Genomic DNA, 56,538 nt, shown 5'->3' on the forward strand with positions numbered 1-56,538 from the left:
GTCGCGACCAAACACGCCCGACGACAGACCATAGGCGCTGTCGTTGGCCACGTCTATGGCCTCTTGCGGCCCCTTGACGCGCACGACCACGGTGATCGGGCCGAAGGTTTCCTCGTCGTAGATCTTCATGTTCGGCTTGACGTGGTCCAAGATGGTGGCGGGCATCACTGCACCCGAGGCCACCCCGCCGCAAACCAGCTTTGCGCCCTTGTCCAGTGCGTCCTGCAGCAAGTCGTTGATCCGCGTGCCCGAGTGGGGGCTGATCATCGGTCCAATGATGCACTGCGGGTTTGCCGCAGGGTCACCACTGCTCAGCTCGTTGGCGCGTGCGGCGAACCTGGCCACGAACTCGTCGGCCACCTTCTCGTCGACCACCAGTCGCTCGGTCGACATGCAGATCTGCCCTTGGTACAGGAAGGAGCCGAATACGGCTGCCTTGACGGCCTCGTCCAGGTCTGCGTCGTCGAGCACCACCAGAGGTGACTTGCCGCCCAGCTCCAGCAGGCAGCGCTTCAGGTGCGTGGCGGCCTTCTGGGCGATGATGCGGCCCACCCGGGTCGAGCCCGTGAAGTTGATACGGCGCACAGCCTTGTGCGCGATCATGGCGTCCACCACATCGCCGGCGGCCTGGGGAGCGTTGCTGAGGTAGTTGAGCACGCCGGCCGGGAAGCCCGCCTCGACCAGGGCTTCCGCCACCAGAGCGTGGGTGCGCGGGCTGGATTCGGATCCACGGAAGACCACGGTGTTGCCGCACACGATGGGGTAGGCGATCGCGCGTGCCGCCAGTACCACGGTACCGTTCCAGGGCACGATGCTCAGGATCACGCCTACAGGCTGACGCAGCGTCATCGACAATGCGCCCGGCTTGTCGGTGGGAATCGTCTCACCTTGAATCTGCGTGGCCAGGGACGCCGCTTCGCGGAACACATTGGCTGCGAGGTGGACGTTGAAACCCGCCCACAGCGCCGACGCACCCACCTCGCGAGCCATTGCCTCGATGAACTGAGGTGTCTTGGCCTCGAGAATATCCGCGGCCTTCAGCAGCAGGCGGCGTCGTTCGCTGTGTGGTGAGCGGCGCCAGGCCTTGAAAGCTGCGCTCGCCGACTCGACGGCGCGCACGGCGTCGGCGACCCCTGCGGCTGCCGAGCGCGTCACGACTTCGTCGGATACCGGGTGCCGACGCTCGAACATGGCACCGTCTTGGGCATGAGCCCATTGGTTGTCAATGAGAAGTTGGGATTCCATGGTCTTTAAATGTTTTCAAGGAAGTGGTTGGAAAAAAGGGCCGTGGTCGGGGTCTCATGCTCACGTGGGCGGCAGCAGGATGTCCGCCATCCGTTCACCGATCAGGACGCAGGTGGCCATCGTCGCCACGCTGGCGATTCGGGGCATGATGGAACTGTCGGCGATGCGCAGGCCTTGCACGCCGTTGACGCGCAGCTTGGCGTCGACGACAGCCTGCGAGTCCTTGCCCATGCGGCAGGTGCCGCTGGCATGGAAGTAGGTGGTCGCGCCATTGCGAATGAAGGCTTCCATTTCCTTGCCCTTGAGCGACTTTGCCGGCACCACTTCTCTCTTGACGAAGTCGCGCATGGGGCCGGAGTTGCCGATTTCCCGGGCCAGTTCGATGCCAGCCGCAAGCGCCTTCACGTCATCGGGATGGCTCAGGAACTGGGCGTCGACGACCGGGCGATCATCTGGCTTGGCAGAGCGAAGCGACACCGTTCCTCGGCTCTTGGGGGCCACCAGGCCTGCGCACAGCGCCCAGCTGGTGGGCGGCGGCGCATAGTCCTTGGCAACCACCTCGCTTGCATAGGGAAGTTCGATCTGGACCAGGTTCACGTCCGGCGACGTTGCCGCGCTGTTGCTGGTCCAGAAACCGGATGCTTCCGCTGCGCTGTTGCGGTGGGGCATGGCCTCCTTGGGTTCCCATAGACATCCGCCGTGCAGGAGGTGGTCCTGGAAATTGCGGCCGACCTCGGGCGCATGCATGACCGCCTTGATGCCGTGCGCGCGCAGCTGCTTTTCATCGCCAATGCCGCTGAGCATCAGCAACTTGGGCGTGTTGACCCCACCGGCAGACAGTACGACCTCGGTCCTGGCCTCGACCTGGGCCACCGTGCCGCCACGATTGAGCTGCACGCCAGTCACCCGTTGGCCAGAGAACGTGAGGCGGTCGACATGGGCATTGACCAGCAGAGTGACGTTCTCGCGGGCGAGAACCGGATAAAGGTAGGCCCGCGCCATGCTGTTGCGTTGCCCGTTCTTGATGATCTGGTTCATCAGCGCAAAGCCGTTGCCACGTTCTTCACGTGCGCCGTTGAGATCGTCAAGCACTGGCAGACCCAGGCTCCTGCAACCGGCCAACATGGCCGGCGCCAGCGGGTGCGGGTCATGCGCAGGCTGGCACCAGACGGGGCCGCCCTTGCCACGATAGCGTGCGCTGGGCGTGCCCTGCCAGTCTTCCAGGCGCCGGTAGATGGCGAGCCCGGATTCATAACCCCAGGCACTGTCGCCGCTGACCTCGGCCCAATGGTCCAGATCGCTCTTGAAGGGCCGTGCCCAGATCGTGGCGTTGATGCTGCTGCCTCCGCCGACCACCTTGCCCATGTGTTCGGGAATGGGCCGGTTGTTCGTGAACGGCGTGGCAATGGCCACGTCTTTCCAATCCCGCTCGGTTCCCAGGTTGGTGAACCATACGCCCGGGTTCATCACCGATGGCGCCACATCCCAATCGCCGGCTTCGATCAGCAGGATGCTGGCCTCGGTGCGCTGTGCCAGGCGGCCTGCCAGAGCGCACCCGGCGCTCCCGGTACCCACGACGATGTAGTCATAGCTGGACTGCAATTTTGCCGCCCGCTCCGTCTGATTGGCACGAATGGCCTCCAGCTCATCTGCCAGCACCTGAAGGCCGGTGGTCGATAAGCCTGCTGCCGTGACGGCCCGGATGAAGGCCCGGCGGGACAGCCGTCCCCTGATGAACGCGCGCTCCAGGCGCTCCTGAAGCGAGTCGTGGCGCCGTGCCTCGGCGAATTCGATGGTGTGATCTTGCATGCATGTCTCCGCGTGATGCAGACCCAGCCCACATGGCCACCACGACCACGGCTGGGCGCTCACAGGAGGCAAGCGTAGGGATCACGGCCTCCTCACGGCACATCGGGAAAACCCTTGCGCCGGATTGTTCCGTTATGAGACAAGCCAGGGCCTGTGCACTGGGCCTCCTCAGGGACAGTCGCCTTGGGCTTGCTTGAGGCGGCGATAGATCAGTCCGCGCGAGACGTGCAACTGCCTGGCCGCCTCCGATATGTTGCCGCCGAAGGCGCGCACCGTTCGCGCGATGAGCTCCTGGTCTGACGCTCGCAGCGAGGGTGGGGGGGCCGGCGGAGGATCAGCGGCAGTCGCCGCAGCATCGTGCAGACTCTCTTCGAAAGCTTGCGCCGATGATCCAGGCGCGACCGACGCCGGGAGGCAAAGTGCTGTGGGCGGTGCTTCGGTCGTTTCGCGGCGGATGTTCAATCCACGAAGACCATCCGGCGCCTGCATGAATGCGCGCATCCAGACAGACAGGCCATTGGCCAGCCTCATCGGCGTTGCTCCCGCCTGGGGCAGCGCCAGTAGACGATCCAGGCTCACCCCGAAGATGCCATCCACGCCGGGCAGAAGGTCTTGCCTTCCAGAGAGATCCATGCCCAGGAGACGGGAGGCCACGCCATTGGCCCAGGTCAGGCGCCCTTGTCCGTCGATCCCCGCGAGTCCCACCATCGGCGTATCGAGAAGTGATGGGCTGACCTGCAAACGAAGCAGCAGGTGCTCGTTCGCCTGGGCCGTCAACAGTCTGTTTTCGATGGACGTGGCGTACAGAGAGACGACCGCGGCTGCATCGAAGTCAAACGGCAAACCCTCGCTGGAGATGTTCAACACGCCCGCAAGCTGGCCCCGGGTGTTGTGTATGGGGGCGGCCGCGCAGTTCATGGGCTTGACGCTGTCGAAGTAGTGCTCGCCGCCAAGCACGGTGATGACCTTGCCGGTTTTTACGACCAGCGCCGGCGCGGTGGTGCCCGCGGCGTCCTCCGACAGGTTGACGCCGATGCGGTGTGCGACAGGGGTGATCACGTCCTGCGCCCGACCTCCACCGGTGGTGGCGACCAGCACGCCGGATGGATCCGTCAGGATGGCAGAACAGGAAGTGCCGGCGAGCGTTCGCTCGAGCTCTGGGAGCTCGCCGGTCCAGGCCTCCACCAGCTGGCGATTGCGTTGCAGCGCGAGCTGCACACGGCTGTTGGACACGAGGTTGAACTCGACCGACCGTTGCGGGTCGTACCCGAGTCGCTGACAGCGGAACCAGGAGTCCAGAACAGCGTTGCTGACGATGCCCGAAGGAAGCAGGCCTTCTTCGAAGTAGCGCTGACGCGCGAGTTCCACGCGCTGCGTTGCGGAGGTGAAAAAGAGGGCGCGAGGAGCGGAACTCACTGGGTCGTCCTTGGTCGTCGGCTATGTCTGGCGCCGGTGCGGCGCCGATCACTGCCCGGAAATATTGCAGCAAGAACGCCGCGCGCGCCATCACTGATATTGATACGGTGCATGCTGGCCGGTGATGGCAATCGCACGGGATGGCGCCTGTGGCCGTGCCGCTCAGTTGCTGCGGCGCGATTCCGTATCCGCGAAAAGTTCGACGAACAGTTGCCTCAGCCACAGGTTGGCAGGGTCCCTATTGAACTTGGCGTGCCAGAACAAATTGATGGCGATGTCAGGCAGCCGAGCGGGGTGCGGGGATGTGACCAGATTGAAGGCATCCTGGACGCGCTCGGCGAAGCGCTGCGGCACGGTTGCGATCAGGTCCGTGCTTTGCAGGATGGGGCCTACCGCGATGAAGTGCGGCACCAGCAACCTCATGTGCCGCTTGACGCCCGCGCGCTCCAGCAGCCCGTTGATGTCGCTGTGCCCGGTGTCTGCGGGAACGACGCCAACATGTTCCAGCTTGCAGAACTGCTCCAGGCTGACAGGCGTGTGCGCCTCGGGGTGGCCCTTGCGGAACATGCAGACATAGCGGTGGCGGAACAGGCGTCTCTGGAAGAAACCCGTCTGAAGGTCCGGCAGGAGACCCACCGCAAGGTCCACCGACCCGGATTCCATGTCTTCCTTGAGGTTGCTCGCGTGGGGCCTCAGGGTGCTAATCTGTATGTGCGGCGCCCGTTGCGCGAGGGCGTTCATGAGCGGCGGCATGAAGTAGATCTCGCCGATGTCAGTCATCGCCAGGTTGAATGTGCGCCTGCTCGTCATCGGGTCGAAGGAGTCCCGGTGAGTGAGGGCTGACTGCAGGGCGTTGAGCGCGTAAACGACCGGCTCCGCCAGATGGAGCGCATAGGGCGTTGGCTCCATGCCGCGCGAGGTGCGCAGGAACAACTCGTCCTTGAGCACCGCACGCAGACGTTTGAGCGAGTTGCTGACGGCCGGTTGCGTCAGGCCCAGCTTGTCGGCGGCGGTCGAAACGCTGCGGTCGATCAGCAGCTGATTGAAGACCACCAGCAGGTTGAGGTCAATGTCACGCAGGTTCATGGTTGACGAATGATATTCAAGTTGGTGATTCTTTCTATCAAACTCGCTGCATGGACTTATATCACTTCGCTCGCCAGAATTGCTGCATCAGGAGACAACACTCATACACAGAGAGCTGAACATGGAACTCGTCGTCGAACCCCTCAATCGGCAGCTGAATGTCGAAATCGGCAATAACCTGCTGGACGTGCTTCGTACGCACGATATTCCGATTTCCTACAGCTGCATGGCCGGCCGCTGCGGCACCTGCCGCTGCCGGGTGGTCAAGGGTCAGGTGCTGGACAGCGGACCGGAAGCAGGTCGCCCCCAGGCCGGCGCCGACACCTATGTGCTTGCCTGCCAGGCCGTGCTGACCGAGAACTGCACCATCGAAGTACCCGAAGTGGACGAGGTGGTGGTGCATCCCGCCCGCATTGTCAAGGGCACCGTCACCGCCATCGAGGAGGCGACGCACGACATCCGTCGCATCCGCGTCAAGCTCGCCAAGTCGCTCGAATTCAGCCCGGGCCAGTACGCCACGCTGCAGTTCACCCCCGATCACATCCGTCCCTACTCGATGGCTGGCCTGCCCGGCGACGATGAGATGGAGTTCCAGATCCGCCTGGTCCCGGACGGCCGCGTCACCGAATACGTGTTCGACCAGCTGGAAGTCGGGGCGTCCATCCGAATCAGCGGCCCGCTGGGTACGGCTTACCTGCGTCGCAAGCACACAGGCCCCATGCTGTGTGTCGGGGGCGGTACAGGGCTGGCCCCGGTGCTTTCAATTGTGCGCGGTGCGCTCGAGACCGGAATGGACAACCCCATCCACCTGTATTTCGGCGTGCGCAGCCAACAGGACCTCTACGACGCCGAGCGCCTGCAGGCGCTGGCGGCCAAGCACCCGAACCTGACCGTGCAGGTCGTGATCGCCACGGGCCCGGTCGCCGAAGGCCAGCGCTCCGGCCTCGTGACCGATGTGATCGAGCGCGACCTGCCTTCGCTGGCAGGGTGGCGCACCTACCTGTGCGGCGCTCCGGCCATGGTCGAGGCCTTGAGCCTTCTCGTCAAGCGGCTAGGTGTGGAGCCCGAGTACATCTACGCCGATGCCTTTTATCCCAGCGGCGTCTGACCCACGCCTTCCCCGGCATGCCCAGTACACACCCAAGGAGACCGAGAGATGAGTGAACCCAAGACAGTGTTTCCCCAGGACCCGAAGTGGCCTGACGACGGCAGCAGCCGAGTGCCCTTCTGGGCGTACACGCGCGAGGATCTGTACAAGCGCGAGCTGGATCGGCTGTTCTACTCTGGTCACTGGTGCTATGTCGGTCTGGAGGCCGAGATTCCCAACCCCGGAGACTTCAAGCGCACCGTGGTGGGCGAGCGCTCGGTCCTCATGGTGCGCGACGCCGACGGGAGCGTGAGCGTGGTCGAGAATGTCTGCGCCCATCGCGGCATGCAGTTTTGCCGCGAGCGACACGGCAACAGAAAGGAATTCGTCTGCCCCTACCACCAATGGAGCTACACCCTCAAAGGCGACCTGCAGGGCGTGCCGTTTCGGCGCGGTGTCAAGCAGGATGGCAAGGTCCATGGCGGCATGCCCGCGGACTTCAAGACTGCCGATCACGGACTGACCAAGCTCAAGGTGGCCACCCGCGGTGGCGTTGTCTTTGCGTCATTCGACCCGGACATCGAATCGCTCGAGGATTTCATGGGGCCCACGATCCTTGGCTATTTCGACCGCCTGTTCAACGGCCGCAAGCTCAAGATCCTCGGCTACAACCGGCAGCGCATTCCGGGCAACTGGAAGCTGATGCAGGAAAACATCAAGGATCCGTATCACCCGGGCCTGCTGCACACCTGGTTCGTCACGTTCGGCCTTTGGCGCGCCGACAACAAGTCCGAGCTCAAGATGGATGCGCGCCATCGTCATGCCGCGATGATCTCCACGCGCGGCCAGGGCGGCAAGTCCGAGCAGGTCACGCAGGTGTCGAGCTTCAAGGAGAGCATGCAGCTCAACGACCCGCGCTTTCTCGACATCGTGCCCGAGCCCTGGTGGGGCGGCCCGACGGCCGTCATGACGACCCTGTTTCCGAGCGTCATCCTGCAGCAGCAGGTCAACAGCGTGTCGACCCGCCATATCCAGCCCAACGGGCATGGCTCGTTCGACTTTGTCTGGACCCATTTCGGCTTCGAGGATGACAGCGAGGAGATGACGCAGCGCCGCCTGCGCCAGGCCAACCTGTTCGGGCCCGCGGGCTTCGTCTCGGCCGACGATGGCGAGGTGATCGAGCTTTCGCAGCAGGGATTCGAGCAGAAGCCGTTTCATCGCAGCTTGGTCGAACTCGGCGGCCGCGAGGTCGAGAACACCGACCACATGGTGACTGAAACCCTGATTCGCGGCATGTACCGCTACTGGCGCGAGGTGATGGAAAAGCCCCAGGCCGAGCCCGCGGCGGATTGTGCCCACGGCCGCGACTGAGAAAGGAAGCACGATGGACTTCGAGACCTACCACGCACTGACCCAGCTCTACGCCGACTACGCCAGTGCGGTCGATTCCGGCAACTGGGACCTGTGGCCCGAATTCTTCACGGAGGACTGCGTGTATCGCCTGCAGCCGCGCGAGAACCATGAGCGCGGCTTCCCGCTGGCTACGCTGTCGTTCGAAAGCAAGGGCATGCTGAAGGACCGCGTCTACGGCATCCGCGAAACGCTGTTTCACGACCCTTACTACCAGCGCCATGTGGTCGGCGCACCGGTCGTTCGCAAGATCGTCGACGGCCGGTTCGAATGCGAGGCCAATTACGCTGTTCTTCGCACCAAGCTGTCCCAGGTGTCGACCGTGTTCAACGTGGGGCGCTACATCGACACCGTGGTGCGCACAGCCGAAGGCTTGAAGTTCAAGTCGCGCCTGTGCATTTACGACAGCGAAATGATCCCCAACTCGATCATCTACCCCATTTGAGGCACCTATGAGCAACCCGGACTGGATTGATGCTGCCGCCCGCGACGACGTACCCGAGGGCGACGTGGTCGGTGTCAACGTGGCGGGCAAGGACATTGCTCTCTACGAGGTCGAGGGCGAGATCTTCGCCACCGACAACCTGTGCACGCACGGCGCGGCGCGCTTGAGCGACGGGTTCCTGGAGGGGCGCGAGATCGAGTGCCCCCTGCACCAGGGGCGCTTCGATGTCTGCAGCGGTAAGGCGATGTGTGCGCCGCTGACCGAGGACATCAGAACCTACCCGGTAAAGATCGAGAACATGCGCGTGATGCTCCGACTCGACTGATCGAAACGGTGCTGGCGCAAGCCGGCACACCCGCCTTCTGCCGTTGCGTCTTCGCCAACGGTGGACCTTCCTTACAGGAGACAACTGTGTATTCCAAATCCGTTATCAAAACGCTGGTGGCCGGCGCCTCCCTGCTGGCCCTGCAGGCTGTTCAGGCCGAAGTGAAGATCGGCTTCTCCGGTCCGCTGTCGGGCCCCGTCGCCGCGGTCGGCCAGGATCAGTACGATGGCTTCATGTTGGGCATCGAGTCGCTGGGCAAGAAGCTCGGCGGGCAGCCCGTGACCGTGCTGCGCGAGGACGATCAACTCAAGCCCGAGCTGGGCAACCAGATTGCGCGCAAGTTCATCGACCGCGACAAGGTGGACGCCATCGTCGGCCTGGGATTTTCCAATGTCCTGATGGCCAGTCTGCCTCGCATCGTCGAGTCGGGCACGGTGGTCATTGCCACCAACGCGGGTCCGTCGCCCATCGCCGGCAGTGGCTGTCTGCCCAATGTGTTCTCCGCAGCCTGGCAGAACGATGGCGCAGCCGAGGCCATGGGCAAGTTTGCACAGGACAGTGGCTACAAGCGCGTTTACCTGATGGCCCCCAACTACCAGGCCGGCAAGGACTACATCGCCGGGTTCAAGCGCTACTACAAGGGGCAGGTCCTCGACGAGGTGTACACCCAAGTCAACCAACCGGACTACTCTGCCGAAATCGCGCAACTCCAGGCGGCCGGCCCGGATGCTGTGTTCGTCTTCTATCCTGGAGGCATGGGCGTGAACTTCGTCAAGCAGTTCAGCCAGGCCGGCCTGAGCAAGCGCGTGCCCATGCTGTCGGCCTTCACGGTCGATGGAACGACCATGCCGTCCCTGCGCGATGCGGCCGTGGGCACCATCACGGGCGCCATGTGGGATGTCGCGCTCAAGACCCCGGGCAACGCCGAGTTCGTGGCCAACTTCAGCAAGAAGTACGGTCGCGTGCCGAGCCACTACGCCGCCGTAGGCTACGACACCGCGCGCCTGCTCGACCTGGCTGTGGGTAAGGTCAAGGGCAACACTTCCGACAAGGCGGCTTTCGCTGCGGCAGTCAAGGCCGCAGGCGCCGAGCTCAAGGCCGTGCGTGGGCCGTTCCGCTTCAACGCCAACAACATGCCGGTGCAGAATTACTACGCCTTCCAGGTGGCCAAGGAGGGCTCGCAGGTGGTGGTCAAGCAGATCGGCACGCCCTTGCAGGAACACCAGGACGCTTACGTCTCCCAGTGCAAGCCGAGGTAAGACATGACGGCTTCCCTGCTCATCGCGCAGCTGCTCAACGGCCTGCAGTACGGCGTCATGCTGTTCCTGCTGGCCGCCGGGCTCACGCTGGTGTTCGGCATCATGAGCTTCGTGAACCTGGCTCACGGCTCGCTGTACATGCTGGGTGCCTATGCGGCCGCCGTGGTCGGTGTGCACACCGAGTCTTTCGCGCTGGGGGTTCTGGCGGCGCTGGCCACCGGCGTGGTGGTCGGCTTGCTGCTGGAATGGGTGGCTGTTTCGCGCCTGTACCGGCGCGACCACCTGGACCATGTGCTGGCGACCTTCGGCCTGGTGCTGTTCTTCAACGAGGTGGTGCGAATGGTCTGGGGACCTCAGCCGGTCTTCGTCTCGCTGCCTGAGGCCCTGTCCGGCACGGTGGAGCTGCTCGGCTTCACCTACCCGACCTACCGTTTCCTGATCATCGTCGTCGGTCTGCTGGTGGCTGCCGGTAGCCAGTGGCTGATCCACAAGACGCGCGTGGGCATGCTCATCCGCGCCGGCTCGGTGAATCCGCAGATGGTGGGCGCCCTGGGCGTGAACATCCGCTTGCTCAATGCCATGCTGTTCGCGCTGGGTGCGGCGCTGGCGGCGCTCGCGGGGGCCATGGCAGGCCCCATTCTGTCGGTGCAAAGCGGCATGGGCGAGCCGGTGCTGATCACCACGCTGGTGGTCATCGTCATCGGCGGCATCGGCTCGGTGCACGGTGCGCTCTACGCCGGCATCATCGTCGGCCTGGTCGACACGCTGGGCCGCACCTTCCTGCCGATGCTGATCCGTGAGTTCGCCGACCGGGAAGTGGCCAACGCGGCAGGGCCGGCACTGGCCTCCATGCTGATCTACCTGCTCATGGCGGTGATCCTCGCTTGGCGACCACAGGGCCTGTTCCCGGCTCACAAGGGGAAATGATGAACAAGTTCCTGCGACCGGCGCAACTGCTGCCGGTGATCCTCATGCTCGTCCTGGCTGCGGTGCCCACGGTGGCTGCAGCCACGAACGACAACTTTCTCGTGGCCTTCGTGGCCCGGGTATTGATCTACGCGATCGCCGCCAGCGCGCTCAACATCGCGCTGGGTTTCGGTGGGCTCGTCAGCCTGGGTCATGCCCTGTTCATCGGCATCGGCATGTACAGTGTGTCCCTGCCTGCGTACTATGGCATCACCTCGGGCTGGGCTCAGTTGGGCATGTGCGTGGTCGCCTGCGTGCTCGTCGGCGGGCTCACCGGGCAGATCAGTCTGCGCACCTCGGGCATCGCCTTCATCATGATCACCCTGGCGTTCGCGCAGATGGGTTATTTCGTCATCGTCAGCCTCAAGCAGTACGGCGGCGACGACGGCATGAGCGTCCCCACGCCCAGCGAGTTCTTCGGATGGCAGCTGGCCACGCCCCAGGACGTGTTCTACGCGGCCTGGCTGTTGCTTGCCTTGTTGGTGTACTGGCTGACGCGGCTGCGCAACTCGCCCTTTGGCATGACCTTGCGTGGGGGGCGACAGAACGACCGCCGCGTGGCCTCTGTCGGGCTGCCGTTGCAGCGCTACCAGCTCACCGCCTATGTTCTCTCCGCGGTCTTCTGCGGCATCGCCGGCATGCTGCTGGCGAACCTCAACGCCTATGCGTCGCCGAGCAGCATGTCGTGGATGGTCTCGGGCGAGCTCATCGTGATGGTGGTGCTTGGCGGCATGGGCACCGTCTTCGGCCCCGTGCTGGGGACGCTGGCCTTTCTCGGCATCGAGGAGGTTCTCAAGGCCTACACCGAGCATTGGATGGCCGTATTTGGCCTGGTGATCCTCGCGGTTGCGATGCTGGGCAAGACCGGCATCATCGGCTGGTTCGAGAAGCTGGGGGCGAGCCTGGGCGGTGCCAAGGAGCGCTCTGCTCGTTCCGCGCTTGCGGCAAGGGGGAGCGCGCAATGAGCAGCTTGTTGCATACCCAGGCGATCACCAAGCGCTACGGCGCCTTGCTCGTCACCGATGAGGTTTCGCTGGACATCCGGCAAGGTGAGCTCCATGCCATCATCGGCCCCAACGGGGCAGGCAAGACGACGCTGATCAACCAGCTTTCGGGTGAGCTGCGCTCGGACAGCGGACAGATCCACTTCGCGGGCGAGGACGTCACGGCCCAGGGCATCTATGCCAGGGCGCGGCGGGGTCTGGTGCGCTCATACCAGATCACTTCGGTCTTCGACGAGTTCACGGTGCGCGAGAATGCTGCGCTGGCCGCCCGCGGGGCGCGCACGCACGCCTTCAGTTTCTGGAAGCCCCTGCTCGAGGACAAGGCTGCTTTGGCGGCGGCCGACGAAGGCATAGCGGCGGCGGGCCTGGCCTCGCGAGCCAACGTCCTGGCTTCCGAGCTGGGCTATGGCGAGCGCCGCCAGCTGGAGCTGGCCATGGCGCTGGCTTCGCGTCCCAAGTTCCTGCTGCTCGATGAGCCGATGGCCGGCATGAGCGTGCAGGAGTCGGCGGCGGTGGTCGAGCTTCTCAAGTCGCTCAAGCGACGCTACACCATCCTGCTGGTCGAGCACGACATGAATGCCGTCTTTGCCCTGGCCGACCGTATCAGCGTGCTCGTCTACGGGCGCATCCTCACCACCGGCACGCCCGAGGAGATCCGCGGCAACGAGGAAGTCCGCAGCATCTACCTGGGCGAAGAGGAGGTCGGCGAAGCATGAAGAACTTCCTGAACGTCAGCGGCCTGAAGGCCGGTTACGGTGCCGCCCAGGTCTTGTTCGGCGTCGATTTCTCGATGAAAGAGGGCGAGGTAATGACCCTGCTCGGGCGCAACGGCATGGGGCGATCGACCACCATCAAGTGCCTCTTCGGACTGCTCCCGCCCAAGGGCGGGCAGATCGAGTTCGATGGCAAGGCTGTGGAAGGCTTGGCCTCGTACCAGATTGCCAGGCTGGGTCTGGGCCTGGTGCCCGAGGGACGCCAAGTGTTTCCGAACCTGACGGTGGAGGAGAACCTGGTTGCCACCGCCAGGACCAATCCTGCCAGCAAGCTCAAGCCGTGGACGCTTGATCGTGTCTACGGCTTCTTCCCACGCCTGAAAGAGCGTCGCAGCAACCTGGGCTCCCAGCTGTCGGGGGGCGAGCAGCAGATGTTGGCCATCGGACGGGCGTTGTTGACCAATCCACGGCTGGTGGTCCTCGACGAGGCCACCGAAGGCCTTGCGCCGCTGATCCGTGCAGAGATCTGGCGCGCCCTGGGCGAGCTCAAGTCCGAAGGGCTGTCGATGATCGTGATCGACAAGAACCTCGGCCCCCTCATGGACTTGGCTGACCGTCACTTCGTGATGGAGAAGGGCAAGGTCGTTTGGTCCGGCGATTCGGCAGCCCTGCGCGCCGAGCCGCGCATCGTTCATGAATATCTGGGCGTCTGAGTCGCTGCCAACCGTGATCAACAACATGAAGCAGATGCTCGCGGAGGTGCGAGCAGGAAGAGCGAGGCTCTCAACGACCTGTTCCGCTCTATCGTTGCCCCCACGCCTGCGCCGTTCGGCCTGGGCGCAGCCTGAACGCACACCGTCACCACCGTTTTAAGGAACCGCCATGACCGACTCCGATCAACCGCTCGGCCGCCTGGAAGACCTGCCGCAGGACTACCGCGACGAGCTGACGAAACAGAACCTGGTGCCCCTGTGGCCCAGCCTGCGCGGGGTGCTTCCGCCCAAGGTGCCCACGCGCCAGACGAAGCCGACGTTCTGGTCCTACCAGTCGCTCAAGCCCTTGCTGCTGCAGGCCGGCGAGCTGACGCCGATCGAGAAGGCCGAGCGCCGCGTGCTGGTGCTGGCCAACCCGGGCCACGGCCTGGAGAAGATGCAGGCCAGCGCCGCGATCTACCTGGGCATGCAGCTGCTGCTGCCCGGCGAATGGGCGCCCTCGCACCGCCACACACCCAACGCGGTGCGCATGGTCGTCGAAGGCGAAGGCGCCTGGACCACGGTGGACGGCGAGAAATGCCCGATGAGCCGCGGCGACCTGATCCTCACGCCCACTGGCCTGTGGCACGAGCATGGTCACGACGGCGACCAGCCGGTGGTCTGGCTCGACGTGCTGGACCTGCCCCTGGTCTACTACATGGAGGCCAGCTATCACATCAACGGCGAGCGCCAGACCCAGGTGCCGGGCCGCGGCGACCGCGCCTACGCACGCGGCGGTGTGGTGCCCACGCCGGTGTTCGGTCGGTCCGGCAAGCGCTACCCGATGCTGCGCTACCCCTGGGTGGACGCGCGCGCCGCGCTCGAGGCGCTGGCCGAGGACCAGCCCGACCTGGATGCCGTACAGATCACCTACGTGAACCCCGAGACCGGCGATGACGCCGAGAACATCCTTGGCTTCTACGCGCTGATGCTTCGCCCCGGCCAGACGCTGCGCCTGCCCGCGCGCTCACCGGCCCAGGTGTTCCATCTGATCGAAGGCGGCGTCGAAGTGCAGGTCTTCGGCAGCTCCTTCACGCTGGCCGAGGCCGACACCTGCTGCGCGCCCGGCTACGAAGCCGTCACGCTGAGCAACCGCCTGCCTGACCGCCCCTCCTTCATCTTCATCGCCGACGAGTCGCCGTTGCACCGCAAGCTCGGCGTCTACGAGAACCGGGGCTGACGCTCCCGGACCCCGCCCCGCCATTGCATCGAGGAATTCTTCTCATGACCACCTACCTCTGGAATCCGCCCGCCGTTCAATCCCTGCCCGTGCGCGGCAAGGCCGAGCGCCTGCCCGTCAACCGCATCTTCTGCGTCGGCCGCAACTACCACGCGCATGCGGTCGAGATGGGTCGCCCGGTCGACAAGTCGGTCGAGCGCCCGTTCTATTTCACCAAGTCGCCGCAGACCCTGGTGCAAAGCGGCGCCACCGTGGCCTACCCACCCGGCACCACGAACTACCACTTCGAGATGGAGCTCGTGCTCGTGATCGGCAAGCCGGGGTTTCGTGTGCCGGTCGAGCGCGCGCACGAGATCGTTTACGGCTACGCCTGCGGCCTGGACATGACGCGGCGCGACCTGCAGCTGGTGGCGCGTGACAAGGGCCGCCCCTGGGACCTGGGAAAGGACGTGGAACAGTCCTCGGTGTGCAGCGAAATCGTGCCTATGGAGGGCACGGTCATCGACCATGGCGCCATCGAACTGAGCGTCAACGGCCATGTCAAGCAGAGTTCCGACGTGGACAAGCTGATCTGGAACATTCGGGAGATCATCGCCGACCTCTCGCTCTTCTATCACCTTGAGCCGGGCGACCTGATCTATACCGGCACGCCCGAGGGCGTTGGCCCTGTGGTGGCGGGCGACAAGATCACCGGCCGTGTCGAGGGCGTGGGTGAGATCGCGCTGAACGTCGGCCCGGCCGAGTGATGAAGCTCTACAACTTCTTTCGCAGCGGCACCTCGCACCGCCTGCGCATTGCGCTCAATCTCAAAGGGCTGGACACGGAGTACGTGGCCGTGGACCTGCGAACCGAACAGCACCTGCAGGAGGCGTTCAAGGCGGTCAACCCACAGCAGTTGGTGCCCGCGCTGGACACGGGCGAGCAGATTCTGATCCAGTCGCCGGCCATCATCGAGTGGCTGGAGGAGAAGTACCCCACCCCGGCGCTGCTGCCGACTGCGGCGCTGGAGCGCGCTCACGTGCGGGCTCTGGCGGCCCTCGTGGGCTGCGACATCCATCCGGTGAACAACCGCCGCATCCTCGAGTACCTGCGCAAGCAGTTCGGCGCCGACGCTGCCGCTGTCGACGCTTGGTGCGGCACCTGGATCAACGCCGGCTTCAGCGCCTACGAGGCATTGATGGCATCGGCCCCGAAGCGCGGGCGCTTCAGCTTCGGCGACACACCTACGCTGGCCGACGTCTACCTGGTGCCCCAGGTGGAGAGTGCGCGCCGCTTCAACGTGGACCTCACGCCCTATCCGTTGATTCGCGCGGTGGATGCCGCCTGCGGCGAGCTCGATGCCTTCAGGCGTGCGGCGCCTTCCGTGCAGCCCGACGCGGCCTGAGCCGGCAGCTTTCCCCGCAAGCCTTGGCCCGGCCATCGAGCGATGGCGTCAGGTGCCGGATTCGATCTGGACGCTGCGCCTTCGGTTGAGCGTCGCACCCGCAGGCGGCCCGGAACCTTGCCCGCATTGCGCCGCGGTCAGCGCTCGACGGCGTTATTGACCCAGTAGGATCAGTGCTTCAAGTACGCTGCGACGAGTTCAGCCCAGAAGGCCGCGCCCGGCTCGATGATGTCGTCGTTGTAATCGTAGCTGGGGTTATGCACCGTGCAGGCCCCGGGCGTGCCCGGACCGCCGTTGCCGACGAAGAAATAGCAGCCAGGCACCTCGTTCAGCATGAAGGCAAAGTCTTCGCTGGCGGTTAGCGGCGGGCCGTCGGGGTCGACGCGTTCAGGGCCGAACAAACGGGTCGCCACGTCGATCGCCAGTTTGGTTTCCCTGGGGGTGTTGACCAGCACGTCGTAGCCATCCCGCCAGTCGACAGTGGCCTTTACCCTGTAGCTGGCCGCCTGCAGCTCGACCAGTTCGAAGATGCGCGTCTTGAGCAGCTGGCGCACCTGCGGGTCCAGCGCCCGCACGCTCAGCTCCAGCCGGGCCTCCTCGGGGATGACGTTGTTGGCCTGGCCCGCATGCAACGCGCCGACCGAGACCACGCCCGACTTCACCGGATCGACGTTCCTGGCCACGATGGTCTGCAGGGCCATCACGACGGATGCCGCGGCCACCACGGTGTCGACCGACTCGTGCGGCAGGGCGCCGTGCCCACCCACCCCCGTGAGGGTGATGGTCACGTTATCGCTCGACGCCATGGCCGGCCCGGTCCTGAACTTGAAGCACCCGGTCTCGATGCCCGGTAGGTTGTGCAGGGCATAAACGGCATCGCAAGGGAATTTCTCGAACAGGCCGTCGGCGAGCATCTGCAGTGCGCCGCCGGCTCCCTCCTCCGCCGGCTGGAAGATCAGATGGAGCGTGCCGTCGAAGGCAATGTCCTCCGCGATGATCCGGGCCGCCGCCAGCAGCGTAGCCGTATGACCGTCGTGACCGCAGGCGTGCATGCGGCCGGGCGTGCGGCTCCTCCATTCGGCGGTTCCCATCTCCTGGATGGGCAGGGCATCCATGTCGGCCCGTATGCCCATCGACCGCGTGCCGCTGCCGCGTCGCAGGGTGCCCACCACGCCTGTCCGCCCCAGGCCGGTGGTGACCTCGTAGCCCCAGTCGCCCAGCTTCTGCGCCACGAGTGCGGCCGTGCGGTGCTCCTCGAACGCGAGCTCGGGGTGGGCGTGGATGTCCCGACGGATGCGGATGAACTCGCCGATGCGCTCCGACAGCGAATGACCAAGGTAGGTGGCTTCCATCAGTTCCTCCTGGCTGCCGTCACTGCGGCTTCAGGTTCATCGACTTGGCGATCGCTTGGTACTTGGCCGTATTCTCTGCATACAGCTTGGCCACGGCCGCCAGCGGCTGGGGGCGCGGCACGATCATGGCTTGCGCTTCCAGGGCATCGCGCACCGTCGCATCGTTCGCGACTTCGCTCAACGCCTTGTGCAGCGCCTGCACCACAGGCTCGGGCGTGTCCTTGTGGACGAAGTAGCCGGCCCAGGTATCGAACACGAAGCCCTTGAGCGCGGTGCTCTCGTTGAGCGTCGGAACCTTCTTGAACAGCTCCTGGCGCTCTGCCGACAGCACAGCCGGCGCCTTGAGCTTGCCGTCTTCCACCAGTTGCACCTGCCCTTTGCCATAGGGCGTCATGAAAATGTCGACCTGGCCACCCAGGAGGTCCTGCACAGCCGGCGCGCCGCCCTTGTAGGCAACGTGGGTCATGGGTACGCCTGTCAGTTTGGACATGTGCTCGCCCAGCAGGTGGTACAGCGAGCCGGGGCCCACGCTTGCGAAGGTCATGGGCTTGCCGGCGGCGGCAGTCTTCTTCGCATAAGCCACCAGTTCGTCGCCATTGCCGGCAGGCAGGTCCTTGCGGGCCAGCATCACCAGCGGGTTGATGGTGATCATCTGCACCAGGCGGAAGTCCTCGGGCTTGTACTTGATGGCGGCGTTCGACAGGGGGGCCAGAATCAACTCATTGGGCGAGCCCTGGAAAACCATGTGACCGTCGGCCGGGCTGTTGAGGACCTTTTGCGCCGCGATGCCCCCGCCGGCTCCGCCCAGGTTCTCGACCAGTACCGGCTGGCCCAGGCGCTTGGCCAGGACCGTGTTGACGGTGCGTGCGATCACGTCCGATACCCCGCCGGCCGGATACGGCACCATGAGCGTCACGGGCTTGGAGGGGAAGTTCTGTGCCGACGCAGCGCCACAGATCAAAAGGCTGCCGAGTGCGCCGGCCAGCGCCTTGAGAGGGGATTTCATTTCTGACTCCTGTGCAAGATGGAATGTTTCCCGGGTCATCTTAGAGACGTAGAATCATGGCGTCCAATGCATTTTGTTTTGCATTTTCATGATCTCAAACGCATTGATTCCATGACTCTGGTCCAGCTGCGCCACTTCATCGTCCTGGCCCAAGTGGGCTCTTTCGTGAAGGCGTCAAGCCAGTTGTGCATGACGCAACCTGCGCTGAGCCGCAGCATCAAGTCCCTGGAGGATGAGCTCGGCCAGTTGCTGTTTGACCGCATCGGCAAGCGCATCGAGCTCACCGTCTTCGGCCGCGAGGTGCTCGCACGCAGCCGGGCACTGGTCGAGGAAGCGGAGCAGCTCAGGCACTGCGGCAAGCACTTGGGCGCGCAAGACTCGGGGCGCGTGCGGCTGGGGCTGAGTTCCGGGCCGGGGGCTATGCTGACTGCCCCGGTCATGGCGCACTTCGCGCAGCACTTCCCCCGCTTCCATGTCGACATCGTGCGGTCCAACACCGCAAGTCTCGTCCAGATGCTCAGGGAGCGCCAGCTCGATGCGCTCGTGGTCGACGTTCGCGCGCTGCAACCGGCCCCCGACCTCAGCGTGACGCAGGTCGCCGAGATGGACGGCATCTTCATGTGCAGGAAAGACCATCCCTTGGCGAAGTCAGCCAAGGTCAGCTTCGAGCACCTGACCAGCTACCCCATCGCCTCGACGCCGCAGAGTGAGGAAACGGCCCGAATCCTGATCGAGCGCTATGGGGAGAAGGCACACCCCGAGGTCATGGTGAAGTTCCGAAGCGACGAGATATCCCACCTGATACAGGTGACTGAAGACACTGACACTGTTCTATTGGCCATACGGGCATGCGCGCCAGACTTGGTAGAAATCAAGCTTCACCCGCCACTGGCGATAAAGGCTCGCTTCGGCCTGGTCACCATCGCCCACAAGGCCGAGGCTCTCTACCTGCCCGAGATTCGAAAGCTGATGGCAACGGTTCTGCGGTGAAGTCGCCGTTCTGACATTTGCTCAATGTGTTCGCCAGAACGCCTTCCATGCGGCGGGCGATCCTGTCCGAGTCCAGCCAATGACAGGATTCAAATGAATGATTTCGATATCGTTGAACGCAAATTAGTAGTGCAAGATTGACCGGAGTCGTCAGACTACGCAGCCGGCTTCGGCGCCCGGCGCGGCAGGGGTCACTTGGACTGGATCGGGAATCACGTAGCCGTAGCGCACCGCAGTCAGCTGAGCGAGGATGCTCACGGCGATCTCCGGCGGTGTGCGGGCACCGTTCTTGATTCCCACCGGTCCGTGCAGCCGTGTGAGCTGCTCGTCCGTGAGGCCGAAGTGCTCCCCAAGCCGCTGTTTGCGCCTAGCCTGATTCACGCGCGATCCGATCGCCCCGATGTAGAACGCGGGGCCGCGCAGCGCCTCCATCAGCGCGAGATCGTCGAGCTTAGGGTCGTGGGTGAGGGCGATGACTGCGGTATGACCGTCGGGCCGCAGCTCCACGACCACGTCGTCGGGCATGCCGCGCACCAGCCGCGCGCCGTCGATGCAGAAGCCCTCGGCATACTCGTCGCGGGGATCGCAGACGATGACGTCGTAGTCCAGTGCGCGCGCCATCGTCGCGATGTACTGGGTCATCTGGCCAGCGCCGATCAGCAGCAGCCGCCAGCACGGCCCGTGCGTCGTGACGAGCGTTGTTTCGGTGAGCTGAAGAACGTCGCCGTCGCCCGGCGGGGTCAACGTGACTTCGCCCGTCCGTAGGTGCAGCTCGCGTCGCACGAGTTCGCCGCGCGCGAGGCGCTCGACGAGCTCGGACAGCTTGGACTGCTCGCCCACCGGTTCAAGCACGAGCTCCAGCGTGCCGCCGCAGGGTAGGCCGAAGCGCGTCGCTTCCTCCGCGCCCACGCCGTAGCGCACCACCTCCGGCTTGGCAAGTCCGAGCGCGCCGTTGCGCACCTTGTCGATCAAGTCGTCCTCGATGCAGCCACCCGAAACCGACCCGACGATCTGGCCATCACCACGCACGGCCACCACTGAGCCGATCGGCCGTGGCGCCGATCCCCAGGTGCGGGTGACAGTGCCGAGCACAACATGATGGCCGCCTTCTCGCCAGGCGAGGACTTGCTTGAGAACGCTCAGATCGACGTTGTCCATGGATCGCTCTTAGGGCGGCGGGCGCCAGCCGTCGCCGCAGTGTCACTGATTCGAACCGCCTGGCGCCAAGTGGCGATTTCTCTTTGCCAGCAACTGTGCAGGATGCATGGCACCCATGCACAGTCACATGGCGGGCCCCTTGCCGGCCTCTCCCTCAGCGCCCCTGGATCAGGTTGAGGACGCGTTCCGGAGTCAGCGGCAGGTAGGTTGCACGCTTGGCCCCGAGCGGAGCAAGCGCATCGTCCACCGCGCAGGCAATAGCGGCGGGTGCGTGCATCCGGCCGCCTTCGCCGCCGCCCTTCATGCCGTAGGGAGTGAAGGGGGAAGGCGTCTCGTGGTGGCCCAGTCGGACCTCCGGCACCTCCATGGCCGACGGGATCAGGTAGTCCATCAGCGACGAGCTGACGATCTGCCCATCCTCGTCGTAGACGTACTCCTCCAGCAGCGTTTGGCCCACCCCCTGGGCCAGGCCGCCGATGACGTGGCCATCGAGCGAGCGCGGGTTCACGACGGTCCCGCAGTCGTGAACGGCCACATAGTCGAGAAACTTGATCGCGCCGGTCTGCACATCCACCTCCACCACGGCAATGTGCGCCGCGTGGGCCATCATCGGGTAGAAGACACCAAGATCGCTGCGGTCGGCGGTCGGAAGCGTCGTGTACGGGTGGTCGAAGACCATGTCCGCCTCGAAGCCGCTGTCGATGTCTGCCGGCAGCTGGTGCTTGAACAGGCGCGGCATGACGGCGATCTGCGCCAGGCTCAACCGTTTGCCGGCATCGCCTTTGACCTGGACGCCGCCGTTGACAAACTCGAGGTCGTTCTCGCTGATCTCCATCATGTGCGCGGCGACCTTCAGCGCCTTCGCACGGATCTTTGCGGCCGCCCCTTGCACGGCACCGGAGATCATCACGGTGAACCGGCTGCCGCCCGGGCCGCTGGCCGGCAGCCCCTTGGCCGTTCCCGCGTAGCTGAAGCTAACGTCATCCGGGTTGACGCCGAGTTCCTCGCCCAGCACCTGCGCCACTACCGTTTCGGGGCTGTTGCCCCAGAATGCGGTCGAATAGAGTGTCACCGAAACGGCGCCGAGTGCGTCGACGCTGATCGAGATGCTCTCGGGCACGCTGGTCACGCCCATGGCCGGGCTTCGGCGGAAGAACCACCACTCGTTGGCGGCGTAGACGCTGCGCTCTTGGCAGGTGACCAGGCCGATCCCGATGTAGCGACCCTGCGCCCTCGCCTTCGTCTGCTCGGCACGCCAGTGGTCCAGCTTGGCGAGATCAAGCGCCTGCTTCAGGACGCCCTCGTAGTTGCCGGAGTCGTAGACATTCCCACCCGGAATCTTGAAGGGGAATTGCGACGGCTGGATGAAGTTGCGGCGCCGCAGCTCGATCGGATCGAAGCCGTGTTCCCGCACCGCTTTGTCGACGATGCGTTCAATCGCGAAGTTGTGGACTTCGGAGCCGAAACCTCGATAGGCGCCTTGTTGGCACTTGTTGCTGAACACGCCGCGCGCGCGATAGGATACGGCCTTGATGTTGTACGGTCCGATCACCTGCGACATCGCATTGCCGTGGGTGCCCAGGCCGAACTGGAAGTAGGCGCCATAGTCGTCGATGACGTCGAACCGGATGGCACGGAGCTCGCCTTCTTTTGTCATTGCCAACTCGATCTCGTACTCGCGCTCGGAGCCGTGATGATCACAACTGACGGCGTGATCGAGCCGGTCCTCCACGTATTTGACGGGCCGGCCGAGAAACTTCGAGCACATGCCGGCCGTGACGGCCACTCGCACCGCCCAGAACTTCGCACCGAAGCTGCCACCGGCGGGCATTGGGATCAGGTCCAGCTTGTTGCTGGGCACCTTCAGCGTGCCGGCGACGAGGAACGCGAAGTTGGTGAGCGCTACCGAATTCGAATTGATCGTCAACATCCCCGTGGCCGGGTTGAAGTTGGCTATCGCACCCACTGTCTCCAGCGGCTGCGCCGACGTGCGGCCCCAGCGTACGGTCTCGCGCACCACGATGTCAGCGCGTGCGAACTCGCCGTCCACGTCGCCGAACGAAAGTGTGCTGTCCAGCGCCACGTTGGACTCCATCTTTTCGTGGAGCAAGGCTGCGCCGGGCTGCATCGCGGCCCGGGCATTCGGGATTACCGGAAGAGGCTCGTACTCAACGTCCACCAGCTCCCGCGCGTCCTCGGCGATGTAGCGGCTCTGCGCCACGACGACCGCGACGCCTTCACCGACGAATCGGACCTTCTCGTCGGCCAGAACGCGCCACTTGTGCAGGTTCGGCTCCGGGTTGAAGTCCGGCATGTAATCACAGAGCTCCGCGGCCTGCTTGCCGGTAATCACAGCGACCACACCGTCAAGCTCCAGTGCGCGCGATGTGTCGATGCTTGTGATGCGGGCGTGTGCCACCGGGCTGCGCACCACGGCGACATGTAGCATGTTCGGCAGGTCGAGGTCGTCGACGTAGCCGCCCTGCCCCATGAGGAACTTGCGATCCTCGACCTTCGGAATGGATCGACCGATCCATTGCAGTTGCTTCATGCCTTGCATGGCCATCACCGTGTCTCCTTCGTTGGGTCGCGCAGTTCCGCGGCCGGGATGCCAGCCGTCGCGGACCATTCCTCACCACGCAGCCTGGCTGCCGCCTCCATCACCGAATCGATAATGTGCTGATAGCCCGTGCACCGGCAGAGGTTGCTCGCGATGGCTTCGCGCGCTTCTTCCCGTGTCGGCGTGGGATTCGTCTCCAGGAACTCCGTCACCCGCATCAGCATGCCTGGCGTGCAGAAGCCGCACTGAAGACCGTTGCAGCGCCAGAACGCCTCCTGTACCGGATGGAGCTTCGTTCCATCGGCCAGTCCTTCCACGGTGTCGACGCTACTTCCATCGATCTGCACTGCCAGCGTGATGCAGGAGCGCGCAGACTTGCCATCGATCCGCACGGTGCAGGCGCCGCAAACGCCATGCTCACAGCCGGCGTGCACGCCGACGAGGCCGAGGTCTCGTCGCAGCACATCGGACAGCAGCGATCGGCTCTCGACACCGACCACCCGCTTCGTGCCGTTGACGACCAGGGTGATGTTTTGCTTTCCAGATTGGCTCACTGTCGTTCTCCTGCATTTGCCCGCGCGACCGCGGTGCCGATGACCCGGGCCGCGTAGACGCGACCGATGTTCGTACGGTAGGCCGCGGACCCGTGCATGTCCTCGCTGCATTCGACGCCCTCGAGCGCCGCGGCAGCCGCCCGTTCGATGACTTCGGCCGTCGGGACCTTGCCAAGCAGTGCCTGCTCGGCCATAGAGGCGCGCAGCGGCCGGCTCGCCAGTCCGAAGAGACTCAGCGCCGCCCGGCGGACGGAACCGTCGGCGTCCAGCTCTATGATGCTCACGGCTCCCGCGATGGCGAAATTCCCGTGCGTCCGGGCGAACTCCGCGATCGCATAGCCCGCCGAGCTCGGGATCGCTGGAAACTTGACCGCTGTCACCATTTCCGAGGGCCCGACGGCCGTCATGAACGGACCGAAGTAGAACTCGGAAGCCGGGACGTGGCGTTCGCCCAACGGGCCCGCGATTGTGATCACTGCATCGAGCGCCACAGCAACTGCCGGCAGTTCGGAATGGGGGTCGGCGTGCGCGAGGCTGCCGCAGACCGTGCCGCGATGACGGATCGTCTCATGGGCCACAAGTTTGAGCGCCTCCGGCACGAGCGGACAAACGCGCTTGACGACGTCGCTTCCTTCGACTGCGTAGTGGCGCGCCGCGGCGCCGATCACGACACCGTCGGAGTGCTCCTCCACCCGGTCGAGACCGGGGATGCGCGTGATGTCGATCAGGTGCGTGGGCCGCGCAATTCGCAGGTTCATCATCGGAACCAGGCTCTGCCCGCCGGCCAGGATCCGCGCACCTTCGCCGTACTCACTGAGCGCGGCGATGGCGCCCTTGACAGAGTCGGCACGCACGAATTCGAATTTGGGTGGCTTCATCGTCAGCTCCTGCGACGCTGCATCGTCGATGGATGGATAGGCATGTCTTCGCCGCGCCCCGCCGGCGTCCGACTCGAAAAATGATCAGCTGTCATGTGTCTCCTCAGTGCAGTGGTTGAATGATCCGGTAGCGCCCCGCGACTCCCCATCCGGGGCGTTGCGGCGCTGATGGCCGCGACGACCTCTTCCAAGGCTCGATAGGTATGGCCCGGCACGAAAGTATTCACCCAAGGAAGCGCGGCAGCCATGCCGCCCACCAGGGGGCGATAGCCATCAGCCGCCATGCGCGGATTTATCCAGACGATGTGGTGGGCCAGTCGCGACAGCTCACGCATGGAGCTTTCGACCAGCCCGACGTTCTGAGTCTCCCAGCCGTCGGAAACGATCACGATTACCGCGCCGCGTGCCACGCCGCGCCGGCCGTGCTGGTCCACGAAGTCGGCCAGTGCCTGTCCGATCCGCGTGCCACCGGACCAGTCGGGCGCGCTGTCCAGGGCCCGCCGATAGGCTGCATTAGGATGGTGGGTGCCGAGCACCTTTGTCAAACGGGTGAGTCTCGTGGCGAACACGAAGGCTTCCGCGTGCAGCGCCTGCACCGCGCCGCGCATCAAGTGCAGGTAGAGTCTCGCAAAGGACTCCATTGATCCTGAAACGTCGGCGATCAAAACCACCCGTCGCGGACGCAAGACGCGCTCCTGCCGCACGAGGACCATGGGCTCGCCAGCCGTTCGACAAGATCGCCGGATCGTGGCCCGCACATCGACGTTCCGGCCCTTACGGCCGCTACGCATGCGCGATGTGCGACGCGGCGGTGGCATCAAGCGAAGCCGCTCGATAGCACTCGCCAGCGTCGCCAGCTCCTCGGGCGTGCAGGCCGCGAAGTCCTTGACCGCCAGGCGCTCCTCGGCGCTCATCCGGAGAACCGCTCCTGCGCGCTTGCTCTCGCCAGAAAGCTCGCCCGCCGGTTCGCCCGCCGCAGTACGCGCTAGGTCCGACGCATCGTCCGCCAAGGCCAGTTGGTCCGGCAGGGACGAGCCGGACGTCGCGTCCCCGGACTCGTACTCTGCCCCCCCATCGTTGACGGACTCCTCCGGCATGCCCGGCGTGCCTTCGTCGGGCCGCCGCTCGTCCTTCAGGGCCTGCGCATACGGCGACGCATCCATGAAGCACTGCTGGAAAACAGCGTCGTAGGCGGGTACCTGATCGCGTGCTGTCAAGAGGGTCACGCGCCCGATCCAGTAGAGTTGCTCGACGGTCTTGGGCTCGGCAAGACCGATGGCATCGGCAAAGCGTGCGCTGCGGTCGGGGTCGACCGGCACCCCGGCAGCATGCAGGCGGTTCCCGAAGGCCCCGACCAGTCGTCCGAACAGATCGTTTTCGGATCTCATCTGCCTGCGATCCATGCGAGGCCACGGCCGCGTGCGACGTCCTGGTCCTCCCGGTACTTCAATACGGAAGCAAGGGTCTGATCGGAGGCCTCGGCGGTTAGCAGCGAGATTCCGAGAAGCTGCGCGGCACGTGCCCAGTCGATGGCCTCCGCCAAGCCTGGTGGCTTCTGCACGTCCAGCTCGCGCAGCCGCTGCACGGCAGCCGCGATTTGTGCGGCCAGTGCGGCCGGCGCTTGAGGCACACGGCGCCGAACGATCCTGGTAGTGAGTTCGACGTCGGGGTAGTCGATCCAGTGATATAGGCATCGGCGCTTGAGCGCGTCATGGAGATCTCGCGTCCGATTCGAGGTGAGGACCACTACCGGAGGGACGGCCGCACGTATGGTGCCCAGTTCGGGAATAGTGATTGCCGCCTCAGACAGCATCTCGAGGAGGAACGCCTCGAACTCTTCGTCGGCTCGATCGACCTCGTCGACGAGGAGCACGGCCGGCATCGGACCCGGATGCTCCAGCGCCTGCAAGAGCGGCCGTCGCAAGAGATACTCGCGCGAAAACAGAGAGTGTCCGTCAAGCGCATCACCACGCGCCTCGGCAAGCCGGATGTCGAGGAGTTGTCGAGGGTAGTTCCATTCGTAGAGAGCCTGGCTGGCGCTGATGCCTTCGAAGCACTGAAGCCGGATCAACGGAGATCCCAGCATCGCGGCAAGCGACTTGGCAGCCTGCGTCTTGCCAACGCCCGCTTCGCCCTCCAGCAGCAGCGGCTGAGGCAGCCGAAGGGTACAAAACAGCGCGACCGCCAAGCCCCGCGCAGCAAAATAGTCATGCGCCTCCAGCCGCGCGATGAGCTTCTCCACGTCCGGAATGAGTTCAGCGGCGGTCATGCGGATTTCCTCTCATGCTTGCTATGCCGTGGCTGCGACGCGTGCAACCGGTGGCTCAGCGAGTGAACCACCAGACCGCTACCGCGAGGACAGCGACGGCCGCCGACATGAATCCCACGCGCTTGAGCACGGGACTCAGGGCGATGGTCGCAAGATCAAGCGGCTCGTTGCTGGATGGCTGCGCTGGTGCCGCACCGGGCCTGGGCGCCGCGACAGCGGCCATTGCCAGCTCCGGCATCGCCACCGTCGCCGCTGCCGATCCTTGCGCGGCTGGCGAGGCTGCAGCATTGCGCGCGACGATGACTTTCTCCAGGTTGGCGGCGAACTGCGCGACCAAGTGCTTGGAGACGTCGACCATCAGGCCGCGGCCGAACTGCGCAGCCTTTCCCGTGATGGTGAGGTCGGTCTCGAGGGTGGCGGTGGTTGAGGCCGGGCCGCTCGGGAGCAGCTGCACGGTGACCAAGGCTTTGGCACCGCCGGCGCCCTGCTTTTCCTTGCCCTTCGCTTCGATGACCACGGTGTACGTGGCATCGTCCTTGCGCACGAACGCGCCCTCGCCAGCGTACGTCATCAGAACGGGGCCGAGTTTCACTTTCATGTCGGCAGTGAACGAGTCTCCGTCGAAGCCGGTCAGGGTGGCGCCGGGCATGCAGGGCGCGACGGCCTCAAGGTCCAGCAGTGCCCGCCACGCGGTGTCGATGTCCGCGGGGACCACGAAGGTGTTGTCGAGTTTCATGGGTTTCTTCCAATGGCGGGGCGTCGCCGCCTGAGTGACTGATCTGGGCCGCAGTTGCCCCCGTGAACCACGAGCGCGGAACGGCCAATTGCGCGGGATGTGCCTGGCTCGCTGTCTGTTGCAGGCGTCCGACGCCCTTACTGCCTTGCGATTGGTAACTGGGACGGTTGCGCGATTCGGGCGGAACGCTCAAGGACTGGGCATTGGAGGCGACCGCGATGACGATGTCGATGAACACGCGCTTGGCCGGAACCGACTGTTCGCGTACATGTGACCCCGGCCTCGATGGTGTCCCGGCGGGCGATCGCGGCCGGCGCCGAGCCGACGAAGGCCGCGGCAAGCAAGCAATGTAGATCTCTTCATGGATGTCTCCTTCCAGGCGCCGTTGTGAATGCGTTGTGGCGGCGACCGGTGCAAAGCATACCTGAGCGACCAGTGCTCGCAACAGGGCTTCGCGCGAGAATCTACGTTCCAGAAGGAGAAACTGTCCGGCGTGTTCCGAGGTCGCAGCGCTTGTGTGTTTCAGGCCCCGCAAGGCGGCGCCTTGCGGGCCGCGCTCTTCGCTCGCATACCATTTACCGCAATGCAGACGCCGCGGTCGCTTGCAGCGGCGTGGATCCGCGTTCGAACGATCTCGGCAGTAGGCGCGACTGATGCGAAGGCTACAACCGAGGGCCGGTGCACTTGCGAAGACGGCTCTGTCTCGTTGGCTCCGCGGTAAGTCACAGTCAGGCACCCTGAAGCTGCTGTACGATTCTTTGCAGGGGAGCTTGGCCATCACAGATGCATGCGTCATCCTCGTGCAAGAGCTGCTTTGGGCCGCATCTTCTGTCTGGAAGACGGGCAAGCCATGGGGGAGCCCGCCAGGCTGTTGCTCAAATCTGCTTGAGAAAATATGGAACGTCAAGCACTGATTTTCAGGGGGGAAGTTTCGGTGGCAGAAACGCTGGTTTTCGGCCCTCGGGCTTATTTTCGCGGACTTTGCTGGCTACTATTCCAGCGCCGGCTTCACCGCCAGACACCCCTCTAAGACAACGCGGAGACACGATGCCTAGCTTCAACGAGCACAACCTCACCGAATGCGTGGTTCAACGGTTTGACGGCTGTGAGTCCCCACGGCTGAAACAGTTGATCCAGGCGCTCACGCGTCACCTGCACGCCTTCGTGAAGGAGACCGCCCTCAGTCAGGACGAGTGGATGGTGGCCATCGAGTTCCTGACCCGCACGGGTCAGACATGCACGGACCGGCGCCAGGAATTCATCCTGCTCTCAGATGTTCTCGGCGTTTCGATGTTGGCCGATGCGATCAACCACCGGATGCCCGAAGGCGCCACTGAGACTACGGTACTCGGCCCCTTCTATCTGGGTGAACACAGGCTGATGCCAAATGGCGCGGATCTGGCGCCGGCGGCGACAGGGGAGCGGCTGTACATGGCCGGGACGGTCCGCGGCGTTGACGGCCAGCCCCTTGCCGGGGCCACCATCGATGTCTGGCATGCCGACCGTGACGGTTTTTACGACGCCCAGAAGCCGGAGCTCGGTGGCGCTCCATCCATGCGGGGGCGCTTCCGCACCGATGCGAAAGGGTGCTTCTCCTTCAGGTCACTGGTGCCGGCGAGCTACCCGATACCGCACGATGGCCCTGTTGGCGACTTGCTCAAAGCCACCGGCCGGCATCCCATGCGCCCCGCGCATGTGCATTTCCATGTCAGCGCCCCCGGCCACGAGGCGCTGGTCACGCATGTCTTTTTCAGCGGGGATCCCTGGCTGGAGAGTGATGCGGTCTTCGGTGTGAAAGACAGCCTGGTCGTAGGCCTCGAGGAGTGCACGCAGTCCACCTATCCGGACGGCACGCCAGCGCCGAGCAGCTGGAAGCTGCTGGCTTACGACTTCAGGTTGAAGCGCTCGCCTTCCTGACGGTCGGCGGCGAGCCGCCGCAGGCAGGAACCTGCGACAAGCCTCGGACGAATCGTTCACGTCGCTGAGCGGCGTATTTTCCAAGTCCCTTTAGGAGTATTCGAAATGCTGTTCGTCATTCATGCCTTCGACAAGCCGGGCGCCCTTGCCACGCGTCTGGCCCACTATGACGCCCACAAGGCCTATCTCGCGCAGATGGAAGGCGCGGGTATCAAGACCGTCATGTCCGGCCCGCTCGTCGAAGACGACGGACAAACCATGAAAGGGTCCATGTTTCTGGTCGACGTTCCTGACCGTGCCGCCGCTGAATCCTTCCATCGGAACGACCCATTCTTCAAAGCTGGTGTCTGGCAGCCGGCCATCATCACGGCGTACATCAAGCGGGTGGGATGAGTCGCGACCAGAGAGTCCGACGCGTTCACGCCATCCACTTTTTCTCGTAATCCATCTTTCGGAAGTGATCCAGCAGGAAGTCCATGAACGTCCTGCATTTCGCCGACAGGTACTTTTGGCTTGGGTAGGCGATGTTGATCGTCAGGTCGGGCAGGCTGAATTCATCAAGCAGAGGCAGAAGTCGACCGGCCACGAGATCGTCGTAGATGATGTAGCGCGGCTGGACCAGGATGCCATGGCCCGCAAGCGCCGCGGCACGAATGATCTGTCCATCGTTTGACACCATTGTCCAGGGGAGGCGAATCACCCGTTCCATTCCATCGCGACGAAAGTGCAGTTCGTCGGGCCGGTTCGACAGCGAGTACTGCAGCATCGAGTGCTCATGCAGATCTTCCAGGGTTCTCGGCGTGCCACGCCTGGCCAGGTATTGGGGGGATGCGGCGAGAACACGGCGTGTTGTTGCGAGCTTGCGGATCGTGATGCTCGAATCCGGCTCGAATTCCCTGGTGCGGATTGCAAGGTCGATGCCGCTCTCGATGAGGTCCACATAGCGATTTGCGGCGACGATGTTCACGACCACATCCGGGTACAGTTCGTGATACTTCGGAAGCAGCGGCCCGAGGTGGAGCATCGCGAAACTGAGCGAGGACGTGATTGTCAATTTGCCCTTCGGCTGCAGGGTGACGCTGTTCACCGCCTTCTCTACTTCCTGCAGTTCGTTGTGCAGGAGTTTGCACCGCTCGAAGAACTGCTGGCCTGCCTCGGTCACATGCAGATTTCGAGAGTTGCGCTCGATCAACCGGGCGCCCAACCTAGCCTCGAGAGAGGCGAGATGACGCGAGACCGCGGCTTTGGACATGTCCATCGCCTCGCCGGCTTTGGAGAGCCCGCGCTTCTCGACGATGTTGAGGAAGAGCTCGATCTCAGTCCAGCGATCCATGGCGACGCTATTGTTCCGTCCAATGCAACCGATGTTCCCGCTGCCTAGCCTTTATTTTGGAAATGCAGCTCCTTACCATGGGGAGATGATACATGGTCGAAACAAAGATGCTTGACATTAACGAGGACAGCATCACTGGCGAAGTGATCGTTCGAAACGCGGGCTGCACCGATGCACGGCTTCGGGAACTGATGCTGGCACTGGTGCAGCACCTCCACGCCTTCGTGCGGCAAGCCAAGGTCACGACCGCCGAATGGGATGCCACGCTGCTATTCCTTGAAGAGGTCGGCCGCCACTCCGATGCGTCGCGCTCCGAGTTCCGGCTGTTCTCAGATGCGCTCGGCGTTTCGAGTCTGGTCCACCTGTTGAATGGCAGCAGCGGCGTGCCGACAGCCGGCGTGCGCGACACGCTCCCCATCAATGAGGCGCGGCAGTGGGTTGAGCTGTGCGACCTCGAAGACACAAAGTGCTTCGTGAGTGGCACGGTCAAAGGCGCAGAGGGCGAGCGGATTCCCGGCGCCGAGTTGGTCATCCTGCCAGTCGATGCCCGTGGGTTGGTAGGTGTCGCGACACCGAATGTGATGCCGCTCGGGATTGTTCGTTGCGACGCGCATGGGCGTTTCGGATTTTGTGTCCCCCCCCCGAAGCCGTTTGCGTTCCCCGCGGACGGGCCGGTTGCACGGATGCTGCGCGCGCTGAACCGCCACGCGTGGCGGGCGGCCCACCTTCACTTGCAGATCTGGGCGCAGGGCTACGTTCCACTCGACAGCCGCGTGTTCCGAAGTGACTGCGAGCACCTGTCGAGTGATGCGTCCTTCAGCCTGCGAAGCCATGAGATCGCGGACTGGACGCTGCATGCCCCGGGAGTTGCGCCGGACGGATCGCGGATGACGCAACCCTTCTACACGCTGGATCGGGACTTCGTGCTGGTTCGCGCGCCCGCCGCGCGGGCCTCACCCCCTCTTCCGTTTCCGTCCACTTCACAGGAGAAATCCAGTTGAAACACCCGAAAATCGCAATCCTGGGAACCGGTGCGCAGGGCGCATCCATCGGCGCGGACTTGATCCTCGCCGGGCTCGACGTTACGTTCATCGAGCAGTGGCCCGACCATGTGGAGGCCATGCGCAGGAACGGTATCACGGTCAATCTTCCCTCGCGGTCCATCCACGCGCGGCCGCGTGCCCTGCATCTGTGCCAGGTGGCTGAGCTGCGCGAGAAGTTCGATGTCGTGCTGCTCGTCGTCAAGGCCTACGACACAAAATGGTCGTGCCAGCTCATCGAGCCGTACCTAAAGAAGGATGGATTCGTGGTGGGGGTGCAAAACGGCATGTCGATCGACGACATCGCCAGCGTCGTGGGTATCGAGCGCACGATCGGCGCCGTGATCGAGATCGCGTCGAATATGTTCGACCCGGGGATCACCAATCGCCAGAACGACCACGACACCTCTTGGTTCGCGGTCGGTGGTCTGGTTCCGTCCGCGCAGCGACGCGCGGGTGAGATCGCGGAAATTCTTGGGCACAGCGGAACGGTAACGATCAGTGAAGACATCCGATCGTCTAAGTGGATGAAGCTGGTGGTGAATGCCGCGGAGCTCGTCCCCTCAGCTATATTGGACTTGCCGTTGCGAGAAGCCGCGCGTGTGCCCGGCATGCTCGACTTCATGCGTAGAGCGGGCTACGAGGCGATCCGTGCGGCCATTGGCAGCGGAAGTCAGCTGGTCCCAATCTTCGGTGTCGACTCGGTGGATCCGTCGCGGCCGGAGAAGTTCGTCGATGATCTCTTCGAGGAGGTGCTTCGCACGTTCATGCAGGACAACACCCTCACAACGACCTTGCAGGACTGGCGCAAGGGTCGTCGTGGGGAGATCAATGAGGTAAACGGCTACGTCGTGACCCATCTGGCGCGGCTCGGCCACGCGGCCCCGGTCAATGCGCGAGTCGTGGAGGTTGCACACAGGATCGAACAGGGCGAGCTGCTGGCCGCCCCGTCCAACATCGATCTTCTTCTGGCGAACCTAGGGCCTGATGACGGCGAGGCCGCGGGCACTTGTGCCCATGACCGGGAGTAAAGGGATGAACGAGTTTACGCATGAAATTCTGCCGTCGCGGATTGTGTTCGGCACCGGCGCGCTCGGCAAATTGCCGGAGGAAGTCCGGCGCCTGTCCGCGACTCGGGCGCTGCTGTTGTGCACGCCTGAGCAGCAGCGACTCGCCAAGCAGGTCACCGATTTGCTGGGGCCGCTCGCGGTCGGCATCTTTGCGGGAGCTGTGATGCATGTGCCAGCGGAGTGCGTCGAGCGCGCGCTCGGCGAAGCCCGCCGGCACAGGGCGGATGTCTGCATTGCGGTCGGCGGCGGATCCACCATCGGACTCGCCAAGGCAATGGCACTGGTCGCCGACATCCGCATCATTGCGGTGCCGACGACGTACGCGGGCAGCGAGGTCACGCCCATCTACGGCATCACGACGGATGGATTGAAAAAGACCGGGCGCGACGTGCGCGTCCTGCCCCGTACCGTGATCTACGACCCCGACCTCACGCTGACGCTTCCGGCGGCCATCAGCGTCGCCAGTGGCATGAATGCCATGGCGCATGCCGCCGAGGGTCTGTACGCCAGGGACCGCAACCCCGTGTGCAGCCTGATGGCCGAGGAGGGCTTGCGTGCGCTGGCCCGGTCCCTGCCCGTGCTGGCCACGAACGGCGCGGATCGGGAGGCACGGGCGAGTGCCTTGTACGGCGCGTGGTTGTGTGGCAGCGTTCTGGGAAGCGTCGGCATGGCGCTGCACCACAAGCTGTGCCACACGCTGGGCGGAACCTTTAACCTGCCGCATGCCGAACTGCATACCGTCATGCTGCCGCATGCGATCGGCTACAACGAGGTCGTCGCCTCGGATGCCGCCGCGCGCATCGCGTCGGCCATCGGCTCGAGCCGTGCTGGCGCTGGCTTGCAGGATCTCGCCAGGCGGTGCGGCGCCCCACTTGCGTTGAAGGACATCGGGATGAAGGCGGAAGACCTGCCGCGTGCCGCGGATCTGGCCTGCCAGGATCCGTACTGGAACCCGCGCGCATTTCAGCGTTCGGACGTGTTGGAATTGTTGCAGCGTGCGTTCGACGGCGTACCAATCACTGCGTAGGAGAACCATGATGAAGATCGCATTCGTGGGAGTTGGAAAGATGGGCCTGCCCATGGCGACGCACTTGCGCTCGGCAGGGCATGCTGTGGCCGCCTTCGATCCAGGGCCGGCGGCTCAGCAACGGGCTCGGCAAGCCGGCCTGGAGGTGGCCGAGTCATTCGAAGCTGCAGCGGCCGACGCGGAGGTGATCGTGTCCTCGTTGTCGAACGACGCGGTGCTGCTCGCGGTGGCGGACCAGATCGCAGCACGCAGCCGTGGCCGTTGTTCGTGGATCGACACCAGCACCGTGTCGGTCGCCGCGTCGGCCTCGGCCGCCGAGCGCGTGGCCGAGGCAGGGGTGCCGCACCTGCGTGCCACCGTGTCGGGCAACGCATCGATGGCCGAGGCGGCGCAGTTGACCGTGATGGCTTCCGGGCCGCGTGAGCTCTACGCTGCGCTGCTTCCGCTGCTAGCGTGCTGGGGTCCCCGGCAGTTCTATCTGGGCGATGCCGAGCAAGCGAGACTCATGAAGCTTGTCATCAACCTGATGATCGCCCATACGACCGCAGCGCTTTCTGAAGCGCTGACGTTGGGTCGAAAGGGCGGCCTCGAATGGTCCGACCTCTGGGCGGTGATCTCCGAAAGCGCCGTCGCCTCACCGATCGTGAAGGCGAAGGGCAGGCAGCTCGTCGATCGCGACTTCTCGCCCACATTCACTGTGGAGCAAATGCGCAAGGATCTGCATCTCATCATGGAGGCCGGCACCCAGCTCGGCGCGCCGCTGCCACTGACATCCCAAGTGGCTGCGCAGCAGTCCGCCGCCGACGAGGCTGGCTTTGGCGCAGAGGACTACGCCGCTGTGATCAAGCTTGCCGAGCAGGCCGCCGGACTGCCGATCGATCGAACGTAAGACACACGATCCTGAAGCCATTCTCCCCGCCGCCTACGAGGCGCTGGAGCTGGGCGTCGTCAAGCTCGACCGAATCGGGTCAATCGCTTCAAGGACTCCATTAAGGATGCACGTCCAACTGGGAAGATGTGGTGAATCAGCTGCGTTCGGCACGGCGGATGGCGTTGCATCAGCGGCGAGTGGCGCAGCAATTCAGCCCCTGATTGGGAAGATAGATATGCCTGTCAAGCACATTGTCATGTGGGATGTTCGCGGGGACACCCCCAAGGAGAAAGGCGAAGCGATCCAGTTCGTCCGGCAGCGGTTCGAGTCCCTTCGAGGTCAGATCCCAGGGCTGCTGCATCTCGAGTTGGGTGTCGATGTCAGCCTCGTGGACTATGCTTGCGATGTGGTTCTCTACACCGAATTCGACAGCCAGGAGTCGCTGCAGAGCTATGCACGTCACCCCGCCCACTTGCGGGTTCGAGAGGAGGTTGGAAGTCTGCGCATAGCACGACACCAAGTGGACTATTTCGTGCCATAGGTGTGCGTTCGCGGTTTTCCGTCTATCAGTATCCGGGTCGATCGGACGGCAGAAAAACTGGCAGGTCGTTCGGCCTGCATGCCGCGCTCACGGGCGTATCTGTTCCATAAGCCGCTTCCGGCCCGCCGAGCAGATGCTCGACCCTGGCCTGAACCCGTGACTAGTTGCGGTTCTTGGCGCGGGAGGCCTCGTCGACGATGCCGCCTCGCCGGGTACGCTGGTTCGTGAAGTCTCGGGCTTGTTTAAGGGCCTTGCCCTCGTTCAGACCCGTCTGGCTGGCATAGGCCGAGTCGCCGTACACGCGGTGCTCGGCGCCATGCAGGAAGTCAGCAGCGGATGTTTGTCGTTCACGGTGGCAGAAATACCATTGCTGACCCTTGCGGGCAGATCTGGTGCGCCTCTGGGTCGAGCGCCTTGTCGGTATTCTTGGTCGAGCTGGGCGTGCCAATGCATGCCCGACCTGGCCTCGCAGTGAGACCGCCGCACGGTACGAGCCAAAGCAGCCCGAGGCCCTCCGCGGCAGGCTGTTGCGCGACGTGGTCGCTGTCCTGTCGCCGTCCCCCACTGTCCTGATCTTCGGCGAGCTCCGACCGTTCTCGACGGGTATTTCCTGAGGTTATATCTCTAGGAGTATTTTTCAGTCGTTTTTTTATTCCTGTCTTCCTACACTTCAACGCACCGCCAAACAAGAAGGATTGGCGGCAACCCCAGCGGAGACAATGGATGAACGAGGCGCAAGCAACGCAAGAGCGGACGGCCGATTTGGAGTCGTTTCAGCTATTCATCGACGGCCAGACCGTGGATGCAGCATCGGGACGGACCTTTGGAACGGTTGACCCGTACACCGGTGAGACCTGGGCGACCGTGGCCGATGGCAGCACGGAAGACGTGGATCGGGCGGTGTCTGCCGCGCGCCGTGCCCTGCAAGGATCTTGGGGCAAGCTCAGCGGTTTTCAGCGCGCCAAGCTGATGCGCCGCCTGGGTGAACTGATCGACCGGAATGCGGAAGCGCTCGCCCGCCTGGAGGTGCGCGACTCGGGCAAGCTGTACCGGGAGATGATCTTCCAACTGCGCTACCTGCCCGAGTGGTTCAACTACTACGCGGGCCTCGCTGACAAGCTCGAGGGGCGCACCATACCCACCGACAAGAGCAATTTCTTCGTCTACACCAAGCGCGAGCCAGCCGGGGTGGTCGCGGCAATCACGCCCTGGAACGCGCCGCTCATGTTGATGGCGTTCAAGCTGGCCCCTGCACTGGCCGCGGGCTGCACCTTCGTGATCAAGCCCTCCGAGCACGCCCCGGCCTCGACGCTGGCCTTTGCGCGCCTGGTCGAGGAGGCGGGATTTCCGCCGGGGGTGTTCAACGTCGTCACCGGCCTCGACCGCTCTCTGGGGGCCCACCTGGCCGGCCATCCCGATGTCAACAAGGTCGTCTTCACCGGTTCCACCGCCACCGGCCGTGCCGTGGCCCAGGCCGCGGCGGGCAAGCTCAATGGCGTGGTTCTGGAGCTGGGCGGAAAGTCACCGCAGATCGTCTTCGAGGATGCCGATGTGACCGCTGCGGCCAATGGCGTGATTGCGGGTATCTTCGCCGCCTGCGGTCAGACCTGCATGGCCGGCTCGCGACTCATCGTCCATCGCAGCATCGCCGACGAGCTGGTGGCCCGCATTGCGGAGCGCGCGAGAACGATTCGCCTTGGAGATCCCCAGGATGAAGCCACCGAGATGGGGCCGATTTCGAACCTCCCCCAGTTTCAGCGGGTCAGCGAGTACCTGCGCAGTGCCGAGCTTGAGGGCGCGAGGATGCTGGTGGGCGGGGTCGCGGACATTGGCAGCGGCTGGTTCGTCAAGCCCACCATCCTGACCGACGTGACACCCGCCATGCGCGTGTGGCGCGAGGAGATCTTCGGGCCGGTGCTGTGCGTGAGCCCCTTCGACACGGAAGAACAAGCCATCGCCATGGCCAACGACACCGAGTATGGCCTGGCGGGTTCGGTATGGACACTCAACATCCAGCGCGCCCATCGCGTGGCGGATCGCATGCACGCGGGCACCGTGTGGATCAACTCCTACCGCGCCGTCTCGCCCAGTGTGCCGTTCGGAGGCTTCGGTGCAAGCGGCCTCGGCCGCGAGAACGGGATCGAATCGGTGCTGGACTTCACCGAAACCAAGTCGGTGTGGGTGGAGCTGACAGGGGCCACGCGCGACCCCTTCCGCATGGTCTGAATCAGGTATGAAAACAGCATCAGGAACTACTGCCATGAACAACGTGCAAGAGCCGACGCCGCAGAGGCTCAAGGGCAAGGTCGTCGTCGTCACCGGGGCCGGACAGGGCATTGGCAAGGCGTATTCACGCCGCCTGGCCGAGGAGGGGGCGCAGGTGTTGATGGTCGACATCAACGAGAAGGCCGTGCGGGAGGCCGCAGCGGAGCTCCGGGAGGCCTCGCTGAACGTGCAGGGCTGGGCCCTGGACGTGGCGCGCGCCGAGGATGTCAAGCGCTTTGCTGACGAGCTCTCTGAGCAGCATGAGCGCATCGACGGACTCGTGAACAACGCAGCCATCTTCTCCTCGCTCAAGCTCATGCCGTTCTGGGAGATCGATACGGCCCAATGGGACCAGGTGATGGCGGTGAATGTCCGCGGGCCTTGGATGCTGGTCACGGCGCTGCTGCCTAGGCTGCGCGCGGCGGGCGGGGCCAGCGTGGTCAACATCGGCTCGGACGCAGTGTGGATGGGAAAGCCGGGCTACCTGCACTACGTGGTCAGCAAGGCCGCCGTTTACGGCATGACGCACGCCATGGCCCGCGAGCTGGGTGCTGACAACATCCGCGTCAACACGCTCTCACCGGGCTTCACGACGACCGAGGTGCCGCGCGAAACCTTCACCGAAGCACAGCTCACCGGCATCCTGAAGTCGCAGGCTCTCCAGCGCGTGGCAAGCACGGGCGACATGGTGGGCGTTGTGTCCTTCCTGATGAGCGAGGACAGCCGCTGGATCACGGGCCAGACGCTGCACGTGACCGGTGGCCTCCTGCATCGCTGAGACGGATTGCATCCATGACCTCGAAACCGAATTTCCTCTTCATCACGACCGACCAGCAGCGTGCGGATCATCTGGGCTGCTACGGCAATGCGCAGATCCGAACGCCGCACATCGATTCGTTGGCCAACCGGGGCCGTCGCTTTGACCGCTTCTACGTTGCCACCGGCGTGTGCATGGCCAACCGCGCCTCTCTCATGACCGGGCGCATGCCATCGCTGCATGGCACCCGGTGCAACGGCATTCCTTTGGCGCGCAATGCCACGACCTTCGTGGACCTGCTGCGCGACGCCGGCTATTACACCGGCCTGGTGGGCAAGTGCCACCTGCAGAACATGACGGACATGCCTCCCGAGGCGCCGCCCGACCCGGTGCCGGCGGGCCTGACGCCGCCGGTGGAAGCGCATGCGGACGCCGTCAAGAACCGCTGGAGCGAAGGCGGCTACGACATGGAGCTGTTGCGCAAGTGGCGCGACGATCCTGCGCACCGGGTGCAGACGCCGTACTATGGCTTCGACCATGTCGATCTCTGCACCATGCACGCAGACATGGTGGAGGGCGACTACGCGCGATGGTTGCACGAGGTGGCGGGTGACATAGACCGACTGCGCGGGCCGAAAAATGCCATTCCCGACGATCGCTACACCGCCCCTCAGGCCTACCGGACCCGCGTCCCGGAGCACCAGTATCCCAGCGCCTGGGTCGGCGACCGAGCCGATGATTTCCTGGAGTCGGCCGCGCGGCGCAAGCAACCCTTCTTCCTTCACTGTTCGTTCGCTGATCCGCACCACCCCTTTACGCCGCCTGGCAAGTACTGGGACATGTACGACCCCAAGGACATGGTCCTTCCGGCATCGTTCTACCAGAGCGCCGATAGCTCCTTTGCCCCCGTGGCCGCGCTGCACCGGGAACGCGCGCAAGGGCGCGGCCGCATCAACTCCACCGTCGGCTTTGCCGCCACGGAGCGCGAGGCCAAGGAGGCGCTGGCGCTGACCTACGGCATGATCAGCATGATCGACGATGTCGTCGGTCGGCTGATGGCCAAGCTGGCGGCGCTGGGTCTCGACCGCAACACCGTCGTCATCTTCACCAGCGACCATGGCGATTTCATGGGCGACCATGGGCTGCTGCTGAAATCGGCCCTGCATTACCAGAGCCTCATTCGAGTGCCGTTCATCTGGGCTGAGCCACCGGGGGCTGCCCTGACTGCAGCGGGACAGTCGACCCACGCGCTCGCGGGAACGGTCGATATCCCGGCAACCATTCTTGCTCGCGCGCAATTGGCGTCGTTTCATGGCATGCAGGGGCGCAATCTGCTGCCGCTGCTTGCGGGTCACGAGGCGGCCGGACGGGATGCGGTGTTGATCGAGGAGGACGGCCACGCGCCGACATTCGGTCTGACGGTGCCCGTGCGTGTACGCACGGTGGTGACCGCCACGCACCGCCTGACGCTCTATGACCAGCCCGGCTGGTCCGAGCTGTATGACCTGCGCAGCGACCCGAACGAGTTGGTCAATTTGATCGACGACCCTCGCCACGCCAGCGAACGGGCTCACATGTTCGAGCTGCTGGCTCGCGAGCTGATGATGGCCGATGACCGCTCACCGTTTCCGTTGGGGCGGGCCTGAGCGCCCGTCTATCGGTCATGACACCCAAGAGTTTCGAGGAGATAAGCATGACAGCACTTCGTACCATCCGGCGCCGGACCTTCTTGCAGAGCGCCAGCGCGTTCGGCGCCTGCCTTGCGCTGCCCGCACTCGCGCAGGGTCCCGCTTTTCCCAGGGGGCCGATCAGGTTCGTTCTTCCGGTGGCCGCCGGTGGCGCCGCCGATGCGAGCACCCGACCGCTGACGCTGGAGCTGGAGCGGTCGCTCAAGCAGCCGGTGATCGTCGAGAACAAGCCGGGCGGGCTCTTCACGATAGGCCTGCAGACCGTCCTGCAGGCGCCAGCCGATGGGCACACGCTCATCTACCTCTACAACAGCGTGGCGTCGGTGCAGGCGGTCCACAGGCGGTTCGACATCAACCGCCAGCTGATTCCGGTCACGCAGACCTCCAGCATTCCCATGGTCCTGTTGGTGCCGGGAAATTCGCGCTTCAAGACGCTAGGCGAACTGGTGGCCTACGCCCGTGCCAACCCCCGCAAGCTGAACTACTCGTCCCTTGGCCCCGGCAGCACCGAGCATCTGAAGGCCGTTCAGATCGAACGGTCCGCGGGCTTCCAGGCGCAGAACGTGCCTTACAAGTCCGGTCCGGAGATGGTCAAAGGCCTGATCGGGGGCGAGGTGGACTTCACGCTGACGGCCGCGACGTTCGCGCACACGTTTGCCCCAAAAGGACAGGTTCGTGTGCTCGCGGTTCTTGACCGTCTGCGCATGAGGGAGATGCCCGACGTTCCCACCCTCTCGGAGGCCGGCGTCAACGTACCTCCGCTGACCTTCTGGGGCGGCTATGCCGTTCATGCCGACACACCGGCGCCCATCGTGCAGCGCCTGTACGAGGAACTCACCGCTGCGGCCACCAAGCCTTCGGTGCGCGAGCTTCTGGCGCCCATGGGTATCCTGACCGTCACGAGCAAGTCGCCCCAGGACTTTCGGAAGCTGATCGCGGACGATGTCGCCTGGATGGCGGAAACCGCGAAAGATCTCGACATCGCGCTCGAGAAGTGATGCGCGCTTCCCCCCTCCACTTGATCCCAACGCATTCGAGGACATTCATATGAGATTGTGCCAATGGCTTGTTGCCGCCCTCGCGGCTACCGGTTTGGGTGCCTTTGCACCGACGCTTCTTGCCGCGGACTTTCCAGCCAGGCCCGTGACACTGATTTCGCCCACGGTCCCGGGCGGCGCCATGGATGGCGTTGCACGCCTGATCGCGCAACGACTCGGGCCGCGGCTGGGCCAGCCCGTGGTCATCGATTCGAAACCTGGTGCAGGGGGCACGTTGGGCGTCAGCCTCGCGGCCAGGGCGCCGGCGGACGGCCATACCCTGGTGATCGTGGCCGACTCCTACCTGACGGTGGCCCCGCGCTTGCTGCGCGGTGTGAGCTTGCAGCCTTTCAAGGACCTGGCGCCGGTGATCGAGCTGGGTTCATCGCCCATGGTGCTCGTCGCCCACCCTTCGCTGCGCGTCAAGACGCTGGCCGAGTACCTGGCCAAGGTGCGTGCCGAGCCGGGCAAGGTGACATATGCCTCGGCAGGCGCCGGCTCTCCGCATCATCTGTTCATGGCGACGCTCGAGCAGCAACTGGGCTTGCGTCTGGCCCATGTGCCCTACAAGGGCGGGCCGCAAGCGTTCTCCGATGTGCTGGGCGGTCATGCCGACAGCATGTTCATCGCCATGAGCACGGCCGAGCCGCACATCAAGAGCGGCAAGCTGGTGGCACTGGGCGTGTCCGGGGCCAAGCGCCTGACTGAGCATCCCGGCATCCCGCCCATCGCCGAGCAGGCTCCGGGATATGAGAGCGAGTTCTGGTTCGCCCTGTTCGCACCCGGTGGCACGCCCGCTCCAGTGACCGCACGCCTTCACCGCGAGATTGCGGCAGTGCTCGCCGAGCCGGAGGTGATCCAGGGCATGAAGGCGCTCGGGGTGGCACCCAGCGCTGGCAGCACGCCCGACTTATTGGCCCAGAAGCTGCGCCGCGAAGACGCGAAGATGGAACGACTCATTCGTGAGACCGGCCTCAAGCCCGAGTAAGCGCGGCTGAGCGCCCCGGCTTCAGTCCAGCGGCTTGAGCTGCTGCAGCAGCGTCGGCACCAGCTCGGTCACCGTGGGATGGATGTGGACCGCGCGCGAGATCGCGGTGTAGGGCCGGTCCGCGGCCATCACGTCGAGCAGGCTGTGCACCACCTCGTCGCCGTTCATGCCCAGGATGGCGGCGCCCAGGATGCGCTGGTTGCCGGCGTCGACCAGCACCTTCATGAAGCCCTGGGTCTCGCCGGCCTCGCGCGCGCGGCCCACGCGCTGCATCGGCATCTTGGCCATCAGGGCCGGGCGGCCGCTGGCGCGCAGCTCGCGCTCGGACAGGCCCACCCGGCCCAGTGCCGGATCGATGAACAGCGCGTAGCAGGGGATGCGGTCGGACAGGCGGCGCGGGTCGGCGTCGAACAGGTTGGCGGCGACGATCTCGTAATCGTTCCAGGCCGTGTGCGTGAAGGCGCCGCGGCCGTTGCAGTCGCCCAGGGCCCAGACGCCCTCGGCGCTGCTGCGGCATTGCTCGTCGACCCGGATGTAGCCGCGCTCGTCGGTCTCGACGCCGGCCAGCTCCAGGCCCAGGCCGTCGGTGTTGGGCTGCCGGCCCACGGCCAGCAGCACATGGCTGCCGACCACGGCCGAGGCGGCGTCGCCGCACAGGGTGCCGACCGCGATCTGAGCGCCCTGGGGCGCCAGCGAGAGGCAGTCGGCGCCCAGCTGCAGGCGCACGCCCTCGGCCTCCAGGATGGCGCGTATGCCCTCGGCCACGTCCTCGTCCTCGCGCGGCAGCAATTGGGGCGAGCGCTCGACCACCGTGACCTCGGCGCCCAGGCGCCGCATGATCTGCGCGAACTCAAGGCCGATGTAGCTGCCGCCCACGATCACCAGGTGCTCGGGTACCTGCTCGAGCTCCATGACCGAGGCGTTGTCCAGCGTTGGCACGCTGTCCAGGCCCTGCAGCGCGGGCCGCAGCGGCCGCCCGCCCAGGTTGAGGAAGATGCGCGGCGCCGTGAGGCGGCGCTCGCCGACCGCGATCGTTTGCGGCGCGACGAAGCGCGCCTCGCCGCGGATCAGCTCGCCCTGGGCCAGCCCGCCCAGCCACTTGGCCAGGCCGTCGCGCGACTGCTGCACGATCTGCTCCTTGCGTGCCTTCACGCGCGCCATCTCGACGTGCACCGGACCGGCGGAAAAGCCGAACTCCGCGCCGCGGCGCGCCAGGTGCACGGCGCGCGCGCTGGCCACCAGGGTCTTGGTCGGTATGCAGCCGTTGTTGACGCAGGTGCCGCCGAGGGGGCCGCGCTCGACGATGGCGGTGCGCAGGCCCTCCTTGCTGCAGCGTGCGGCCAGGGCCGGGCCGGCCTGGCCGGCGCCGATCACGATGGCGTCGAAATGCTCCAGGGACATGGCGTCTCCTTATCCGGGCATGGACCCGCCATCATGGCGGCGCCCGGCCGCCTTGTCGATTGACTACGACGCCAGCAGGGCCAGCACCTCGTCATGCAGCGCGCCGGCCGAACGTTTGCGCGGTGTTACAGCGCCAGGCCCGGCGCGCCGGGCTGGCGCAGCGTCTCGCGCAGGTCCTGGGCGGCGCGCAGCATGAGATCGCTCAGGGCCTTGTGCGTGGCCTTGCCGATCTCCTCGCCCGGCGAGCCCGAGATCATGTAGGCCGGCATCTCCACCGTGCCCGATTCGTAGCTGCGCCGGCGCAGCGGCTTGCCGGCGCCGTCGAGCACCGAGACATCGAGCGTCAGGATCACCGTGGGCGTGATCGCGAAGCCCAGGTTCTTGGCCTGGTTGTACTCGTAGCTGAACTGGCGCACCTTGGGCTGCACCACCACGCGGTACTGGGCCGCGCCATCCAGCGAGGCCGACTTGACGGCGCCGTCGCGGAACAGCTCGCCGAACACCGTGGCGGCGATTTCGCGCGCGATCAGGCCCAGCGGGATCGTGAGCTTGGTGGCGCTGCCGGTGAAGCTGGTCGGCGCGCCGACATAGGGGGTCTCGTCGTCGGCCTTCTCGGTGTAGACCAGCACGCGGCCGGCCAGGCGCTCGGTCTCCTGGAAGCCCGGCTTGTTGACATAGGCCGCGTTGTAGGTGGCGGTCTGGGCGCAGCCCGCCAGCAGGGCGGCCAGGGCCAGGGCCGCCAGGGCGCCGAGGCGGCTGAGGTTCGTTTGGAAAGTTGCCATGGGTCTTCTCCTTCTTCTTCAGTGGTGGTTTGGATTCACAGGGCGCGCTGCGCGGTCTGTTCGATGCGGCGCAGCTGCTCGCCGCCGGCGCTGCGCACCAGCAGCTCCAGCGCCGGCGCCTCGCGCAGACGCGTGATGTGCAGCGCCAGGCTGTCCGGGTCCGCCACGGCCTCGCCGTTGACGCGCAGGATCAGGTCGCCGGCCTGCAGGCCGGCGCGCTCGGCCGGCGAGCCCGCCTCCACCTGCAGCACGGCCACGCCTTCCTGCCCCGGCTGCGCCCGACCCACCTGCAGGCCCAGCCGCGGCGGGCGTGCCGCCGCGGCGGCCTCGCGCAGCGCGCCCGGCTCGCAGCGCATGGGCACCGAGAGCAGCTGGGGGTAGTCGTAGGCCGCGCCGTTGTGGATGTCGACCCCCGCGCCTATCACCCCGCCGAACAGGATGTTGCCGAAGGCCATGCCCTTGGTGGTGGAGGCGAAGCTGGCCGGCTCCGCCTCCACACCGTCCTTGCTGCACAGCACCTGCAGGTTGTTGTAGGAGCGGTTGAGGGTGACCGTGCCCGGCGTGCTGGACACGAGCCACTTGCCCTTGTCGTTCGAGAGCTCGCAGCGCGCCGCCTCGCAGCCCGGCGTCTGCACCGAGACCACCTGGGTCTGGCCCGAGACGATGGAGGCGCAGCCCGGCAGCAGCAGGGACAGCGCGGCCAGCCACAGCGCCTGTGGCCCCCTGGAACGAACGGCTGATCGCGGCATGCCCATCTCCTCCTGCCTTGGTTTGGCGGGGATTATGCGGGGTGCCCCCGGCAGGGCCGCTTGACCTGCGTCAAGCCGCGTGCGGCTTCAGGCCGGCTCCATGCCGTTGCGGCGCTTGGGTTCGTCGGCGGCGGGCGAGGCCATGAAGGCCAGCATGGCGCGCACCGCCTCGGGCTGGGTCGAGGTCGCGGCCAGGCCGGCCGAGAAGGCGGTGATGATCTGGATCTCGGGCGGCAGCGGGCCCAGCACGGCTATGCCCTCCAGGTGCATCAGCTCGCTCAGCTGCTGGAAGCCCAGCGCCACCTCGCCCTTGGCCACCAGCGAGCCCACGGGCACGCCGGGCGGCGCCTGCACGATGCGGTCCCTGATCTGCTCGGCGATGCCCCAGCGCTCGAACAGCTTGGCCAGCGCCACCCCGCTGGGCCCGGTGGAGTAGCTGAGGCTGGGCGCGGCCAGTACGGCCTGCCTGACCGCCTCCTCGGAGGCTATGTCGGGCCGCGGCGCGCCGGCGCGCACCGCGATCGCCACGCCCGAGCGCACCAGGTCGACCCGGCTGCCGGCCACCACCCGGCCCGCCTCGGTCAGCTGCTCGATCGCGTTGGACGCCAGGATCACCGCGTCGAAGGCCTCGCCGGCCTGCACGCGCTTGGCGGCGTCGACCCCGCCGACCGACTCCACGGATACCAGCTGTCCCGAGCCCTGCTGATACTGGGCCACGAGGTCGGCCAGCACCTGCTTGGTTGCCATCGAGGAAATGATTCGGATTGGGGATGCCATGGGGCCCTCCGTCGTGTGGTTTGGAACATGCGCCCGGCCGTGGGGCGGGAAACCGGTATTAGAACGCAGCGGTTTTCCCTGCATGGCACGCGAGCGAGCCGTATCGCTGGAAATACGACTCATGAAGGCCCATGCCCGTCCCGTCTACCTCTGGCAACAGCCCGGCTGGCCGCTCCTGCAGGTCGACGCGGCGGCCCTGTCGGGCGTCCTGCAGCAAGCGCGCAAACGTCAGGGCGAGGCGCTGGCGCTGGCGCAGGACCTGGGGACGCCCACCCGCCTGTACAGCCTGTCCGACCAGCTGTTGGCCTCGCGCAGCGACTATTACGAGGCCTTGAACCAGGCGCAAAAGGGCACGCCCGATGTCACGGCCTGGGTCCGCTGGTTTGCCGACGCGCTGGCCCAGGCCGGCGTGCGCACCACGCGGATCATGCTGTCGGCGCTGCAAAAGCAGCGCTTCTGGGCGGCCCATGCTGCAACGCCGCTCAACGAACGGCAACGCAAGGTCGTCAAGAAGCTGCTGGACGCGGGCGACGGCGGTTTTCTGGGTGGACTGAGCGCCGAGAAATACGTCAAGATCACCGGCGCTTCCAAGGCCACGGCCACGCGGGACCTGGCGGCGCTGCTGCAGCATGGCTTGTTGCGCGTGCAGGGCAGTGGCAAGGCCAGCCGGTATCAGGTCAATGTGCAGGAATGGGGGCACGCGGGGGCGGATTGAGGCGCATAGGCTCACTCCCATCCGGGCGCAGAGCGCCGCCTTTGCAAGGCGTTTACAGTCGGTCAAGGAACCAATCCCCTTGCTTGCGGCTCCTGTTATCCATCATGAAACTCGGCAAGTCCATCACCATCACCCTGCTGGCCGTATTCGGCCTGGGCCTGGGTCTCAGCCTGGCCCAGGCCCCGGTGACCAACGGCAGCGCCGAAGCGCGCAGCTGGCAGACCGCACCCAAGCATTCCGCAGGCATCGCGCCCGACCCGGCGCAGCTGGCCGGCGTCGCCCTGGTCCAGGTCTACGCGGCGCCGACCTACGGCTGGCGCGGCGTCTTTGCCGTCCATCCCTGGATCATCTACAAGCGCGCCGGCGAGACCGCGTACACCCGCTACGACGTGGTCGGCTGGCGCGCCCCCGACGTGGTCCAGCGCAACTACGCCATCCCCGACGGACTCTGGTTCGGCGCCAGTCCCAGCCTGCTGGTGGAGCACCGCGGCGAGGGTGTCGAGGCCATGATTGCCGCCATCGAGGCGGCCATAGACAGCTACCCCCATGCGAGCGAGTACCGCAGCTACCCGGGGCCGAACAGCAACACCTTCCTGGCCCACATCGGGCGCGAGGTGCCCGCGCTGAAGCTGGACCTGCCGGCCAATGCCATAGGCAAGGACTACCGCCCGCTGACCTCGCCCCTGGGCATTTCGCCCACGGGCGCCGGCATACAGGCCTCGCTGCTGGGGCTCTTCGGCATCAGCCTGGGGCTGCAGGAGGGGGTCGAGTTCAACCTGCTCGGCCTGAACTTCGGCCTGGACCTGAACCGCCCGGCCTTGCGCCTGCCGTTCCTGGGGCGGCTGGGCTGGGACGATGCCAGGGCCACGGGCAGCATGGCCGAAGCCGGGCCGCCACGCCCGAGCCCAGGGCCGGCCATGGCCGTCGCGCAGGAAGAGCGCTGAGGGCTTGGCGAGGCGGCCAGGCGGCGCCCGGCAGCGCTGCAGGCTGCCTCCCGAGGAAAGCACAGGCCGGCGCGCCCCCGAAGACGATGCTGCAGACGCCGGCCTCTGCAAGTACGGTGGGGCCATGGCCTTGCCGCTCGTTCGTTGGGCGATCCAGACGTGAATGAGTGTGCCTATAGAGCCGATCAATAGAAGAAATTGGGAAGATAGCTGCCCGGGAGTTAACCTTTAGTCGGTAAGTCACTCAATAGGAAGGAGACAGCCATGTCCAGCGAAGCGAAATGCCCGTTTGCCGCCACGCACGGTGCGCGAACGACCACCGGCGTTCAATCGAACCGGGACTGGTGGCCTAACCAGCTCAACCTCAAGATCCTGCACCAGCATTCCGCGAAGTCCAACCCCATGGGCGGGCAGTTCGACTACGCCGAGGCATTCAAGAAGCTCGATCTGGCGGCGCTGAAAAAGGACCTCTACGCGCTGATGACGGACTCGCAGGACTGGTGGCCTGCCGACTGGGGGCATTACGGCCCGCTGTTCATCCGCATGGCCTGGCACAGCGCCGGGACCTACCGCATTTCGGACGGGCGCGGCGGCGCCGGCACCGGCAACCAGCGTTTTGCGCCCATCAACAGCTGGCCCGACAACGGCAACCTCGACAAGGCGCGCCGCCTGCTCTGGCCCGTCAAGAAGAAGTATGGGAACAGGATCTCCTGGGCCGACCTGATGATCCTGGCCGGCAACTGCGCGCTGGAATCGATGGGCTTCAAGACCTTCGGCTTTGGCGGCGGACGCGCAGACATCTGGGAGCCCGAAGAGGACATCTACTGGGGTTCCGAAGCCGAATGGCTGGGCGACCAGCGCTACAGCGGCGACCGCGAGCTGGAGAACCCCCTGGCCGCCGTGCAGATGGGCCTGATCTATGTGAACCCGCAGGGCCCCAACGGCAACCCCGATCCGCTGGCCTCGGGCCGTGACGTTCGCGAAACCTTCGCCCGCATGGCCATGAACGACGAAGAGACCGTGGCGCTGGTGGCCGGCGGACACACCTTCGGCAAGGCCCATGGCGCAGGCGATCCGGCGCTGGTCGGCCCCGCGCCCGAAGGCGCTCCCCTCGAGGAAATGGGGCTGGGCTGGAAGAACCGCCTCGGCAGCGGAAAAGGGGTGCACAGCACGACCAGCGGCATAGACGGGGCCTGGAAGCCCAACCCCACCACCTGGGACATGGGCTACTTCGACACGCTGTTCGGCCATGAGTGGGAGCTGGTCAAGAGCCCCGCCGGTGCCTGGCAGTGGCTGGCCAAGGACGTGCGCGAAGAACACATGATCCCGGACGCCCACGACCCGTCGAAGAAGCACCGCCCGATGATGACGACGGCGGACATGTCGCTGCGCCTGGACCCCCTCTACGAGCCGATCGCGCGCCGCTTCCACAAGGACCCGCAGGCGTTCGCCGACGCATTCGCCCGGGCCTGGTTCAAGCTGACCCACCGCGACATGGGCCCGCGCGCACGCTACCTCGGTCCCGAGGTTCCGGCGGAAGAGCTGATCTGGCAAGACCCCGTGCCGGCCGTGGACCATGAGCTGGTCGGCGATCAGGACATCGCGGCGCTGAAGGCCAAGCTCCTCTCTTCGGGCCTGTCCGCCTCCCAGTTGGTGACGACGGCCTGGGCGTCGGCGGCCACCTTCCGCGGCTCCGACAAGCGTGGCGGCGCCAACGGGGCGCGCATACGCCTCGCGCCGCAGAAGGACTGGGCAGCGAACCAGCCGGCCGAACTGGCCCAGGTCCTGCAGCAGCTGGAAGCCATCCAGAAGGCGTTCAACGACGCGCAGTCCGGCGGCAAGAAGGTCTCGCTGGCCGACCTCATCGTGCTCGGCGGCTGCGCCGCGGTCGAGGAGGCCGCGCGGAAGGCGGGCCACGACCTCGAGGTGCCCTTCTCGCCTGGACGCACGGACGCCTTGCAGCTGCAGACCGATGTGGAATCGTTTGCCGTATTGGAGCCTGTCGCGGACGGCTTCCGCAACTACCTGCGCGAGGGCCAGAAAGCGCCAGCCGAAGAGCTCTTGCTGGACCGCGCCCAGTTGCTGACCCTCACCGCCCCCGAAATGACGGCGCTGCTTGGCGGCATGCGTGCCCTGAATGCGAACTTCGGGCAGTCGCCGCACGGCGTCCTCACGCAGCAGCCCGGTGCCCTGACGAACGATTTCTTCGTCAACCTGCTCGACATGAACACGGAGTGGAAGCCTTCCCCCACGGCCGAAGGCGTGTACGAGGGGCGCGACCGTGCGACCGGTCAAGTCAAGTGGACCGGCACGCGGGTCGATCTCGTGTTCGGCTCCAACTCCGAGCTCCGGGCGCTTGCCGAAGTCTATGCCTGCGACGATGCCAAGGAGAAGTTCGCGAAGGACTTCGTCGCGGCCTGGAACAAGGTGATGAACCTCGATCGCTACGAGCTTGCGTGATGTCGAGGGGCGGCGCTTGAGCGGTCTGTAGGGCGCAGCCGCGAACGGGCATCCGGCTGTCCCGGGCCCGGTCGCGCGGCGTTCGCGGCGCCTTCGAACCGGCAGGAACAGCAGGACGGCCGATGGGCCCTCAACCCTGTGGCTGTCCCGCCTGTTCGCCCTGCGCCTGCTGCGCGGCCTGCAGCCGCGCCACCATGAAGCCCGCGGCCTGGGTGATGTGCGTGCGCGCCAGCGCCTCGGCGCGGTCCGCGTCGCCGGCGCAAATGGCCTCCAGGATGGCCGCGTGCTGGTCCCAGATGTTGCGCGGCGTCTGGTCGCGCATCAGCACCTCGCCCATCACGCGCTGGGTGTAGGTCAGGTGGGAGTCCAGCGAGGGCGCGATCAGCGGGTTGCCCGACAGGCCGTACAGGAACTCGTGGAAGCGCATGTCGGCCGCGATCATGCGGGCGACCGAGCCGCTGGCCACCGCCTTGCGGCCCGTCTCTATCAGTGCCGCGCCCTGGCGCGCGGCCTGGGGGCTCTGCTGCCCGGCGGCGCGACGGCATGCCAGGCCCTCGAGCACGGCCCGTATGTCGTACATGTGCTGCACATGCTCGGGGTCCAGCGGCGCGACGATCAGGCCGCGGCCCGGAGCGTCGCGCAGCATGCCCTGGTTGCGCAGCAGCAGCAGCGCCTGCTGCACCGGCTGGCGCGAGACGCCCAGGGCCTGCGCGATCTGCTCCTGGATGATGCGCTCGCCCGGTGGCAGCTGGCCGGACGCGATCTCCTCGAGGATGGCATCGCGCACTTGCTCGACGAGGTTGGGCTGGGCGGACAGGGCCTTCATGGGTAGCGGGTGGGGCTGCGGTCGCGGAGGGGACCGTCAGGGCCGAGTTTAGCGCCCCGGCGGGTCCCTGCCCGGGATGAGGTCGGAGGATGGGCCGCCGCGCCTGGGCTTCAGTCCTTGGGCAGCTGCTCGCGCAGCACGCGGTGCAGGATCTTGCCCGTGGCGGTGCGCGGCATGGCCTCGTCGGCGATGAAGCGCACCGACTGCGGTCGCTTGTAGCCGGCCATGCGGCTGCGGCACCAGTCGAGTATCTCCTCCTCCTGCGCCTGCAGGCCCGCGTGCAGCACCACCACCGCGTGCACGGCCTCGCCCCATTTCTCGTGGGGCAGGCCCAGCACGGCCACGTCCTTGACCTTGGGGTGCGCACCGATCACGCCCTCGACCTCCGAGGGGTAGACGTTCTCGCCGCCGCTGATGATCATGTTGCTCTTGCGGTCCACCAGGTGGATGTAGCCGTCGGCGTCGCGGCGGGCCATGTCGCCCACCGAGCACCAGTCGCCGCGCAAGGCCTCGGACGTCTTCTCGGGGTTCTTCCAGTAGCCGTCGAACACGTAGGGCGTGCGTGAAAAGAGCTCGCCGACCTCGCCGTCGGGCACCTCGCGGCCCTCGGGGTCGAGCAGGCGGATGGCGCCCGAGCCGGCCCATTCGCGACCCACCGAGCCCAGCCGGTCGAACTGCTCGTGGGGGCGCAGCAGCGTGACCCAGCCGGCCTCGGTCGAACCGTAGAGTTCGTAGAGCTTGCCGTTGCGGAAGAACTCCATGATGGCCAGCTTGGTGTCCTTGCGCGCGGGGGCCGAGGAGATCATCAGCTTTTCCACGGCGCTCACGTCGTACTTCGCCTTGGTGTCCGCCGGCAGGCCCAGCATCATGATGTAGTGGGTAGGCACCAGCGAGGTGAAGGTCACCTTGTCGCTGGCCAGGGTGGCCAGCAGCGCCTCGGGGTCGAAGCTCTTGCGGTCGTCGATCACGCAGGTCGCGCCCAGGTGCACGAAGGTGTGGCTGAAATACAGCGAGTTGGCGTGGCACATGGGCATCACGAGCAGGGCGGTGTCCTCGCGCGTGAAGCCCATCTCCAGCGCCGTGGCCAGGGCGATCAGCGTATTGCCCTCGTGGCTGCGGATGGCGCCCTTGGGCCGGCCGGTGGTGCCCGAGGTGTACATGAGCGCGCAGGGGTCTGCCGGCAGCACCTGCACCGCCGGCGGTTCGGCCGATGCGGCGGCGAGCAGCGACTCGTAGGCCGTCCATCCTGCCGGCACGCGCTCGCCGAAGGCGATGCAGGCGCCCTCGGCCACGGCGAGCTCGCCGCGCACCGGGTCCACCCGGTCCACCAGCTCGTCCTGGACGATGAAGGCGCGCGCCTCGCTGTGGCCGGCGATGTAGGCGATCTCGGGCGCCGTCAGCCGGAAGTTGATGGGCACGGCCACCAGGCCGGCGCGCGCCAGGGCGGCGTACAGCTCCATCCACTCCACGCAGTTGTAGGCCAGCAGCGCGACGCGGTCGCCCTTTTGCAGGCCCAGGCCGAGCAGGCCATTGGCCAGCCGGTTGGCGCGCTCGTGCCACTGCGCGAAGCTCAGGCGGCGGCGCGAATCGCGCGCGCCGAGCTTGTGGGGGGTCAGGCGGGCATGGGTGGCGACGGCGTCGGCCACGGTCAGCAAGTGGTTCATCTCATGGGTCTCCAGGTGAAGGGCTGCGCCTTCGGATGGGTGGATGATAGAACTCTGAATTCAGAGTTCACTAGGGAATATCCCGATGTTAACGAACTCTGAATTCAGAATACTTCGGTCCTGTCGCCGTCAGGCAGCCCAGAAACCAACCCGCGCCACAACAGGCGCAAGCCCAGGAGTCCAGAACGTGATCAATCGCAGAACGCTCATCCAATCCGGCGCCATGGCCGCCTCGATGCTGGTGCCCGGCCTGGCGCCGGCGCAGGGCCGAGCCCCGGAGTTCCGCTTCAAGCTGGGCACCGACCTGCCGGTGACCCATTCGGTGAACGTGCGCCTGAAGGAGGCGATCGCCGCCATCGCCGCCGAGACGGGCGGCCGTGTGGAGATCCAGCTGTTCCCGAACAACCAGCTGGGCAGCGACTCGGACATGATGTCCCAGATCCGCTCGGGCGCCCTGGAGCTGGCGACCTTCCCCGGCACGGTGATGTCCACCCTGATCCCGGCCACCGCGCTGACGGGCGCGGGCTTCCTGTTCTCCGGCTACGACAAGGTCTGGTCCGCCATGGACGGCGCGGTAGGCAACTACATCCGCGCCTCGATCGAGAAGGTCAACCTGGTGCCCTTCTCCACCGTCTGGGACAACGGTTTCCGCCAGGTGACTTCCAGCACCAGGCCGATCCGCACCCCCGAGGACCTGAAGAACTTCAAGATCCGCGTGCCCGTGGTGCCGCTGTGGGTCAGCATGTTCAAGGCCCTGGGCGCTGCGCCGGTGAGCCTGCCGCTGAGCGAGGCCTATCAGGCCCTGCAGACCAAGGTGGCCGACGGCCAGGAGAACCCGCTGGCGCTGATCGAGTCGGCCAAGTTCTTCGAGGTGCAGAAGTACTGCTCGCTGACCAACCACTCCTGGGACGGCTTCTGGTTCGTCGCCAACGGCAAGCTGTGGAAGTCGCTGCCGGCGGACATCCAGGCCGTGATGGCCAAGCACATCAACGCCGCGGCGCGCAAGCAGCGGGACGACATCGCCCGCGCCAACGTCGACCTGCAAAAGCAGCTCGAGGCCAAGGGCCTGGTGTTCAACCAGGTGGACACCGCGGCCTTCCGCCAGGCGCTGGCCGGCAGCGGCTTCTACGCGCAGGTCAAGGAGCGTTTCGGCGCCGACGCCTGGTCGCTGCTGCAGCCCTTCACCGGCAACCCCGCCTGAGGCCCGCGCCATGGATGCCTCCGTCCACTTCCACGGCGCCGCGGCGCAGGTGCCGGCGAGCCGCCCGGCGCTGCGCTGGGTCGACCCCCTCGACCGCTACCTGGGCGGGGGCATCGAACGGCTGGCCGCCGCGCTCATCGCCATCGAGATCGCCATCCTGCTGGCCGGCGTGACCGCACGCTACCTGCTGCACACGCCGCTGGTGTGGACCGACGAGGCGGCGTCCCTCCTGTTCCTGTGGCTGGCCGTGCTCGGCGCGGTGGTCGCCTTCCGCCGCGGCGAGCACATGCGCATGACCGCGCTGGTGGCCAAGGCCTCGCCCGCCACCCGCGCCTTCCTGGACACGGTGGCCATCGCCGCCGCGCTGGCCTTCCTGCTGCTCAACGCCTGGCCGGCGCTCGAGTACGCGATGGAGGAGCTGCACGTCACCACGCCGGCGCTGGACATCTCCTCGGCCTGGCGCGCCTCGGCCCTGCCGGTGGGCCTGGCGCTGATGGCCGTGATGTCGCTGCTGCGCCTGCTGCGCACCGCGCGCGGCTCGACGGCCCTGGCGGCGGTCGCCACCGTGGTCCTGCTGTGCGCCGGCATGGCCGCGCTCTCGCCGCTGCTGCGCGGCCTGGGCAACCTCAACCTGGTGATCTTCTTCGTCGGCATCACCGCCGCCTGCGTGCTGGCCGGCGTGCCGATCGCGGTGTCCTTCGGCCTGGCCACCTTCGGCTTCCTGGCACTGACGACGAAGGTGCCGGTGGGCGTGATCGTGGGCCGCATGGACGAGGGCATGTCGCACATCGTGTTGCTGTCGGTGCCGCTGTTCGTCTTCCTGGGCCTGCTGATCGAGATGACCGGCATGGCCCGCGCCATGGTGGCCCTGCTGGCCAGCCTGCTGGGCCATGTGCGCGGCGGCCTGTCCTATGTGCTGATCGGCGCGATGTACCTGGTCTCGGGCATCTCCGGCTCCAAGGTCGCGGACATGGCCGCCTGCGCGCCGGTGTTGTTCCCCGAGATGCGCAAGCGCGGCGCCAAGGACGGCGACCTGGTGGCCCTGCTGTCGGCCAGCGGCGCGCAGACCGAGACCATCCCGCCCAGCCTGGTGCTCATCACGATCGGCTCGGTGACCGGCGTGTCGATCGCGGCGCTGTTCGCCGGCGGCATGCTGCCCGGGGTGGTGATGGGCCTGGCGCTGTGCGCGGTGATCGGCTGGCGCTACCGTGGCGAGGACCTGTCGGCCGTGCGCCGGGCCACGCGCGGCGAGATCGGCCGTGCGGCCCTGGTGGCCCTGCCGGCCATCGCACTGCCCTTCGTGATCCGGGCCGCGGTGGTCAACGGCGTGGCCACGGCCACCGAGGTCTCGACGCTGGGCATCGCCTATGCGGTGCTGGCCGGCCTGCTGTTCTACCGCCAGTTCGACTGGTCCCGCCTGCGCCCCATGCTGGTGGAGACGGCCGCGCTGTCCGGCGCCATCCTGTTCATCATCGGCACCGCCACCGGCATGGCCTGGTCGCTCACGCAGTCGGGCTTCTCCAACAGCCTGGCGCAGGCCATGGGCAGCCTACCCGGCGGGGCGGCGATGTTCCTGCTGGTGTCCATCGTCGCCTTCGTCATCCTGGGCAGCGTGCTGGAGGGCATTCCGGCGATCGTGCTGTTCGGCCCGCTGCTGTTCCCGATCGCCCGCCAGGTCGGCGTGCACGAGGTGCATTACGCCATGGTGGTGGTGCTGGCCATGGGCATAGGCCTGTTCGCACCGCCCTTTGGCGTGGGCTACTACGCCGCCTGCGCTATCGGCCGCGTCGACCCCAAGGACGGCATGCGAGCCATCGTCGGCTACATGCTGGCCCTGCTGGCCGGCCTGGCCGTGATCGCCGCCGTCCCCTGGATTTCCACCGGCTTCCTGCCCGGCCGCTGAGCCTCTTCAAGGAGCAACCCCATGAGCAATCCCCATATCACCGACGACAGCGCCGCGGCGCTCATCGCGCGCTTCCTCAAGGCGCGCGGCGTGGACCGCGTGTTCGCCCTGTGCGGCGGCCACGTCATGCCGATCTGGATGCGGCTGGACGCCGAAGGCATCCGCATCGTCGACGTGCGCGACGAGCGCGCCGCCGTCTACATGGCCCATGCCCACGCCGAGCTCACCGGTGGCCTGGGCGTGGCCCTGGTGACCGCCGGCCCGGGCGTCACCAACGCCATGACCGGCATCGCCAACGCCCACGTGGCACGCGCGCCGGTGCTGGTGCTCTCGGGCACGCCGCCGCGCCCGCAGGAGAACCGCGGCGCGCTGCAGGACATGTCGCACGTGGAGTTCGTCCGTCCGCTCACCCGCTATGCGCGCACCGTGCGCGAGCCCGCGCTGGTGCTGCAGGAGCTGGACGAGGCGGTGGCCCGCGCACAAGGCCATGCCGGCGAGCCCGGCCCGGCCTACCTGGACTTCCCGGTCGACACCCTGCGCGCCAGCGTGCCCAGCGCGGTCCAGCTGCCCGAGCTGTTCGCGCCCCGCCGCAAGCCCGTGCTGGGGCCCGACCCCGAGGCGGTGAAGCAGGCGGTGGAGCTGCTGTGGAACGCGCGTCGCCCGCTGGTGATCACCGGCCGCGGCGCGCGCGAGGCCGCCGAGCCGCTGCTGCGCCTGCTCGACCGGCTGGGCGCGCTGTACCTGGACACCGGCGAAAGCCGCGGCCTGGTGCCCGATGCCCATCCCTCGGTGGTGGCCGCGATGCGGGGCACCGTGATGGGCGAGGCCGACGTGGTGCTGACCATAGGCCGCCGGCTGGACTTCCAGCTGGCCTACGGCTCGCCCGCCGTGTTCGGACCGGCGAAGTTCGTGCGCATCGCCGACTGCGCCAGCGAACTGCGCGACAACCGCCGCGGTGCGGCCGAGGTGCTGGCCAGCCCCGCCGCCGCGCTGGAGGC

At 65.9% G+C, this 56,538-nt stretch carries 51 protein-coding genes and 1 pseudogene (1 of these 52 only partly in view); 31 read left to right on the forward strand and 21 right to left on the reverse strand.

All coding sequences use genetic code 11. The features are described 5' to 3' along the window. From FFS10_RS06860 to FFS10_RS06875, 4 genes are all read right to left on the reverse strand, one after another. The coding region (locus FFS10_RS06860) for an aldehyde dehydrogenase (protein ID WP_137892916.1) at window positions 1-1,245 on the reverse strand (1,245 nt) is incomplete at its 3' end. Window positions 1,246-1,305: 60 nt separating this feature from the next. Next, window positions 1,306-3,054 (reverse strand): GMC family oxidoreductase, encoded by a 1,749-nt coding sequence (locus tag FFS10_RS06865; protein WP_137892918.1) that lies wholly within the window; start codon window positions 3,052-3,054, stop codon window positions 1,306-1,308. 168 nt (window positions 3,055-3,222) lie between these two features. Then, window positions 3,223-4,422, reverse strand: a complete 1,200-nt coding sequence (locus tag FFS10_RS06870; protein ID WP_137892920.1) for a GAF domain-containing protein — start codon at window positions 4,420-4,422, stop codon at window positions 3,223-3,225. Between the two features lie 210 nt (window positions 4,423-4,632). Beyond that, window positions 4,633-5,556: a LysR family transcriptional regulator gene (locus FFS10_RS06875; RefSeq protein ID WP_137892922.1), complete on the reverse strand. Its 924-nt coding sequence runs from the start codon at window positions 5,554-5,556 to the stop codon at window positions 4,633-4,635. Window positions 5,557-5,677: 121 nt separating this feature from the next. Between FFS10_RS06875 and FFS10_RS06880 the strand changes: the two genes are divergently transcribed. The 12 genes from FFS10_RS06880 to maiA all read left to right on the forward strand — a co-directional run bounded on the left by FFS10_RS06880 (window position 5,678) and on the right by maiA (window position 16,081). Further along, window positions 5,678-6,664: a 2Fe-2S iron-sulfur cluster-binding protein gene (locus tag FFS10_RS06880; protein ID WP_137892924.1), complete on the forward strand. Its 987-nt coding sequence runs from the start codon at window positions 5,678-5,680 to the stop codon at window positions 6,662-6,664. Window positions 6,665-6,712: 48 nt separating this feature from the next. Next, window positions 6,713-8,014 carry an aromatic ring-hydroxylating dioxygenase subunit alpha gene (locus tag FFS10_RS06885; protein WP_137892926.1) on the forward strand — a complete coding sequence of 434 codons (1,302 nt, stop codon included), beginning with the start codon at window positions 6,713-6,715 and terminating at the stop codon, window positions 8,012-8,014. 13 nt (window positions 8,015-8,027) lie between these two features. Next, on the forward strand, window positions 8,028-8,498 hold the full coding sequence (locus FFS10_RS06890) for an aromatic-ring-hydroxylating dioxygenase subunit beta (RefSeq protein WP_137892928.1): 471 nt from the start codon (window positions 8,028-8,030) through the stop codon (window positions 8,496-8,498). Window positions 8,499-8,505: 7 nt separating this feature from the next. Next, window positions 8,506-8,823: a naphthalene 1,2-dioxygenase/salicylate 5-hydroxylase systems ferredoxin NagAb gene (gene nagAb / locus FFS10_RS06895; protein WP_137892929.1), complete on the forward strand. Its 318-nt coding sequence runs from the start codon at window positions 8,506-8,508 to the stop codon at window positions 8,821-8,823. Between the two features lie 86 nt (window positions 8,824-8,909). Beyond that, the gene (locus FFS10_RS06900) at window positions 8,910-10,082 is read left to right on the forward strand and encodes an ABC transporter substrate-binding protein (RefSeq protein WP_137892931.1); all 1,173 of its coding nucleotides are present in this window, start codon (window positions 8,910-8,912) and stop codon (window positions 10,080-10,082) included. A 3-nt stretch (window positions 10,083-10,085) separates the two neighbouring features. Beyond that, on the forward strand, window positions 10,086-11,009 hold the full coding sequence (locus tag FFS10_RS06905; RefSeq protein WP_137892933.1) for a branched-chain amino acid ABC transporter permease: 924 nt from the start codon (window positions 10,086-10,088) through the stop codon (window positions 11,007-11,009). Next, a complete protein-coding gene (locus FFS10_RS06910) occupies window positions 11,009-12,013 on the forward strand; it encodes a branched-chain amino acid ABC transporter permease (RefSeq protein WP_137893081.1) in 1,005 nt (334 codons plus the stop codon). Before FFS10_RS06905 ends, FFS10_RS06910 begins: the two co-directional genes overlap by 1 nt. Continuing rightward, window positions 12,010-12,768, forward strand: a complete 759-nt coding sequence (locus FFS10_RS06915) for an ABC transporter ATP-binding protein (protein ID WP_137892935.1) — start codon at window positions 12,010-12,012, stop codon at window positions 12,766-12,768. Before FFS10_RS06910 ends, FFS10_RS06915 begins: the two co-directional genes overlap by 4 nt. Beyond that, window positions 12,765-13,478 carry an ABC transporter ATP-binding protein gene (locus FFS10_RS06920; RefSeq protein WP_137892937.1) on the forward strand — a complete coding sequence of 238 codons (714 nt, stop codon included), beginning with the start codon at window positions 12,765-12,767 and terminating at the stop codon, window positions 13,476-13,478. The genes FFS10_RS06915 and FFS10_RS06920 overlap by 4 nt, the downstream gene beginning before the upstream one ends. Before the next feature lie 169 nt (window positions 13,479-13,647). Then, window positions 13,648-14,697 (forward strand): cupin domain-containing protein, encoded by a 1,050-nt coding sequence (locus FFS10_RS06925; protein ID WP_137892939.1) that lies wholly within the window; start codon window positions 13,648-13,650, stop codon window positions 14,695-14,697. Between the two features lie 44 nt (window positions 14,698-14,741). Further along, window positions 14,742-15,443, forward strand: a complete 702-nt coding sequence (locus FFS10_RS06930; RefSeq protein WP_137892941.1) for a fumarylacetoacetate hydrolase family protein — start codon at window positions 14,742-14,744, stop codon at window positions 15,441-15,443. After that, entirely contained in the window at window positions 15,443-16,081 is a 639-nt protein-coding gene (gene maiA / locus FFS10_RS06935) for a maleylacetoacetate isomerase (protein WP_171016025.1), read from the forward strand. The genes FFS10_RS06930 and maiA overlap by 1 nt, the downstream gene beginning before the upstream one ends. Window positions 16,082-16,251: 170 nt before the next feature. Here maiA and FFS10_RS06940 read toward each other — a convergent pair whose 3' ends face one another. Both FFS10_RS06940 and FFS10_RS06945 read right to left on the reverse strand, forming a co-directional pair. Continuing rightward, on the reverse strand, window positions 16,252-17,433 hold the full coding sequence (locus tag FFS10_RS06940; RefSeq protein ID WP_137892945.1) for a M20 aminoacylase family protein: 1,182 nt from the start codon (window positions 17,431-17,433) through the stop codon (window positions 16,252-16,254). Between the two features lie 19 nt (window positions 17,434-17,452). After that, window positions 17,453-18,439, reverse strand: a complete 987-nt coding sequence (locus FFS10_RS06945) for a Bug family tripartite tricarboxylate transporter substrate binding protein (protein ID WP_137892947.1) — start codon at window positions 18,437-18,439, stop codon at window positions 17,453-17,455. Window positions 18,440-18,550: 111 nt separating this feature from the next. Here FFS10_RS06945 and FFS10_RS06950 point away from each other — a divergent pair, with 111 nt between their 5' ends. Continuing rightward, window positions 18,551-19,429, forward strand: a complete 879-nt coding sequence (locus FFS10_RS06950) for a LysR family transcriptional regulator (protein ID WP_137892949.1) — start codon at window positions 18,551-18,553, stop codon at window positions 19,427-19,429. A gap of 150 nt (window positions 19,430-19,579) precedes the next feature. Here the strand turns inward: FFS10_RS06950 and FFS10_RS06955 are convergent, their stop codons facing one another. The 7 genes from FFS10_RS06955 to FFS10_RS06985 all read right to left on the reverse strand — a co-directional run bounded on the left by FFS10_RS06955 (window position 19,580) and on the right by FFS10_RS06985 (window position 27,584). Then, window positions 19,580-20,587, reverse strand: a complete 1,008-nt coding sequence (locus FFS10_RS06955; protein WP_137892951.1) for an XdhC family protein — start codon at window positions 20,585-20,587, stop codon at window positions 19,580-19,582. A gap of 154 nt (window positions 20,588-20,741) precedes the next feature. Further along, window positions 20,742-23,153, reverse strand: coding sequence for a xanthine dehydrogenase family protein molybdopterin-binding subunit (locus tag FFS10_RS06960; RefSeq protein WP_137892953.1), 2,412 nt, complete (start codon window positions 23,151-23,153; stop codon window positions 20,742-20,744). Further along, on the reverse strand, window positions 23,153-23,701 hold the full coding sequence (locus FFS10_RS06965) for a (2Fe-2S)-binding protein (RefSeq protein ID WP_283957620.1): 549 nt from the start codon (window positions 23,699-23,701) through the stop codon (window positions 23,153-23,155). Before FFS10_RS06965 ends, FFS10_RS06960 begins: the two co-directional genes overlap by 1 nt. Beyond that, on the reverse strand, window positions 23,698-24,579 hold the full coding sequence (locus tag FFS10_RS06970; protein ID WP_137892957.1) for an FAD binding domain-containing protein: 882 nt from the start codon (window positions 24,577-24,579) through the stop codon (window positions 23,698-23,700). Before FFS10_RS06970 ends, FFS10_RS06965 begins: the two co-directional genes overlap by 4 nt. A gap of 2 nt (window positions 24,580-24,581) precedes the next feature. Continuing rightward, on the reverse strand, window positions 24,582-25,967 hold the full coding sequence (locus FFS10_RS06975) for a vWA domain-containing protein (RefSeq protein WP_171016026.1): 1,386 nt from the start codon (window positions 25,965-25,967) through the stop codon (window positions 24,582-24,584). Further along, on the reverse strand, window positions 25,964-26,848 hold the full coding sequence (locus FFS10_RS06980; RefSeq protein ID WP_137892961.1) for an AAA family ATPase: 885 nt from the start codon (window positions 26,846-26,848) through the stop codon (window positions 25,964-25,966). Before FFS10_RS06980 ends, FFS10_RS06975 begins: the two co-directional genes overlap by 4 nt. A 55-nt stretch (window positions 26,849-26,903) precedes the next feature. Then, window positions 26,904-27,584, reverse strand: coding sequence for an SRPBCC family protein (locus FFS10_RS06985; protein WP_137892963.1), 681 nt, complete (start codon window positions 27,582-27,584; stop codon window positions 26,904-26,906). Between the two features lie 1,047 nt (window positions 27,585-28,631). Between FFS10_RS06985 and FFS10_RS06990 the strand changes: the two genes are divergently transcribed. Beyond that, the gene (locus FFS10_RS06990; protein ID WP_137892965.1) at window positions 28,632-29,501 is read left to right on the forward strand and encodes an intradiol ring-cleavage dioxygenase; all 870 of its coding nucleotides are present in this window, start codon (window positions 28,632-28,634) and stop codon (window positions 29,499-29,501) included. Between the two features lie 105 nt (window positions 29,502-29,606). Beyond that, on the forward strand, window positions 29,607-29,894 hold the full coding sequence (locus FFS10_RS06995) for a YciI family protein (RefSeq protein ID WP_137892967.1): 288 nt from the start codon (window positions 29,607-29,609) through the stop codon (window positions 29,892-29,894). A 25-nt stretch (window positions 29,895-29,919) separates the two neighbouring features. On the opposite strand, the gene FFS10_RS07000 is transcribed toward FFS10_RS06995, so the two are convergent. Continuing rightward, window positions 29,920-30,834, reverse strand: coding sequence for a LysR family transcriptional regulator (locus FFS10_RS07000; RefSeq protein WP_137892969.1), 915 nt, complete (start codon window positions 30,832-30,834; stop codon window positions 29,920-29,922). A 92-nt stretch (window positions 30,835-30,926) separates the two neighbouring features. Between FFS10_RS07000 and FFS10_RS07005 the strand changes: the two genes are divergently transcribed. The 5 genes from FFS10_RS07005 to FFS10_RS07025 all read left to right on the forward strand — a co-directional run bounded on the left by FFS10_RS07005 (window position 30,927) and on the right by FFS10_RS07025 (window position 35,383). Beyond that, a complete protein-coding gene (locus FFS10_RS07005; protein ID WP_137892971.1) occupies window positions 30,927-31,835 on the forward strand; it encodes a dioxygenase in 909 nt (302 codons plus the stop codon). Continuing rightward, a complete protein-coding gene (locus FFS10_RS07010; RefSeq protein WP_137892973.1) occupies window positions 31,832-32,905 on the forward strand; it encodes a ketopantoate reductase family protein in 1,074 nt (357 codons plus the stop codon). Before FFS10_RS07005 ends, FFS10_RS07010 begins: the two co-directional genes overlap by 4 nt. Before the next feature lie 4 nt (window positions 32,906-32,909). Further along, window positions 32,910-33,971: a maleylacetate reductase gene (locus FFS10_RS07015; protein ID WP_137892975.1), complete on the forward strand. Its 1,062-nt coding sequence runs from the start codon at window positions 32,910-32,912 to the stop codon at window positions 33,969-33,971. A gap of 7 nt (window positions 33,972-33,978) precedes the next feature. Beyond that, a complete protein-coding gene (locus tag FFS10_RS07020; RefSeq protein WP_249931194.1) occupies window positions 33,979-34,860 on the forward strand; it encodes an NAD(P)-dependent oxidoreductase in 882 nt (293 codons plus the stop codon). Between the two features lie 106 nt (window positions 34,861-34,966). Next, entirely contained in the window at window positions 34,967-35,383 is a 417-nt protein-coding gene (locus FFS10_RS07025; protein ID WP_349654580.1) for a Dabb family protein, read from the forward strand. Between the two features lie 163 nt (window positions 35,384-35,546). On the opposite strand, the pseudogene FFS10_RS23840 reads toward FFS10_RS07025, so the two are convergent. Then, a pseudogene (locus tag FFS10_RS23840) lies at window positions 35,547-35,832 on the reverse strand (IS5/IS1182 family transposase); the annotation flags it as partial. 274 nt (window positions 35,833-36,106) lie between these two features. Between FFS10_RS23840 and FFS10_RS07035 the strand changes: the two are divergent. The 5 genes from FFS10_RS07035 (at window position 36,107) to FFS10_RS07055 (ending at window position 42,118) form a co-directional block, all read left to right on the forward strand. Then, on the forward strand, window positions 36,107-37,609 hold the full coding sequence (locus tag FFS10_RS07035) for an aldehyde dehydrogenase (RefSeq protein WP_137892977.1): 1,503 nt from the start codon (window positions 36,107-36,109) through the stop codon (window positions 37,607-37,609). A gap of 34 nt (window positions 37,610-37,643) precedes the next feature. After that, window positions 37,644-38,426, forward strand: coding sequence for an SDR family NAD(P)-dependent oxidoreductase (locus tag FFS10_RS07040; protein WP_137892979.1), 783 nt, complete (start codon window positions 37,644-37,646; stop codon window positions 38,424-38,426). Window positions 38,427-38,440: 14 nt separating this feature from the next. After that, window positions 38,441-40,051, forward strand: a complete 1,611-nt coding sequence (locus FFS10_RS07045; RefSeq protein ID WP_137892981.1) for a sulfatase family protein — start codon at window positions 38,441-38,443, stop codon at window positions 40,049-40,051. Window positions 40,052-40,098: 47 nt separating this feature from the next. After that, window positions 40,099-41,091, forward strand: a complete 993-nt coding sequence (locus tag FFS10_RS07050) for a Bug family tripartite tricarboxylate transporter substrate binding protein (RefSeq protein ID WP_171016027.1) — start codon at window positions 40,099-40,101, stop codon at window positions 41,089-41,091. A 145-nt stretch (window positions 41,092-41,236) separates the two neighbouring features. Continuing rightward, window positions 41,237-42,118 (forward strand): Bug family tripartite tricarboxylate transporter substrate binding protein, encoded by an 882-nt coding sequence (locus FFS10_RS07055; protein ID WP_171016028.1) that lies wholly within the window; start codon window positions 41,237-41,239, stop codon window positions 42,116-42,118. A 21-nt stretch (window positions 42,119-42,139) separates the two neighbouring features. Here the strand turns inward: FFS10_RS07055 and FFS10_RS07060 are convergent, their stop codons facing one another. The 4 genes from FFS10_RS07060 to FFS10_RS07075 all read right to left on the reverse strand — a co-directional run bounded on the left by FFS10_RS07060 (window position 42,140) and on the right by FFS10_RS07075 (window position 45,827). Continuing rightward, window positions 42,140-43,519: an FAD-containing oxidoreductase gene (locus FFS10_RS07060; protein WP_137892987.1), complete on the reverse strand. Its 1,380-nt coding sequence runs from the start codon at window positions 43,517-43,519 to the stop codon at window positions 42,140-42,142. Between the two features lie 125 nt (window positions 43,520-43,644). Next, entirely contained in the window at window positions 43,645-44,301 is a 657-nt protein-coding gene (locus FFS10_RS07065; RefSeq protein ID WP_137892989.1) for a hypothetical protein, read from the reverse strand. Between the two features lie 35 nt (window positions 44,302-44,336). After that, complete coding sequence (locus FFS10_RS23405; RefSeq protein WP_137892992.1) at window positions 44,337-45,050, reverse strand: PDZ domain-containing protein; 714 nt, start codon at window positions 45,048-45,050, stop codon at window positions 44,337-44,339. A gap of 87 nt (window positions 45,051-45,137) precedes the next feature. Further along, entirely contained in the window at window positions 45,138-45,827 is a 690-nt protein-coding gene (locus FFS10_RS07075; RefSeq protein WP_137892993.1) for a substrate-binding domain-containing protein, read from the reverse strand. 121 nt (window positions 45,828-45,948) lie between these two features. Here FFS10_RS07075 and FFS10_RS07080 point away from each other — a divergent pair, with 121 nt between their 5' ends. The 3 genes from FFS10_RS07080 to katG all read left to right on the forward strand — a co-directional run bounded on the left by FFS10_RS07080 (window position 45,949) and on the right by katG (window position 49,946). Next, window positions 45,949-46,542 (forward strand): DUF4172 domain-containing protein, encoded by a 594-nt coding sequence (locus FFS10_RS07080; RefSeq protein WP_171016029.1) that lies wholly within the window; start codon window positions 45,949-45,951, stop codon window positions 46,540-46,542. Window positions 46,543-46,646: 104 nt separating this feature from the next. After that, window positions 46,647-47,486 carry a DUF3750 domain-containing protein gene (locus tag FFS10_RS07085; RefSeq protein ID WP_137892997.1) on the forward strand — a complete coding sequence of 280 codons (840 nt, stop codon included), beginning with the start codon at window positions 46,647-46,649 and terminating at the stop codon, window positions 47,484-47,486. 264 nt (window positions 47,487-47,750) lie between these two features. Continuing rightward, window positions 47,751-49,946, forward strand: coding sequence for a catalase/peroxidase HPI (gene katG / locus FFS10_RS07090; RefSeq protein WP_137892999.1), 2,196 nt, complete (start codon window positions 47,751-47,753; stop codon window positions 49,944-49,946). A 130-nt stretch (window positions 49,947-50,076) separates the two neighbouring features. Here katG and FFS10_RS07095 read toward each other — a convergent pair whose 3' ends face one another. Together FFS10_RS07095 and FFS10_RS07100 are read right to left on the reverse strand one after the other, a co-directional pair. Next, entirely contained in the window at window positions 50,077-50,772 is a 696-nt protein-coding gene (locus FFS10_RS07095) for a GntR family transcriptional regulator (RefSeq protein WP_137893001.1), read from the reverse strand. Between the two features lie 110 nt (window positions 50,773-50,882). Beyond that, on the reverse strand, window positions 50,883-52,436 hold the full coding sequence (locus FFS10_RS07100; RefSeq protein WP_137893003.1) for a class I adenylate-forming enzyme family protein: 1,554 nt from the start codon (window positions 52,434-52,436) through the stop codon (window positions 50,883-50,885). Window positions 52,437-52,623: 187 nt separating this feature from the next. Between FFS10_RS07100 and FFS10_RS07105 the strand changes: the two genes are divergently transcribed. The 3 genes in view from FFS10_RS07105 to FFS10_RS07115 are tightly spaced (at most 21 nt apart) and all read left to right on the forward strand, a layout consistent with a single transcriptional unit that may run on beyond the window. Beyond that, window positions 52,624-53,637, forward strand: a complete 1,014-nt coding sequence (locus tag FFS10_RS07105) for a TRAP transporter substrate-binding protein (protein ID WP_249931195.1) — start codon at window positions 52,624-52,626, stop codon at window positions 53,635-53,637. Window positions 53,638-53,647: 10 nt separating this feature from the next. Continuing rightward, complete coding sequence (locus FFS10_RS07110) at window positions 53,648-55,540, forward strand: TRAP transporter large permease (protein ID WP_137893005.1); 1,893 nt, start codon at window positions 53,648-53,650, stop codon at window positions 55,538-55,540. Window positions 55,541-55,561: 21 nt separating this feature from the next. Further along, window positions 55,562-56,538: the 5' portion of a 2-hydroxyacyl-CoA lyase gene (locus tag FFS10_RS07115; RefSeq protein WP_137893007.1), read on the forward strand. It continues 745 nt past the right edge of the window; only the first 977 of its 1,722 coding nucleotides appear in the window; its start codon is at window positions 55,562-55,564; the stop codon falls past the right edge of the window.

This window comes from Ramlibacter sp. 2FC, from assembly GCF_005503345.1.
In the GTDB taxonomy this organism is placed as follows: Bacteria; Pseudomonadota; Gammaproteobacteria; order Burkholderiales; family Burkholderiaceae_C; genus SCMQ01.

What these genes read in the sequence shown, in the direction of transcription:
- FFS10_RS06920 (WP_137892937.1), top strand. Translation starts at nt 12,765, where the DNA reads ATGAAGAACTTCCTGAACGTCAGCGGCCTGAAGGCCGGTTACGGTGCC.
- FFS10_RS06885 (WP_137892926.1), top strand. Translation starts at nt 6,713, where the DNA reads ATGAGTGAACCCAAGACAGTGTTTCCCCAGGACCCGAAGTGGCCTGAC.
- FFS10_RS06940 (WP_137892945.1), bottom strand. Translation starts at nt 17,433, where the DNA reads ATGGAAGCCACCTACCTTGGTCATTCGCTGTCGGAGCGCATCGGCGAG.
- FFS10_RS06865 (WP_137892918.1), bottom strand. Translation starts at nt 3,054, where the DNA reads ATGCAAGATCACACCATCGAATTCGCCGAGGCACGGCGCCACGACTCG.
- FFS10_RS07045 (WP_137892981.1), top strand. Translation starts at nt 38,441, where the DNA reads ATGACCTCGAAACCGAATTTCCTCTTCATCACGACCGACCAGCAGCGT.
- FFS10_RS07110 (WP_137893005.1), top strand. Translation starts at nt 53,648, where the DNA reads ATGGATGCCTCCGTCCACTTCCACGGCGCCGCGGCGCAGGTGCCGGCG.
- katG (WP_137892999.1), top strand. Translation starts at nt 47,751, where the DNA reads ATGTCCAGCGAAGCGAAATGCCCGTTTGCCGCCACGCACGGTGCGCGA.
- FFS10_RS07025 (WP_349654580.1), top strand. Translation starts at nt 34,967, where the DNA reads ATGCACGTCCAACTGGGAAGATGTGGTGAATCAGCTGCGTTCGGCACG.
- FFS10_RS06980 (WP_137892961.1), bottom strand. Translation starts at nt 26,848, where the DNA reads ATGACCGCCGCTGAACTCATTCCGGACGTGGAGAAGCTCATCGCGCGG.
- FFS10_RS07050 (WP_171016027.1), top strand. Translation starts at nt 40,099, where the DNA reads ATGACAGCACTTCGTACCATCCGGCGCCGGACCTTCTTGCAGAGCGCC.
- FFS10_RS06880 (WP_137892924.1), top strand. Translation starts at nt 5,678, where the DNA reads ATGGAACTCGTCGTCGAACCCCTCAATCGGCAGCTGAATGTCGAAATC.
- FFS10_RS07005 (WP_137892971.1), top strand. Translation starts at nt 30,927, where the DNA reads ATGGTCGAAACAAAGATGCTTGACATTAACGAGGACAGCATCACTGGC.
- FFS10_RS07060 (WP_137892987.1), bottom strand. Translation starts at nt 43,519, where the DNA reads ATGTCCCTGGAGCATTTCGACGCCATCGTGATCGGCGCCGGCCAGGCC.
- FFS10_RS07015 (WP_137892975.1), top strand. Translation starts at nt 32,910, where the DNA reads ATGAACGAGTTTACGCATGAAATTCTGCCGTCGCGGATTGTGTTCGGC.
- FFS10_RS23405 (WP_137892992.1), bottom strand. Translation starts at nt 45,050, where the DNA reads ATGCCGCGATCAGCCGTTCGTTCCAGGGGGCCACAGGCGCTGTGGCTG.
- maiA (WP_171016025.1), top strand. Translation starts at nt 15,443, where the DNA reads ATGAAGCTCTACAACTTCTTTCGCAGCGGCACCTCGCACCGCCTGCGC.
- FFS10_RS06985 (WP_137892963.1), bottom strand. Translation starts at nt 27,584, where the DNA reads ATGAAACTCGACAACACCTTCGTGGTCCCCGCGGACATCGACACCGCG.
- FFS10_RS06990 (WP_137892965.1), top strand. Translation starts at nt 28,632, where the DNA reads ATGCCTAGCTTCAACGAGCACAACCTCACCGAATGCGTGGTTCAACGG.
- FFS10_RS06925 (WP_137892939.1), top strand. Translation starts at nt 13,648, where the DNA reads ATGACCGACTCCGATCAACCGCTCGGCCGCCTGGAAGACCTGCCGCAG.
- FFS10_RS06995 (WP_137892967.1), top strand. Translation starts at nt 29,607, where the DNA reads ATGCTGTTCGTCATTCATGCCTTCGACAAGCCGGGCGCCCTTGCCACG.
- FFS10_RS06930 (WP_137892941.1), top strand. Translation starts at nt 14,742, where the DNA reads ATGACCACCTACCTCTGGAATCCGCCCGCCGTTCAATCCCTGCCCGTG.
- FFS10_RS07035 (WP_137892977.1), top strand. Translation starts at nt 36,107, where the DNA reads ATGAACGAGGCGCAAGCAACGCAAGAGCGGACGGCCGATTTGGAGTCG.
- FFS10_RS06905 (WP_137892933.1), top strand. Translation starts at nt 10,086, where the DNA reads ATGACGGCTTCCCTGCTCATCGCGCAGCTGCTCAACGGCCTGCAGTAC.
- FFS10_RS07000 (WP_137892969.1), bottom strand. Translation starts at nt 30,834, where the DNA reads ATGGATCGCTGGACTGAGATCGAGCTCTTCCTCAACATCGTCGAGAAG.
- FFS10_RS06945 (WP_137892947.1), bottom strand. Translation starts at nt 18,439, where the DNA reads ATGAAATCCCCTCTCAAGGCGCTGGCCGGCGCACTCGGCAGCCTTTTG.
- FFS10_RS07075 (WP_137892993.1), bottom strand. Translation starts at nt 45,827, where the DNA reads ATGGCATCCCCAATCCGAATCATTTCCTCGATGGCAACCAAGCAGGTG.
- FFS10_RS06955 (WP_137892951.1), bottom strand. Translation starts at nt 20,587, where the DNA reads ATGGACAACGTCGATCTGAGCGTTCTCAAGCAAGTCCTCGCCTGGCGA.
- FFS10_RS06960 (WP_137892953.1), bottom strand. Translation starts at nt 23,153, where the DNA reads ATGGCCATGCAAGGCATGAAGCAACTGCAATGGATCGGTCGATCCATT.
- FFS10_RS07085 (WP_137892997.1), top strand. Translation starts at nt 46,647, where the DNA reads ATGAAACTCGGCAAGTCCATCACCATCACCCTGCTGGCCGTATTCGGC.
- FFS10_RS06975 (WP_171016026.1), bottom strand. Translation starts at nt 25,967, where the DNA reads ATGAGATCCGAAAACGATCTGTTCGGACGACTGGTCGGGGCCTTCGGG.
- FFS10_RS07095 (WP_137893001.1), bottom strand. Translation starts at nt 50,772, where the DNA reads ATGAAGGCCCTGTCCGCCCAGCCCAACCTCGTCGAGCAAGTGCGCGAT.
- FFS10_RS06970 (WP_137892957.1), bottom strand. Translation starts at nt 24,579, where the DNA reads ATGAAGCCACCCAAATTCGAATTCGTGCGTGCCGACTCTGTCAAGGGC.
- FFS10_RS06915 (WP_137892935.1), top strand. Translation starts at nt 12,010, where the DNA reads ATGAGCAGCTTGTTGCATACCCAGGCGATCACCAAGCGCTACGGCGCC.
- FFS10_RS06950 (WP_137892949.1), top strand. Translation starts at nt 18,551, where the DNA reads ATGACTCTGGTCCAGCTGCGCCACTTCATCGTCCTGGCCCAAGTGGGC.
- FFS10_RS07065 (WP_137892989.1), bottom strand. Translation starts at nt 44,301, where the DNA reads ATGGCAACTTTCCAAACGAACCTCAGCCGCCTCGGCGCCCTGGCGGCC.
- FFS10_RS06875 (WP_137892922.1), bottom strand. Translation starts at nt 5,556, where the DNA reads ATGAACCTGCGTGACATTGACCTCAACCTGCTGGTGGTCTTCAATCAG.
- FFS10_RS06890 (WP_137892928.1), top strand. Translation starts at nt 8,028, where the DNA reads ATGGACTTCGAGACCTACCACGCACTGACCCAGCTCTACGCCGACTAC.
- FFS10_RS07100 (WP_137893003.1), bottom strand. Translation starts at nt 52,436, where the DNA reads ATGAACCACTTGCTGACCGTGGCCGACGCCGTCGCCACCCATGCCCGC.
- FFS10_RS07020 (WP_249931194.1), top strand. Translation starts at nt 33,979, where the DNA reads ATGATGAAGATCGCATTCGTGGGAGTTGGAAAGATGGGCCTGCCCATG.
- nagAb (WP_137892929.1), top strand. Translation starts at nt 8,506, where the DNA reads ATGAGCAACCCGGACTGGATTGATGCTGCCGCCCGCGACGACGTACCC.
- FFS10_RS06910 (WP_137893081.1), top strand. Translation starts at nt 11,009, where the DNA reads ATGAACAAGTTCCTGCGACCGGCGCAACTGCTGCCGGTGATCCTCATG.
- FFS10_RS07080 (WP_171016029.1), top strand. Translation starts at nt 45,949, where the DNA reads ATGAAGGCCCATGCCCGTCCCGTCTACCTCTGGCAACAGCCCGGCTGG.
- FFS10_RS07040 (WP_137892979.1), top strand. Translation starts at nt 37,644, where the DNA reads ATGAACAACGTGCAAGAGCCGACGCCGCAGAGGCTCAAGGGCAAGGTC.